Annotated in this window: 55 protein-coding genes and 1 pseudogene (1 of these 56 cut by a window edge); 31 read left to right on the forward strand and 25 right to left on the reverse strand. The window is 67.3% G+C overall.

All coding sequences use genetic code 11. The features are described from left to right. Nucleotides 1–226 carry the beginning of a SulP family inorganic anion transporter gene (locus BLQ71_RS17910; protein ID WP_083342296.1) on the reverse strand. It extends 1,547 nt beyond the left edge of the window, so only the first 226 of its 1,773 coding nucleotides appear in the window; the start codon lies at nt 224–226; its stop codon lies off the left edge, out of view. A gap of 122 nt (nt 227–348) precedes the next feature. Here BLQ71_RS17910 and BLQ71_RS17915 point away from each other — a divergent pair, with 122 nt between their 5' ends. The 7 genes from BLQ71_RS17915 (at nt 349) to BLQ71_RS17945 (ending at nt 8,829) form a co-directional block, all read left to right on the forward strand. After that, nucleotides 349–1,269, forward strand: coding sequence for a LysR family transcriptional regulator (locus BLQ71_RS17915; protein WP_074622680.1), 921 nt, complete (start codon nt 349–351; stop codon nt 1,267–1,269). Nucleotides 1,270–1,365: 96 nt separating this feature from the next. Further along, on the forward strand, nt 1,366–3,039 hold the full coding sequence (locus BLQ71_RS17920; protein WP_074622681.1) for a sulfatase-like hydrolase/transferase: 1,674 nt from the start codon (nt 1,366–1,368) through the stop codon (nt 3,037–3,039). Continuing rightward, nucleotides 3,029–5,143 (forward strand): TRAP transporter permease, encoded by a 2,115-nt coding sequence (locus BLQ71_RS17925; RefSeq protein ID WP_074622682.1) that lies wholly within the window; start codon nt 3,029–3,031, stop codon nt 5,141–5,143. Before BLQ71_RS17920 ends, BLQ71_RS17925 begins: the two co-directional genes overlap by 11 nt. 35 nt (nt 5,144–5,178) lie before the next feature. Beyond that, on the forward strand, nt 5,179–6,156 hold the full coding sequence (locus BLQ71_RS17930) for a TAXI family TRAP transporter solute-binding subunit (protein WP_069208726.1): 978 nt from the start codon (nt 5,179–5,181) through the stop codon (nt 6,154–6,156). A gap of 60 nt (nt 6,157–6,216) precedes the next feature. After that, nucleotides 6,217–6,504, forward strand: a complete 288-nt coding sequence (locus BLQ71_RS17935; protein ID WP_074622683.1) for a hypothetical protein — start codon at nt 6,217–6,219, stop codon at nt 6,502–6,504. A gap of 106 nt (nt 6,505–6,610) precedes the next feature. Further along, on the forward strand, nt 6,611–7,825 hold the full coding sequence (locus tag BLQ71_RS17940; protein WP_074622684.1) for an acyl-CoA dehydrogenase family protein: 1,215 nt from the start codon (nt 6,611–6,613) through the stop codon (nt 7,823–7,825). Further along, nucleotides 7,822–8,829 carry a phosphotransferase family protein gene (locus BLQ71_RS17945; protein ID WP_074622685.1) on the forward strand — a complete coding sequence of 336 codons (1,008 nt, stop codon included), beginning with the start codon at nt 7,822–7,824 and terminating at the stop codon, nt 8,827–8,829. Before BLQ71_RS17940 ends, BLQ71_RS17945 begins: the two co-directional genes overlap by 4 nt. Before the next feature lie 8 nt (nt 8,830–8,837). On the opposite strand, the gene BLQ71_RS17950 is transcribed toward BLQ71_RS17945, so the two are convergent. Next, a complete protein-coding gene (locus tag BLQ71_RS17950) occupies nt 8,838–10,019 on the reverse strand; it encodes a GAK system CofD-like protein (RefSeq protein WP_074622686.1) in 1,182 nt (393 codons plus the stop codon). 71 nt (nt 10,020–10,090) lie between these two features. Here BLQ71_RS17950 and BLQ71_RS17955 point away from each other — a divergent pair, with 71 nt between their 5' ends. From BLQ71_RS17955 to BLQ71_RS18030, 16 genes are all read left to right on the forward strand, one after another. Then, the gene (locus tag BLQ71_RS17955) at nt 10,091–10,546 is read left to right on the forward strand and encodes an NUDIX domain-containing protein (RefSeq protein ID WP_074622687.1); all 456 of its coding nucleotides are present in this window, start codon (nt 10,091–10,093) and stop codon (nt 10,544–10,546) included. Beyond that, the gene (locus tag BLQ71_RS17960; RefSeq protein ID WP_074622688.1) at nt 10,533–12,164 is read left to right on the forward strand and encodes a phosphotransferase; all 1,632 of its coding nucleotides are present in this window, start codon (nt 10,533–10,535) and stop codon (nt 12,162–12,164) included. The genes BLQ71_RS17955 and BLQ71_RS17960 overlap by 14 nt, the downstream gene beginning before the upstream one ends. Next, complete coding sequence (locus BLQ71_RS17965) at nt 12,157–13,038, forward strand: GAK system ATP-grasp enzyme (RefSeq protein WP_074622689.1); 882 nt, start codon at nt 12,157–12,159, stop codon at nt 13,036–13,038. Before BLQ71_RS17960 ends, BLQ71_RS17965 begins: the two co-directional genes overlap by 8 nt. Beyond that, complete coding sequence (locus BLQ71_RS17970; protein ID WP_074622690.1) at nt 13,035–14,108, forward strand: HprK-related kinase B; 1,074 nt, start codon at nt 13,035–13,037, stop codon at nt 14,106–14,108. The genes BLQ71_RS17965 and BLQ71_RS17970 overlap by 4 nt, the downstream gene beginning before the upstream one ends. Continuing rightward, nucleotides 14,101–14,787: a histidine phosphatase family protein gene (locus BLQ71_RS17975; protein WP_074622691.1), complete on the forward strand. Its 687-nt coding sequence runs from the start codon at nt 14,101–14,103 to the stop codon at nt 14,785–14,787. Before BLQ71_RS17970 ends, BLQ71_RS17975 begins: the two co-directional genes overlap by 8 nt. Before the next feature lie 39 nt (nt 14,788–14,826). Then, the gene (locus BLQ71_RS17980; protein WP_083342297.1) at nt 14,827–16,131 is read left to right on the forward strand and encodes a metallophosphoesterase; all 1,305 of its coding nucleotides are present in this window, start codon (nt 14,827–14,829) and stop codon (nt 16,129–16,131) included. Between the two features lie 18 nt (nt 16,132–16,149). After that, entirely contained in the window at nt 16,150–16,422 is a 273-nt protein-coding gene (locus BLQ71_RS17985) for an amphi-Trp domain-containing protein (protein WP_074622692.1), read from the forward strand. Between the two features lie 118 nt (nt 16,423–16,540). Next, the gene (otnK, locus tag BLQ71_RS17990) at nt 16,541–17,806 is read left to right on the forward strand and encodes a 3-oxo-tetronate kinase (protein WP_074622693.1); all 1,266 of its coding nucleotides are present in this window, start codon (nt 16,541–16,543) and stop codon (nt 17,804–17,806) included. Then, nucleotides 17,803–18,453, forward strand: a complete 651-nt coding sequence (gene otnC, locus BLQ71_RS17995; RefSeq protein WP_074622694.1) for a 3-oxo-tetronate 4-phosphate decarboxylase — start codon at nt 17,803–17,805, stop codon at nt 18,451–18,453. Before otnK ends, otnC begins: the two co-directional genes overlap by 4 nt. After that, complete coding sequence (locus BLQ71_RS18000; RefSeq protein WP_074622695.1) at nt 18,450–19,214, forward strand: hydroxypyruvate isomerase family protein; 765 nt, start codon at nt 18,450–18,452, stop codon at nt 19,212–19,214. Before otnC ends, BLQ71_RS18000 begins: the two co-directional genes overlap by 4 nt. Before the next feature lie 30 nt (nt 19,215–19,244). Next, entirely contained in the window at nt 19,245–20,177 is a 933-nt protein-coding gene (locus tag BLQ71_RS18005; RefSeq protein WP_074622696.1) for a 3-hydroxyacyl-CoA dehydrogenase, read from the forward strand. A 15-nt stretch (nt 20,178–20,192) separates the two neighbouring features. Then, nucleotides 20,193–21,122, forward strand: a complete 930-nt coding sequence (gene kce / locus BLQ71_RS18010; RefSeq protein WP_074622697.1) for a 3,5-dioxohexanoate:acetyl-CoA acetone transferase — start codon at nt 20,193–20,195, stop codon at nt 21,120–21,122. Nucleotides 21,123–21,197: 75 nt separating this feature from the next. After that, the gene (locus BLQ71_RS18015) at nt 21,198–21,893 is read left to right on the forward strand and encodes an SDR family NAD(P)-dependent oxidoreductase (protein ID WP_074622698.1); all 696 of its coding nucleotides are present in this window, start codon (nt 21,198–21,200) and stop codon (nt 21,891–21,893) included. 7 nt (nt 21,894–21,900) lie between these two features. After that, nucleotides 21,901–22,701, forward strand: coding sequence for a PfkB family carbohydrate kinase (locus tag BLQ71_RS18020; RefSeq protein WP_074622699.1), 801 nt, complete (start codon nt 21,901–21,903; stop codon nt 22,699–22,701). A gap of 3 nt (nt 22,702–22,704) precedes the next feature. Beyond that, nucleotides 22,705–23,793 (forward strand): methylglyoxal synthase, encoded by a 1,089-nt coding sequence (locus tag BLQ71_RS18025; protein ID WP_074622700.1) that lies wholly within the window; start codon nt 22,705–22,707, stop codon nt 23,791–23,793. An 81-nt stretch (nt 23,794–23,874) separates the two neighbouring features. Further along, nucleotides 23,875–26,070 carry a hypothetical protein gene (locus BLQ71_RS18030; protein WP_074622701.1) on the forward strand — a complete coding sequence of 732 codons (2,196 nt, stop codon included), beginning with the start codon at nt 23,875–23,877 and terminating at the stop codon, nt 26,068–26,070. A gap of 9 nt (nt 26,071–26,079) precedes the next feature. Here the strand turns inward: BLQ71_RS18030 and BLQ71_RS18035 are convergent, their stop codons facing one another. From BLQ71_RS18035 to BLQ71_RS18045, 3 genes are all read right to left on the reverse strand, one after another. Then, entirely contained in the window at nt 26,080–26,736 is a 657-nt protein-coding gene (locus BLQ71_RS18035; protein WP_074622702.1) for an SOS response-associated peptidase, read from the reverse strand. Nucleotides 26,737–26,739: 3 nt separating this feature from the next. Next, on the reverse strand, nt 26,740–27,933 hold the full coding sequence (locus BLQ71_RS18040) for a class I SAM-dependent methyltransferase (protein ID WP_074622703.1): 1,194 nt from the start codon (nt 27,931–27,933) through the stop codon (nt 26,740–26,742). A gap of 93 nt (nt 27,934–28,026) precedes the next feature. Beyond that, nucleotides 28,027–28,329 (reverse strand): DnaJ family domain-containing protein, encoded by a 303-nt coding sequence (locus BLQ71_RS18045; RefSeq protein ID WP_043141844.1) that lies wholly within the window; start codon nt 28,327–28,329, stop codon nt 28,027–28,029. A gap of 210 nt (nt 28,330–28,539) precedes the next feature. Between BLQ71_RS18045 and BLQ71_RS18050 the strand changes: the two genes are divergently transcribed. Then, nucleotides 28,540–30,441 (forward strand): acyl-CoA synthetase, encoded by a 1,902-nt coding sequence (locus BLQ71_RS18050; protein ID WP_074622704.1) that lies wholly within the window; start codon nt 28,540–28,542, stop codon nt 30,439–30,441. A 3-nt stretch (nt 30,442–30,444) separates the two neighbouring features. Here BLQ71_RS18050 and BLQ71_RS18055 read toward each other — a convergent pair whose 3' ends face one another. The 9 genes from BLQ71_RS18055 to BLQ71_RS18095 all read right to left on the reverse strand — a co-directional run bounded on the left by BLQ71_RS18055 (nt 30,445) and on the right by BLQ71_RS18095 (nt 39,331). Then, nucleotides 30,445–31,875, reverse strand: coding sequence for an amidase (locus tag BLQ71_RS18055; RefSeq protein ID WP_074622705.1), 1,431 nt, complete (start codon nt 31,873–31,875; stop codon nt 30,445–30,447). Then, the gene (locus tag BLQ71_RS18060) at nt 31,862–32,197 is read right to left on the reverse strand and encodes an ArsR/SmtB family transcription factor (RefSeq protein WP_043141849.1); all 336 of its coding nucleotides are present in this window, start codon (nt 32,195–32,197) and stop codon (nt 31,862–31,864) included. The genes BLQ71_RS18055 and BLQ71_RS18060 overlap by 14 nt, the downstream gene beginning before the upstream one ends. 57 nt (nt 32,198–32,254) lie before the next feature. Then, nucleotides 32,255–33,490 carry a mandelate racemase/muconate lactonizing enzyme family protein gene (locus BLQ71_RS18065; protein WP_074622706.1) on the reverse strand — a complete coding sequence of 412 codons (1,236 nt, stop codon included), beginning with the start codon at nt 33,488–33,490 and terminating at the stop codon, nt 32,255–32,257. A 109-nt stretch (nt 33,491–33,599) separates the two neighbouring features. Then, nucleotides 33,600–34,688, reverse strand: a complete 1,089-nt coding sequence (locus BLQ71_RS18070) for an alcohol dehydrogenase catalytic domain-containing protein (protein WP_074622707.1) — start codon at nt 34,686–34,688, stop codon at nt 33,600–33,602. Between the two features lie 113 nt (nt 34,689–34,801). Then, nucleotides 34,802–36,133, reverse strand: a complete 1,332-nt coding sequence (locus tag BLQ71_RS18075; protein WP_074622708.1) for a lyase family protein — start codon at nt 36,131–36,133, stop codon at nt 34,802–34,804. An 11-nt stretch (nt 36,134–36,144) separates the two neighbouring features. After that, entirely contained in the window at nt 36,145–36,861 is a 717-nt protein-coding gene (locus tag BLQ71_RS18080) for an alpha/beta fold hydrolase (RefSeq protein WP_074622709.1), read from the reverse strand. A gap of 1 nt (nt 36,862) precedes the next feature. Continuing rightward, nucleotides 36,863–37,654, reverse strand: coding sequence for a 3-oxoadipate enol-lactonase (pcaD, locus tag BLQ71_RS18085; RefSeq protein WP_074622710.1), 792 nt, complete (start codon nt 37,652–37,654; stop codon nt 36,863–36,865). 63 nt (nt 37,655–37,717) lie between these two features. After that, the gene (locus tag BLQ71_RS18090; protein WP_074622711.1) at nt 37,718–38,824 is read right to left on the reverse strand and encodes a hypothetical protein; all 1,107 of its coding nucleotides are present in this window, start codon (nt 38,822–38,824) and stop codon (nt 37,718–37,720) included. Between the two features lie 78 nt (nt 38,825–38,902). Next, on the reverse strand, nt 38,903–39,331 hold the full coding sequence (locus BLQ71_RS18095) for an FKBP-type peptidyl-prolyl cis-trans isomerase (protein WP_043141858.1): 429 nt from the start codon (nt 39,329–39,331) through the stop codon (nt 38,903–38,905). Between the two features lie 212 nt (nt 39,332–39,543). Here BLQ71_RS18095 and BLQ71_RS18100 point away from each other — a divergent pair, with 212 nt between their 5' ends. Beyond that, nucleotides 39,544–40,221, forward strand: a complete 678-nt coding sequence (locus tag BLQ71_RS18100) for a haloacid dehalogenase type II (protein ID WP_074622712.1) — start codon at nt 39,544–39,546, stop codon at nt 40,219–40,221. Next, on the forward strand, nt 40,221–41,051 hold the full coding sequence (locus BLQ71_RS18105; RefSeq protein WP_043141861.1) for an alpha/beta fold hydrolase: 831 nt from the start codon (nt 40,221–40,223) through the stop codon (nt 41,049–41,051). The genes BLQ71_RS18100 and BLQ71_RS18105 overlap by 1 nt, the downstream gene beginning before the upstream one ends. Nucleotides 41,052–41,152: 101 nt before the next feature. Here the strand turns inward: BLQ71_RS18105 and truB are convergent, their stop codons facing one another. The 3 genes from truB to metG form a co-directional block, all read right to left on the reverse strand. Next, on the reverse strand, nt 41,153–42,064 hold the full coding sequence (truB, locus tag BLQ71_RS18110) for a tRNA pseudouridine(55) synthase TruB (protein ID WP_074622713.1): 912 nt from the start codon (nt 42,062–42,064) through the stop codon (nt 41,153–41,155). Between the two features lie 134 nt (nt 42,065–42,198). Further along, nucleotides 42,199–42,795 (reverse strand): hypothetical protein, encoded by a 597-nt coding sequence (locus BLQ71_RS18115; protein ID WP_043141865.1) that lies wholly within the window; start codon nt 42,793–42,795, stop codon nt 42,199–42,201. Between the two features lie 12 nt (nt 42,796–42,807). Continuing rightward, entirely contained in the window at nt 42,808–44,520 is a 1,713-nt protein-coding gene (gene metG / locus BLQ71_RS18120; protein WP_074622715.1) for a methionine--tRNA ligase, read from the reverse strand. A 189-nt stretch (nt 44,521–44,709) separates the two neighbouring features. Here metG and BLQ71_RS18125 point away from each other — a divergent pair, with 189 nt between their 5' ends. Next, nucleotides 44,710–45,987, forward strand: a complete 1,278-nt coding sequence (locus BLQ71_RS18125; protein ID WP_043141869.1) for an MFS transporter — start codon at nt 44,710–44,712, stop codon at nt 45,985–45,987. Here BLQ71_RS18125 and BLQ71_RS18130 read toward each other — a convergent pair. Continuing rightward, entirely contained in the window at nt 45,975–47,210 is a 1,236-nt protein-coding gene (locus BLQ71_RS18130; RefSeq protein ID WP_043141871.1) for an MFS transporter, read from the reverse strand. The genes BLQ71_RS18125 and BLQ71_RS18130 overlap by 13 nt on opposite strands. Before the next feature lie 79 nt (nt 47,211–47,289). Further along, entirely contained in the window at nt 47,290–47,892 is a 603-nt protein-coding gene (locus BLQ71_RS18135; protein ID WP_229754789.1) for an ImuA family protein, read from the reverse strand. A 149-nt stretch (nt 47,893–48,041) separates the two neighbouring features. Between BLQ71_RS18135 and BLQ71_RS18140 the strand changes: the two genes are divergently transcribed. Further along, nucleotides 48,042–49,088 carry an aldo/keto reductase gene (locus tag BLQ71_RS18140; protein ID WP_074622716.1) on the forward strand — a complete coding sequence of 349 codons (1,047 nt, stop codon included), beginning with the start codon at nt 48,042–48,044 and terminating at the stop codon, nt 49,086–49,088. Nucleotides 49,089–49,110: 22 nt separating this feature from the next. Here BLQ71_RS18140 and BLQ71_RS18145 read toward each other — a convergent pair whose 3' ends face one another. Next, nucleotides 49,111–49,836, reverse strand: coding sequence for a hypothetical protein (locus BLQ71_RS18145; RefSeq protein ID WP_133066169.1), 726 nt, complete (start codon nt 49,834–49,836; stop codon nt 49,111–49,113). Between the two features lie 78 nt (nt 49,837–49,914). Beyond that, the gene (locus tag BLQ71_RS18150; RefSeq protein WP_074622718.1) at nt 49,915–50,778 is read right to left on the reverse strand and encodes a helix-turn-helix domain-containing protein; all 864 of its coding nucleotides are present in this window, start codon (nt 50,776–50,778) and stop codon (nt 49,915–49,917) included. A gap of 106 nt (nt 50,779–50,884) precedes the next feature. On the opposite strand from BLQ71_RS18150, the gene BLQ71_RS18155 reads away from it, so the two are divergent. From BLQ71_RS18155 to BLQ71_RS18165, 3 genes are read left to right on the forward strand one after another with little or no spacing between them, the layout of a single operon-like run. Beyond that, nucleotides 50,885–51,088 carry a DUF2061 domain-containing protein gene (locus BLQ71_RS18155; RefSeq protein ID WP_074622719.1) on the forward strand — a complete coding sequence of 68 codons (204 nt, stop codon included), beginning with the start codon at nt 50,885–50,887 and terminating at the stop codon, nt 51,086–51,088. After that, nucleotides 51,081–51,980 (forward strand): fatty acid desaturase, encoded by a 900-nt coding sequence (locus BLQ71_RS18160; protein WP_074622720.1) that lies wholly within the window; start codon nt 51,081–51,083, stop codon nt 51,978–51,980. Before BLQ71_RS18155 ends, BLQ71_RS18160 begins: the two co-directional genes overlap by 8 nt. 57 nt (nt 51,981–52,037) lie before the next feature. Continuing rightward, nucleotides 52,038–52,937: an EamA family transporter gene (locus BLQ71_RS18165; RefSeq protein WP_043141883.1), complete on the forward strand. Its 900-nt coding sequence runs from the start codon at nt 52,038–52,040 to the stop codon at nt 52,935–52,937. Here BLQ71_RS18165 and BLQ71_RS18170 read toward each other — a convergent pair. The 4 genes and pseudogenes from BLQ71_RS18170 to glyA all read right to left on the reverse strand — a co-directional run. Next, nucleotides 52,867–53,763, reverse strand: coding sequence for a DUF817 domain-containing protein (locus BLQ71_RS18170; RefSeq protein ID WP_074622721.1), 897 nt, complete (start codon nt 53,761–53,763; stop codon nt 52,867–52,869). The genes BLQ71_RS18165 and BLQ71_RS18170 overlap by 71 nt on opposite strands. Nucleotides 53,764–53,907: 144 nt before the next feature. Then, nucleotides 53,908–54,315, reverse strand: coding sequence for a (R)-mandelonitrile lyase (locus BLQ71_RS18175; RefSeq protein WP_074622722.1), 408 nt, complete (start codon nt 54,313–54,315; stop codon nt 53,908–53,910). A gap of 75 nt (nt 54,316–54,390) precedes the next feature. Further along, complete coding sequence (locus tag BLQ71_RS18180; RefSeq protein ID WP_198548556.1) at nt 54,391–54,927, reverse strand: RNA 2'-phosphotransferase; 537 nt, start codon at nt 54,925–54,927, stop codon at nt 54,391–54,393. 91 nt (nt 54,928–55,018) lie between these two features. After that, nucleotides 55,019–55,411, reverse strand: a pseudogene (gene glyA, locus BLQ71_RS18185) (serine hydroxymethyltransferase); the annotation flags it as partial.

The raw sequence follows: 55,411 nt of genomic DNA on the forward strand, positions 1-55,411 counted from the left end.
CGGTCAGCGCGGCGACGACAGGGGTGATCATGGCGGTGTAGAACCCGTATTCCGGCGGCAGGCCCGCGATGGCGGCAAAGGCCACTCCCTGCGGCAGCACCAGCGTCGCGCCGGTCAGCCCGGCAAAGGCATCGGCGCGCAGGCTGGCGGGGGTGATCCGTGCCGTCCAATCCGGGCGCAGCGCGGAGAATGCCGCCGAAATGGCCCGTTCCGTCGCCGCCTTCATGCCGTCCCCTCCTGTGCGTCTTGCCCGGCGGCTACCGGGAAACCTGGCTTTGGGCTAGTGATTGAAAATTTCAGGGTATAAGTTTCGGGAATAGGGTGAGGCAGCCGGGTGGAGGGGGCCGCATGATCAAGATCCAGCATATCGAGATGCTGCTGGCGGTCGAACGTGCGGGCAGCATTCGTGCCGCGTCCAAGATGCTGGGCAAGACCCAGCCCGCGGTGACGAAGGCGCTGCGCCAGGCCGAGGCGGAACTGGGCGCCGCGATCTTCAAGCGGGCGCCCAGCGGGGTGGTGGTGACCGAGGACGGCAAGCCGATCCTGCGCCGGGCGCGGGTGATCCAGTCGGAATTGCGCAAGATGCAGGAAGAGGTGGACCAGCGGCGGGGGCTGGGCACCGGGCGGCTGAACGTGACCGTCTCGCCGCTGGCGGCGACGCGGCTGATCAGCGGGACGTTGAAACGGTTTCAGCGGCGGTTTCCCAACGTGCATGTGCAGATCAGCGGCGGGCACGAACCGATCGCCTTCGGCCCGGTGCGCGACGGGCAGGTGGACATCGTGATCGGGCCAGAACCGCAGGCAGCGGACGTGGCGGGGCTGAGCACGAGTTTCCTGGTCGAGACGCCGATCTCGGTGATCACCGGGCGTAATTCGCGTTGGGTGGGGGAGACACGGCTGTCGGAACTGGCCAAGGGCGACTGGCTGATGATCGGAACGCGCGCGCGGCTGCCCTATCTGCGGCGCCATTTCACCAAGCTGGGGCTGGAGCCGCCGGACCCCAGGGTGACATCGGATTCGATCTTCAGCGTGCTGTCCCTGATCGAGGAAAGCGACTACCTCTGCACCTATCCCGGCCGCATCCTGGAACAGACCGCCGCGCGCTGGCGCATCGCGGCGCTGGAAGTGGACCCGCCGCTGATGTCTGCCCGGATCGCCATCATCACCTCGTCCGACCGTCCGCCGACGCCGGCGCTGCAATATTTCGTGGACTGCGTGCAGCAGGTCTCCAGCAACCTTTTCGGCCCGGGGGATGCCGAAAAGTTATAGCCATCAACATTCAGTGTCTCCCTGACTTGCCGTGGCGGCTGTACTCCGCTTCTGTCCGGGGTGTGCCTTTGTCCCCGGCAAGGGAGGAGGGGCACGATGAATATCCTTTTCATCATGTATGACCAGTTGCGGTTCGATTACCTGAGCTGCGCCGGGCATCCACATCTGCATACGCCGAATTTCGACCGTGTCGCCGACCGCGGCGTGCGGTTCACCAATGCCTATGTGCAATCGCCGATCTGCGGCGCCTCCCGGATGAGTTTCTACACCGGGCGCTATGTCTCGTCCCACGGCGCACAGTGGAACGGCTTTCCCCTGCGGGTGGGCGAGGTGACGCTGGGCGATCACCTGCGGGCGCTGGGCATGGACTGCTGGCTGCTGGGCAAGACCCACATGAAGGCGGATGCCAAGGGCATGGAACGGCTGGGCCTTGCGCCCGACAGCCTGATCGGCGCACGGCAGGCCGATTGCGGGTTCGACGCCTGGGCGCGGGATGACGGTTTGTGGGGATCGGGGCCAGACGGGGACTATGACCAGAAACGTTCTCCCTACAACGAGTACCTGAAGACGCGGGGCTATGACGGGGGAAACCCCTGGGCCGATTACGCGAATGCAGGGGTCAGCGACGGGGAGATCGCCAGCGGCTGGATGTTCATGAACGCCGACAAGCCGGCCAACATCCGCGAAGAGGACAGCGAGACGCCCTGGCTGACCTCGGAAACCATCCGCTTTGTCGACCAGGCCAAGGCGCCGTGGTGCGCGCATGTGAGTTTCATCAAGCCGCACTGGCCCTACATCGTGCCCGCGCCCTATCACGACATGTACGGTCACAACCAGATTCAGCCGCCCCTGCGCCACCCGGTCGAGCTGGACGATCCGCACCCGGTCCTGGGCGCCTACCACGGCACCCGCGTGGCGCAGGCGTTCCAGCGCGACGAGGTGCGAGACAAGGTGATCCCGGCCTACATGGGGCTGATCAAGCAATGCGACGACCAGTTGGGCCGGCTGCTGGACCACCTCGAGGCGACGGGTCAGTTGGATGACACGATGATCGTCCTGACCTCGGACCACGGCGATTACCTGGGCGATCACTGGCTGGGGGAAAAGGATTTCTTCCACGAGGCCTCGGTCAAGATCCCGATGATCATCTGCGATCCGCGCACCAGCGCCGATGCGACGCGCGGGACGACCTGCGATGCGCTGGTCGAGGGCATCGACCTGGCCGCCACCTTTGTCGAGGCGGCGGGCGGCGCGGTGCCGGACCACATCATCGAGGGACGGTCGCTGATGCCCTGGCTGCGCGGCGAGGCGCCAAAGGACTGGCGCCAATTCGTCATCAGCGAGTATGATTATTCCGTTACGCCACGGGCCGAGGCCCTGGGCGTCCAGCCCCGCGATGCGCGCATGATGATGGTCTTTGACGGGCGCTGGAAGCTGATCCACTTCGAGGGCGGTTTCCGCCCGATGCTGTTCGACCTGGAAACCGATCCGCACGAGTTCGCCGACCTGGGCGATGATCCCGCGTATCAGGCACAGGTCGACCGGCTGTATGACTGCCTCGGGCAATGGGGGCGCCGCATGGCGCAGCGCGTGACCATGTCGGATGACGATGTGCGCGCGGCGCGCGGCCGGTCCATGCGGCGGGGCATCCTGCCCTTCCTGGCCGATGGCAGCGAGGTTCCGGAGGAGCTGACCGTGAAATACCGCGGTCCCGCCCGCCAGGTCCACGCAAAGACACCTATGGCGAAGGAGGAGAGCCATGACGTCTGAAGATACGGAAGCGCCCGCGCCCGATCGCGGCGGCGCCCTGTTCGACAAGCACCTGGCCGACGTGGTTGCGGTGGCCTTTGCCCTTGTGATCGTTCTCTACTCGGCCTCCGGTCCGATCAGCGAGTTTGTCCGCTGGTTCATCGAGACGACGACACCGGCCTTCGACGAGATGAGCCGCCGCGACCAGCGGGTGTTCCTGCGCGAACACTGGCTGGGGGCGGCCTATCGCAGCTTTGAACAGTCGTTCCTGCTGCCGACCGGGCTGATCATCGGTCTGCCCATCGTGATGAGCTTTGCCATCACCCTGCTGACGCTGCACCGCAAGCCGGGGCAGCGGGGGATCAACTGGGGGTTGACGGTGCTGGCGGTTGTCGCTTTCACCAGCTGGATCATCGCCATCTTCGCCTCGGACGCGGGTGCCTTGCCGGTGGCGCGGCCCATCGACTTCGTCATGTTCCCGCTGGCCACGGCGATCACGCTTTACCTGACATGGCGGCTGTTCGGAGGGTTCATCGTCGCCTTCTGCCTGTTCTGGGTGATCTATTTCTTTGCCAAGGGCTGGCTGCCGGAATGGACCGGCATCCTGGCCGGGTCGGAATCGACGATGGCGCAGAACCTGCGCCAGATGGTGCTGCAGTTCTGGGCCCAGACGGGCGGCATGTTCGGCCAGCCGATCCAGGTGGTGACGGGCAACGTGCTGATCTTCATCGTCTTTGGCGCCGTGCTCATGGCCTCGGGCGCGGGGGACCTGCTGATGAAGATCGCCAACCGGCTGACCGGGGGCATGATCGGCGGGGCAGCCCACGCCTCTGTCGCCTCTTCGGCGCTGTTCGGCACGCTGAGCGGTGCTGCGATTTCCAACGTGGTGTCCACGGGGGTGATGACGATCCCGGTGATTCGCCGGGCCGGGTTCAAACCCGCCTTTGCCGGCGCGGTCGAGGCCGCCGCCTCGACCGGGGGGCAGATCATGCCGCCGGTCATGGGCGTCGTCGCCTTCTTCGTCGCCGGGCAGATTGGGCTGGAGTACCGCTATATCGTGGTCGCCGCGATCCTGCCGGCCGCCTTCTTCTACCTGGGCACCTTCCTTGCCGTCTATTTCGAGGCCCGCAAGCGGGGTGTCGGCGCTCTGCCCCCCGAGGCGCGGCCGAAACTGACACGCGGAGAATGGGTGCAATGCCTGGTCTTCGTGCTGCCGCTGGGGACGCTGTCCTACTTCCTTTTCGCGCAGCCCTCGGTGCCCAAGGCCGGGTTTTACGGGCTGGTCGTTGCGGTGGTGGCTGCGGCGGTGCTGTTCCGCGAGTTCCGGTCCGCCAGCCGCATCTGGCATGCCTTTGTCGACGCGGGCCGCATGGCCGGGTCGATCGTGGTGATCGTGACCGCCATCGGGCTGATCGTCGGGCTGATCCAGACCTCGGGCTTTTCCGGGCGCCTGTCGCAGTTGCTGGCCGAAGCCGCAAGCGGGCCGTTGCCGCTGGTGCTGATCGTGGTGGCCTTTGGCGCCATCGTCCTGGGCATGGGGCTGCCGCCGGGGGCGACCTATTTCATCATCGTGATCGCGCTCAGTTCGGGGATCGACACGGTGGGCATCGCGCCGCTGACGCTGCACCTCTTCGTGGTCTTCTTCGCCATGATGTCGACGGTGACGCCACCTGTGGCCCTGGCCGCCTTTGCCGCCGCGCCCATTGCCGGGGCCGACCCGATCAAGACGGGGTTCGAGGCGGCCAAGATCGCCCTGGCCGGTTTCCTGATCCCCTTCGTCTTCGTCTATCACCCCGCGGTCCTGTATAAACTGCAGGTGGTGTTCGAATGGTTCGGCGAGGATCGGGTCGACTCGCGCGCGATGATCGACATTGCCACGGTCGCCTGGTTCGAGTTCTTCTGGATCATTGCCGCCTTCACCCTTGCGATGTGGCTGATCGCCTCGGCGTTGGCGGGCTATGACCGGACACGGATCGCACCCGTGGAACGCCTGCTGCGCGTTGCCTTGGGCGGGGCGGTCCTGCTGCCGCAGATGATCCTTGCCGGTCCGGCGGCGGTGCTGGGGCTTGCGCTTCTCTTCATCAGTCCGCGCCTGGCCGGTCGGCCCGGCGCGGCCACCACATGACTTTCGACATTCGCACCGAACAGGGAGGAAATCCGATGCGACACCTGACACTTGCAGCCGCTGCTGCCCTGACCGTCTCTGCCACCGCGGGCCTGGCGCAGGAGACACTGAAAATGGCCACGATCGAACCCAGCCTGGGCCAGGCGATCACGATGGCGACCTTTGCCAACGTGGTGAACGGCAAACTGTCCGACATCCAGATCGAGGTCGCCGGGGGCGGGGCCGCCACCCTGCACCAGATCGAGACCGCGCGCGGCAACCTGGACATGTACATGGTATCGCCGACGATCTACAACTTCATGTCGACCGGCAAGGCGATGTACGCCAACCAGCCCGACGCCGCCGAAGTGTCGGAAAACCTGGCGCTGCTGATGTGGTTCCCCTACGGCCAGTACCATTATGCCGTGCGCGGCGACAGCGACATCGAGTATCTCGACGACATCGAGGGCGCGACCGTCTTCCTTGGTCCCGCCGGGGGCGGCGCCTTCAACGCGGCCAAGGGCTGGATCGAGGCCACCACGGGGCTGGTCGCGGGCGAGGATTACGAGGCGATCACCGCCAACTGGGCGACCGGCTTTCAGTCCTTCCTGGACGGCAAGATCGACATGTATGTCAACGGCTGCATCGACCCCTGCCAGCAGTTCATCCAGTTCACCGAGACCGAGAGCCTGCGGTTCATCGGGCCGGAGGATCACACCGGCGAGGCCGTCGACAAGTTCCTGGGCAACTTCCGCTACCTGGCCGAGGTGCCCGCCGGAATCTACGGCAACCAGGTCAACGACGGGCCGGTGATGTCGAATGACACCGCCGTGGGCATCGGGCTGCGCGCGGACCTGGACGAGGAAACCGTCTACCAGGTGACCAAGGCCTTTTGGGACAACGTGGACAGCATCACCTCTGACGCGCCCTGGGCCAAGGCGCTGAGCATCGAGTTTGCGGTGCAATCGCTGGCCGGGATGCCGCTGCACCCGGGGGCAGAGCGGTACTACCGCGAGGTCGGCGCGCTGAAATGAGGATCGGGGCCGGGGCGCTGTGCCCCGGCCTTTCGTTCGCAAGCACTCTGGAGACCGGCCATGTTCATCCGCCGCACCACCTATCGCCTGACGCCCGGAACCGATCAGGCGGCGTTCGAGCGCGACATGCGCGACAGCATCCGCCCGCATGAGATCGAGGGGCTGATCAGCACCGCGCATGTGCCCAACGACGATGGCAGCTGGACCGTCGTCGCGCTGTGGGAAACCAAGGTCGAGGCGATGGCCGCCGCGCCGCGCATCCGCGCCGAATGGGATCGCCGCGCCGGGCAGATGTCCGCGCCGCCGGTGGTCGAAACCGCCGGGGTCAGCTTCTGGGAAGGCGCCTGAACGTCCCTTCGGACGACGGACACTTGCCTCTGGCCCGTGCTCCTGCATGACTGTGACCGTGCCGGCCCCATATGGGGGGCGGATACGTTTGCGGAGGAGCCTTGCCATGAATTTCAGCATCTCGCCGGAGCTGGAGGACCTGAGACGCCGCGTCGCGCGGTTTGTCGAGGACAGGCTGCTGCCGCTGGAGGCGGACCGCGCCAATTACGACGATCATGAGAACATCACCCTGGAGGTGCTGGACCGCGAACGCGCCGCCGCACGCGAGGCGGGCCTGTGGTGCCTGCAGATGCCGCGCGCGCTGGGGGGCGGCGGGCTGGGTAAGGCCGGGATGGCCGTTGTCTACGAGGAAATGAACCGCTCGATCTTTGGCCCGGTGATGTTCAATTCCGCTGCGCCGGACGATGGCAACATGATGGTGCTGGGCGCGCTGGGGACCGAGGCGCAGCGCGAGCGCTGGCTGATGCCGATCATGTCGGGCGCGGTGCGGTCGGCCTTTGCCATGACGGAACCGCACCCCGGAGGCGGGTCCGATCCGGGCATGATGCAGACCCGGGCCGAAAAACGTGGCGACCGTTACATCGTGACCGGGCGCAAGTGGTTCATCACCGGCGCGGCGGAGGCGGCGCATTTCATCCTGGTGGCGCGGACCTCCGACGATGCGCGGCGCGGGCACACGGCTTTCCTGTTCCACCGCGACGATCCCGGTTGGCGGATCGAACGTCGTATTCCGATCATGGGACCGGAAGAGCATGGAGGCCATTGCGAGCTGATCTTTGACGGGCTGGAAATCCCGGCCGAGAATGTGCTGCTGGAGGAAGGGCGCGGCATGAAGGTCACGCAGACGCGGCTTGGCCCCGCGCGGCTGACCCATTGCATGCGATGGCTGGGACTGGCCAAGCGTTGCATGGAGATCGCGACGGATTACGCCGAGCAGCGCGAGGGGTTCGGCCAGCGGCTGATCGAACGCGAGAGCGTGGCGCAGATGCTGGGCGACATCGCCATGCGGATCGAGGTGGGCCGCCTGCTGGTGATGAAGGCGGCGCAAGAGATCGATCGGGGCGGGTTCGCGCGCAAGGAAATCTCGATGGCCAAGATCCAGGTGGCGAACGTGCTGCACGATGCCGCCGACGTGGCAATCCAGGTCAACGGGGCGCGGGGCTATTCCAAGGACACCGTGCTGGAATGGATCTATCGCTATGCCCGTCAGGCGCGGCTGGTCGATGGCGCGGACGAGGTGCACCGCATGGTCCTGAGCCGCGAGCTGCGCAGCGAGGGGCGCGACTTCTGGCGCTGGGACGTCGCTGCGGAGGCGGGATGAGCGAGGCGGATTTCGACCCCGCCCGCCTGCAGGCGGTGCTGGACGCGCACTTGGGGGCGGCACCGGTCACGGAGCTGGCGCGCATTTCGGGAGGGCAATCGAACCCGACCTATTTCGTCACCCACGGCGAGCGCCGCATGGTGCTGCGCAAGCAGCCCAACGGCGAGATCCTGAAAGGCGCCCATGCCATCGACCGGGAATACCGGGTCATGCAGGCGCTGGGTCCGGCCGGGGTGCCGGTGCCCAAGGCCGTGCTGTTCCACGACGATCCGGCGGCGCTGGGCACGCCCTTTTACCTGATGGAGCGGCTGGAGGGCCGGGTGTTCGAGGACTGCAGCCTGCCGGGTATCGACCCCGAGGAGCGGCGGCAGATCTACCTTGGCATGGCGGATGCGCTGGCGACCTTGCATTCGGTCGATCCTGAAGGCATCGGGCTGGGCGATTACGGCAAGCCGGGGAATTATTTTGCCCGTCAGGTCGGGCGCTGGACGAAACAGCTGCATGGCTCCACCGGCGCGCCGATCCCGGAATTGCATCGCCTGTCGGACTGGTTGAACGCCAACCTGCCTGAGGATGACGGCCAGAGCCGGATCGCGCACGGCGATTTCCGGCTGGGCAACCTGATGTTCCATCCGACAGAGCCGCGCGTGATCGCGATCCTGGACTGGGAGTTGTCGACGCTGGGGCATCCGCTGGCCGACCTGGGGTATTGCTGCATGACCTGGCACACCACGCCGCAGGAATACGGCGGCATCCGGGGGCTGGACCTGGCGGCGCTGAACATCCCCACCAAGCAAGAGTTCGTGCGCCACTACGAGGGGCGGGCGCAGACCGGCCACCTGACGGATTTCCACGTCATCTTTTCATTGTTCCGTTTCGGCGTGATCTTTGTCGGCATCGCCGACCGCGCCCGCGCGGGCACGGCGGCGGGCAGCAATGCCGATCAACTGGCGCCGCTGGCGCAGGCGCTGGGGCGGCGGGGGCTGGAGCTGTTGCCGGACTAGGCGGTCAGTCAGTCCAGCGAAACCAGCAGGCGGGCCACCCCGTCCTCGTCGTAGCGGGCCGAGGACGAGGCGCCCGCGGGCAGGCGGTGGCAGGGGATGCCGTGGCGCGCGGTCACGGAACGGCAGGCCGCCTCGGGCCAGCTTTCATCGCAGATCACATGGGTCATCAGCGCGGTCGGCGGCGTGTCCGGCCCGGCATCGCGCCGAAGCGGCGCGAGGATCGCCGCCACCTGGTCGGCAAGGTCGTGGCCCATGGCCTCGGGATCGGTGCCGAGACTGGGCAGGTAGACCTTGGGCACGCGGCGCGCGGCAACGGCGCGGCCCACGCCGGCAGGCAGCAGGTTGGCCACGACGCTGGAATAGAGGCTGCCGGGGGGATAGCAGATCACGTCGGCCTGCTCGATCAGCTTGCGGTTCCGCTTGGGCAGGGGCACCTGCGCGGGGTCCAGTTCGGCCTTGCCGTCGCTGAGAAAGCAATGGGTGATGCGCGCATCGACCGGGGCGACCTCCTTGCCGCTGATCCGGCGCTGGCCGATGATCCGGCGTCCGTCCGCCAGGTCGACGCCCAGGTGCAGGTTTTCGTCGACGATGGCGCGGACGGTGCCGCGCACGTCCACCATCTTGGACATCAGGAACAGCACCGGTTCCAGCGCGCGGCCATTGCCAAGATAGCCGCCCGCCAGGATCAGGTTGCCAATGCTGGCGTTGCGATAGTCGAAATCCTCGGGCACCTGGTCGGCGAAGCGGCGCAGCTGGATGCGGATCAGCTGGCGCATCGGCTTGGCAATGGCGGTGATCAGCGGGTGCTTGCCCTGCACCATCCGCCCGATCTCGGCGCGCAGCGCATCTTGCGGGGCATCCTTGGGCAGGCGGTGGCTGAACAGCGCGTAGACATCCGGTTGCCCCAGCACCGATTCGTCCGCCAGGGCCATCAGGCGCGACCGCAGATCGCCCACGGCGGGCATGTCGAAGGCCCGGCGCAACACCTGCGAACTGCCGCCGCTGTCGAAGGGCGTGATCAGGTGCATCGAGTTGAAACTATAGCGCTTCAGTCGTCGCGAAATGCCGTTCAGCGCGCTGCCGCCGCTGAAGAACAGGATGCGTGGGCCAAGGTGCGGCGCGCTTTCGGCGCGGGCGACGCGCAGGTCGTCGGGCAGGCGGGCCTCTCTTTCGACGTTGATCGCGGTCATTTCCTGTCCGTCTCTCCGATCCTGCCCGATTCCGGCTTTGCATCCATGCCTCTGGCGGCCCATATGTCCGCATGGACAACGACGACCTCATACGTCCGACGGTGCGCGCTGTCATCCGCAAGGGAGACCTTGTGCTGGTGCAGGTCAAGCAAGCGGCCTCGGGGCAACGCTACCTGACCCTGCCGGGCGGCCGGCAGGAGGTGGGAGAGACCATGCAGCACTGCCTGATGCGCGAATGCCTCGAAGAGATCGGGGTGGCACCGGAGGTCGGCGATGTGCGCCATGTCGCGGATGTCTTTCGCAAGCGCGCCGGCGGTGTGCGGCAATTGATCGAGGTGCTGTTCGACTGCGCGGTGCCCGATGCCTATGTGCCTGTCCTTGGCGCGCGTCCGGACAAGCGGCAGATGGCCACGATCTGGGCCGATCCGGCCCGGCCGGAGGCACCCTTTCTGCCGCGCTACGACCTGGCGCTGATGCGCGGCGACGCGCCGGTTCACCTTGGGAGGCTGGACTGTGCCACGCCCTGACCCGATCGCCGAGAACATGTCGTTCCTGCTGGCCGAACTGGACGGCCAGCTGACCCGGCTGATTGCCTATTTCGACGATCCCCGGACCGAAACGGCGCTGCAACTGGTGCAGCGGGCGGGCTATTCGCACAACCTGTCGATGCGCGTGCGCAAGGCCTGCCTTGCGGGCATGATGCGGGGCAAGAAGTCCGAGGCGACACAGCTGCGCCTGCAGGGGATCGACACCATCGCGCGCAACCTCGACCTGATTTCGCGCCTCGGGCGCCGGGCGGTTGAACAGGCGGAACGGGTCGACAGGCAGAAACTCTTGCGGGCCGACACCTATGGTGCGCCGTTGAAACGGGTGCGCAGGACCGTGGCCCGCATCAACGAGGCGCTGGAGGCGCGCGACAGCAAGCTGGCGGTCGAGATCGGGCAGGCCCGCACCGAGATGGGCAGCTTTCACGATCAGCTGTTCCGGACCTACACCCGCGACATGCAGGGCGCCAAGCACACCGAGGACCTGGCCTATGGGCTGCTGTGCCTGAACGAGGTCACGCGCATGGGCGAGGCGCTGCAGACGATTTCCGAGGCGATCCTGTCGATCAACATCGGCCAGTCGGTGCAGTTCGAACGCTATTTCACCCTGCGCAGCGTGCTGGCGGGCGTGGCGCGGGACGAGGAGATCACCCTGCAGCCGCTGGCCGAGACCCGCTCCGGCTCTGCCATTTCCAGCGTCAACCTGCGCGGCGCCAAGGGCGAGACCGTGGCCGCCGTCTTCAAGGACGGGGACCGCCGCAAGGTCAAGGAAGAGCGCGTCGGCGTGAAAAGCTGGAACTCGGTCTATCCCGGCCTTGCGCCCGAAATCCTGTCCTACGAGAAAAGCGGCAAGTCCGCCGCCCTGCTGATCGAGCACCTGGAGGGCGAGACCTTCGAGGACATCGTTCTGGGCGCCACCGACGAGGCGCTGGCCGAGGCGCAGAAGGCACTGCACAAGACCGTGCGCGACATCTGGCGTCAGACCCGCACTGACGACCCCGCCGAGATGAAGGCGATGGAACAGCTGGCCAAGCGGATGAAGGATGTTCATCGGCTGCACAGTCGCTTTGTACGCGGGCCGCAAAGCGTGAATGGCTTGGCCGTGATGGGCTTTGACGGTCTGGTTTCCGCGGCGGCAGCGCGCGAGGCGCGGATCGCGGCGCCGTTTTCCGTCTATATCCACGGGGATTTCAACCTCGACAACGTGATCTACGACGCGGTGGGCCGCAAGATCCGTTTCATCGACCTGCACCGCTCGCGCTACATGGACTACGTGCAGGACGTGTCGGTCTTCATGGTGTCCAACTATCGCCTGCAGGTGCTGGACGCGGGCACGCGGGCCCGCATAGCGGCGGTGGCCACCGACATGCACGCGATGGCGGCAAAGTTCGCCCGGCAGCAAAAGGATCCGACATTCGAGTACCGTCTGGCGCTGGGGCTGGCGCGGTCCTTTGCCAGTTCGACCCGCTTTGTCGTCGACGAGAAACACGCCCGGCGGATGCTGGTCCGGGCGCGCTACATCCTGGAATCCGCGCTGGCCGTGCCCGAGGGCAAGGAGGCGCGGTTCAGATTGCCCATGAAGGAATTGTTCAGTGACTAAGAGGATCGGGGTGATCGGGACCCCCGGAAAATGGTCGACCGAGTCGCTTGCGGATGCTTTCGGGGAGCGGACCGGGTTTCGGCAAGTGATCGACATGGCCGGCGCGGTTCTGGATCTGGATGCTGGGACACTGGTCTGCGACGGGGTGGACCTGACAGCGCTGGACGGGCTGGTGCTGAAGAAGGTCGCCGAGGATTACAGCCCCGACGCGCTGGACCGGCTGGAACTGCTGCGCGTGGCAGAGGCCCGTGGCGTGCGCATCTTCAGCCCTGCCGAACGGGTGATCCGCCTGATGGACCGGCTGGCCTGCACCGTGACGCTGCGGGGGGCGGATATTCCCATGCCGCCGACCACCATCACCGAGGACGTGACAGCCGCCCGTGCCGCGCTGGACCGCTATGGCGCGGCGGTGTTCAAGCCGCTGTTTTCCACCAAGGCGCGCGGCATGGTCCTGCTGGACTCGGATGCACCGGATGCCGAGGCGCAGATCGCGGCCTTCAAGGCCGCCAACCCGGTGATGTATATCCAGCAGAAGGCCGACCTGTCGGGGCATGACCTGGGTATGGTCTTTCTGGACGGCGCCTATGTCTGCACCTATGCCCGTGTCAGCCAGACAGACAGCTGGAACACGACGATCCACTCGGGCGGGAAATACGCTCCCTATGACCCTTCGCCCGAACTGATCGAACTGGGCCGGCGCGCGCAGGCGCCCTTTGGCCTGACCTTCACAACGGTCGACATCGCGCTGACGCCCGATGGCCCCATCGTCTTCGAGGTCTCGGCCTTTGGCGGCTACAGCGGGGCGTTGAAGGGCTGCGGCATCGACGCCGCCGCTCTGGTGGCCGATCACGTCCTGCAAGAGGTGTCCGCATGAGAACCGCCGAGGATGTGCTGACGCAGTTGGACCTGGGGGCTGCCGGGACGCAGCCCTTTCACCTGGGGGTGGGTCATGTCGGGGTCACCGTGCTGGCACCCGAGCCTTTGCGCGCGTCCCTGATGGCCTATTTCGTCGGGGCGCTGACGGACACGCCGGGCGAGATCACGGTGCACCTGCTGCCGGGGCAGGTGTTGACGCTCGAGCCGGAGTGGACCGACTGGCAGCGCGAACCCGGCAAGGCAGGGCGCAAGGATGCAATCCGCGACCTGGCCGGTGCGCGGCTGATCCGCAAGGTTCGCAGCGGCGTCACCTTTTTGCAGGCGCCGGGCGTGGCGGTGGCGTTTGGGCCGCTGGCCGAGAACGAAAGCACGGTCATCAATTTCATCAACACGCAGATCCTAAATGCCGGCCTGCGGGAGGGCTGGCAGCTGTGTCACGCGGCGGCGGTGACACGGGGGCCGCGCACGCTGGCGATCTCCGGTCTGTCGGGTGGCGGCAAGTCGACCTCGATCCTGCGGATGATGGACATGGAGGGGATGTGTTTCCTCAGCAATGACCGGGTGCTGGTGCGCGCGGGCCGCCCGCCGCGTGCGCTGGGCATCCCCAAGCAGCCGCGCATCAACCCGGGCACGATCCTTGGCAACCCGCGCCTGCGGGACATGCTGACCCCGGCCCGGCGGGCCGAACTGGAGGCGATGCCCGCCGCCGACCTCTGGGCGCTGGAGGACAAGCACGACCTGATCATCGGAGATGTCTATGGCGCCGATCGCCTGCGGTTCGAAGGCGCCCTGACCGATTTCTGGGTGCTGAACTGGGAACATGGCACCGATGCGCCGACGCAGGTGGCAGAGGTCTCGCTGGCCGACCGCCCCGACCTGCTGGGGGCGATCATGAAGAGCCCCGGCCCGTTCTACCAGCACCCTGATGGCCGTTTCGAACCGAATGGCACCGCGCCCGATCCGGCCCCCTACCTTGAGGCGCTGCGCGGGGTTCGGGTCTGCGAGGTTTCGGGCCGGGTGGATTTCGACGCGCTGGCGGCAGAGGGGCGGCGGCTCTTCGATGGCTGAGCGCGCCTATGTCGCCATCCTGCGCCACGGGGCCTATCACCAGCGCAAAGGCGTGCCTTCGGCCCGGCAGCCCTGGCCGCTGACCGATGAGGGCAGGGCGCAGGCCCGCGCCGGGGCGGATCTGCTGGCGGCGATGATTGCCGAACACGGGCTGCGCCTCTCCCCCGTCATCCATGCCTCGCACCAGTTGCGGGCCTGGCAAACGGCGCAGGAGGTGGCGGTGCAGCTGGGTGAGCTGGGACATGCGACAGAGGCGGTCGAGGAAACCCCCGCGCTGGCCGAGCGCGGGCTTGGCAGCGCCGCCAACCTGACGGTTTCAGAAATCGAGGCGGCGTTGCGGGACGATCCGCGCCATGACGCGCCGCCGCCGGGCTGGAAATCCGACAGCGATTACCGCCTGCCTCTGGAAGGGGCCGAAAGCCTGATGATGGCGGGGCGGCGGGTGGCCGATCACCTGGCGGCCACGGTGCGGCCCGGATGGCTGACCGTCCATGTCGGGCATGGGGCGTCCTTTCGCCATGCCTGTCATCACCTTGGCATCCTCGATCGGGCGGAAATTGCCCGCCTGTCGATGTTTCATGCCCGCCCGTCACTGATCTGTCATGATGCGGATGGTAGGTGGTCCCACTTGGCCGGAGCGTGGAAGATCAGGGAACCCGGGGGCGACCCCAAGGATTGAGCCCCTGAGTGCCCGGCCGTGGCAAGGGGGGACCGAAACGTGGCGCAAATCCAGGACAGTATCGGCAGCGGGTCCATCCTGTTGCCGCAGGTCTTTGACGGGGATGCCTGCCTGCCGGACCTGCCGCGCAGTGTCATCCCCTGGCCCGGGGCCGGGACGCAACCACAGATCGCCCGCTGTCTGGATCGGGCGCGGGCGCATGGTGGCTGGCGCTGGCCGGACCGGCCCGTCGTCTTCGTTTCTGATCCACATGCGGATGCCGAGGGGTTCCTGCGCTCGCTGACTGCCGCAGGGGTGATCCATCGCGCCGATGGACGCATCGGGCTGACGGGCTTCGGCCAGCGGGCGCGGATCGTGCTGGGCGGCGATAGTCTGGACAAGGGGCCGAGCAACCTGGCCCTGCTGGATGCGATTGCCGCACTGCGCGCCACGGAGGCGGATGTTCATATCCTCGCGGGCAACCACGACCTGCGGATGCGCATGGCCGTGGCCGCCCTGCGTGGGCCTCGGTCCGCCCTGCGCGAACACCTGTTCGTTCGCATGGGCCGCAAGATCCTGCCCGCCCTGCGCGAGGTGCTGGAACGGTTCGTCACCAAGGCCGACCTGGATGCCCTGCCGGACGAGGCCGCCTGCAAGGCCCGGCTCTTGCCGCGTGCGGACTGGGCGGAACGGTTCGAACGCGCGGCCCGTGCCGAGCTGCGCCCCAAGGTCATCGCCAAGGAGACCGCCAAGCTGGGCGCCAAGCTGGAGAAATTCGATGCGGAATGCGCGCGGTCGGGGATGACCTGCCGCGAGATCCTGGCCGCGGCGCTGAAATGTCACCAGGTCTTTTTTGAACCGGGAGGCGCCTATGCCTGGTTCTATGACGGCATGGACGTGGTGGCGCGCAGCGGGTCCTTGCTGTTCGTGCATGCGGGCCTTTGCGACAGCATGTGCGATGTGCTGGTGAACGAGGGGCCGGAGGCGGTTAACGCGCGCTATCGCGCGGCGGCAGAGGATGCCTCTCTGGGGTTCTATTTCGGCCCGCTGGCGAACCTTGTGCGGACGAAATACCGCGCCTCGGACTGTGCGCTGACGGATCGCGGGGTTGGGGCGCTGCACCGCGCGGGAATTCACATGGTCGTCCAGGGACATGTCAACAACCACGCCGGCCAGCGCCTGCTGGCCAAGCGCGGGCTGTTGCACCTCGAAGGGGACATCACGCTGGACCGGGCGTCTCGCGCGCTGGAGGGGCTGGAAGGCATCGGCGCGGGCGCGACCTTGATCTTTCCCTCCGGAGATGTGATCGGGCTGAGCCGTGACTATCCGTCGGCAAAGCACTTTGCCCCGGAACGCATGAGCTGAGACAGCGAAAGGGTCGGCATGAGCGACGAAAAAGGCCGTTTCTCGCATGAATCCCTGCAGGATGCGAAGACGATCAAGACCCTTCTGACCGCGCTGGCCAAGGGGTTTTCCAAGGGCGAGATGACGCTGGGCGACGAGGACGACGAACTGGTCCTGAAGACCGCTGGGTTGATGAATGTCCGCATCAAGGGCGAACGCCAGGACGGCCAGTGCGAGGTCAGCCTGCGGGTGACCTGGGCCGATCCGGCTGAACCCGCGACGCGCAAGGAAAAGCCCCGGATCGACAGCTGAGGCCCCCGCACAGCCGGGACGTCGGTCATTCGCCTTGAATGGACAGGTGACCTCGTGAAGGATGGCGTCGGAGGTGCGACGCCGTCGCCAAGGGCGCGCGCGAGGGGAGGAACGACAGGTGACCACAGTGCTCGGCGCGATTGCCGATGATTTTACCGGTGCGACGGACCTGGCCGGGTTGCTGGCGCGATCCGGTGTCCGGGTGTCGCTGCGCATGGGCGTGCCGGAGGGGCCACCTGCCGATCCGGCGCCCTTCGAGGTGATCGCGCTCAAGATCCGGACCGCGCCGGTTGATGACGCCGTGGCCGAGGCGCGCGCCGCGCTGGACTGGCTGCGGCGGGCCGGGGCAGAGCGGTTCTTCTGGAAATACTGCTCGACCTTCGATTCCACGCCCGAGGGCAATATCGGCCCGGTGGCCGAGGCGCTGATGCGTGACCTTGGCGCGGAGCAGACCATCTATTGCCCGGCCTTTCCGGAAAACGGCCGGTCGATCTTCATGGGTACTCTCTTTGTCGGGGAACAGCCGCTGGGCGAAAGCCCGATGAAGGATCATCCGCTGACACCGATGCGGGATTCGAACCTGATGCGCCTGCTGGCGCCGCAGGTCACGCAGCCGGTGGGGCTGGCCAACCGGCTGACCGTCGCGCGCGGTGCCAAGGCGCTGACCGCGCGGCTGGCAGAGTTGCGGGCCGAGGGCGTGGCGCATGTGGTCGTGGACGCGGTGGCAAACGAGGATCTGCAGACCATCGCCGAGGCCTGCCGCGACATGCCGCTGATGACCGGCGGCAGCGCCGTGGCCATGCCCTTGCCCGGTCTCTGGCAGGCAGACGGGCTGCTGTCACAGGCAGGGGCGGTGTCACCGCCCAAGGTGGGGCCGGGGGCGGTGATCCTGTCGGGCAGTTGTTCGGCGATGACCAACGCGCAGGTGGCCGCCTATCGTGAAACCGGCGCCCCTGCCTTCCGGCTGGACCCGCAGGACCTGGACGAACGCAGTGTCACACCCGCCATCGACTGGTTGTCGGGACTGTCGGCAGAGGCCGCGCCGCTGATCTACGCCACTGCGGATCCGGCCTCTGTCAGGGCCACCCAAGAGAACCTGGGCGCCGCCCGTGCGGGCGAGATCGTGGAAGAGGCGCTGGCGGCTTGCGCCTTGGCGGCGCGCGACATGGGGCGGCGCCGGTTTGTCGTCGCGGGCGGAGAGAGCTCCGGCGCGGTGACGCAGGCGCTGGGCGTCACCCGGCTGGACGTGGGCCGGGAGATCGCGCCCGGGGTCCCCTGGTGTTTTGCCGAAAGCGGCGGCACGCGCATCGCGCTGACGTTGAAATCGGGCAATTTCGGCGCCGAGAGCTTTTTCACCGACGCGCTGGACATGCTGGACCGATGACCGAGGAAACCCGCCTTCGAGAGCATATCTGCACGCTGGCAAAGTCGATGTTCGACCGGGGTCTGACCGGCGGGTCGACGGGCAACATATCGTCGCGCACGCCGGACGGGGGGCTGCTGGTCTCGCCCACCGGAACCAGTTTCGGGCGTCTGGACCCGGCGCGGCTCAGCCGCTTTGACGCCGAGGGCCGCCATGTCGATGGCGACAAGCCGACAAAGGAAATGCCCCTGCATTCGGCCTTTTACGACACGCGCAGCCAGGCCGGGGCGGTGGTGCACCTGCATTCCTGCCACGCGGTCGCCCTGTCGATGATGCCCGATGTGGACGCGGAGGATTTCCTGCCGCCCCTGACCCCCTACGGGATCATGCAGCTGGGGCGGGTCAGGCTGCTGCCTTTTTTCCGGCCCGGCGACCCGGCGATGGGTGAGGCGGTGCGCGGGCTGGCGGGCAAACGCTCGGCGGTGATGCTGGCGAACCACGGGCCGGTGGTGGCGGGCAAGGATGTCGAGGCCGCCTGCAACGCCATCGAGGAACTGGAGGCCACCGCGCGGCTGGCGATGCTGACGCGGGGCCTGTCGCCGCGCGCGCTGTCAGAGGCGCAGGTGCAAGACGTCGTCACGCATTTCAACATCGAGTGGGACACATGAAATTCTCTGCAAACCTGGGCTTTCTCTGGACGGAGCTGCCTTTGCCGGAGGCAATCCGGACGGCAAAGGCGGCGGGGTTCGACGCGGTCGAATGCCACTGGCCCTACGACGTGCCGCCGGCGGAGGTCCGCGCCGCGCTGGACGAAACCGGGCTGGACATGCTGGGCCTCAACGCCCGGCGCGGCAACCTGGCGGCGGGGGACAGGGGATTGACCGCGATCCCGGGCCGCGAGGATGAGGCGCGGGCCGCCATCGACGAGGCGCTGGCCTATGCGCAGGCAATCGGAACGCTGTCCGTGCATGTCATGTCGGGCTTGTCCGGCGGTCCGAGGGCGCGGGCGAGCTACTGCGAAAACCTGGCCTATGCCTGCGATGCGGCGGCGGCCGAGGGGATCACCATCCTGATCGAGCCGATCAACCATTACGATGCGCCGGGCTATTTCCTGTCGACCTCCGCGCAGGCCGCTGCCATCATCCGCGAGGTCGGAAGGCCCAACCTCAAGATGATGTTCGACTGTTTCCACATCCAGATCATGGAGGGGGACGTCTGCCGGCGGTTGGAGCATCTGCTGCCGCTGGTCGGTCATATCCAGATCGCCGCCGTTCCCGACCGGGGGCCACCGGATCATGGCGAGCTGGATTACGGCCATGTGCTGGATCGGATCGGGCGGCTGGGATGGACCCGGCCGATCGGGGCCGAATACATGCCCGAAGGGCCGACCGGTGACAGCTTGGGCTGGATGACCCGGTATCGCGGGTGACAGGGGCCGCTGGCCGGGGGAGGGGATGAGATGACAGAGACAATCGCTATCATTGGCGCGGGCCTGATTGGCCGATCCTGGAGCGTGCTGTTCGCCCGCGCCGGGTTCGACGTACAGGTCTGGGACGTCGACCCCGATGTGCTGGAGCGGTTCCCGCAGGACCTCGCAACGCTCTGCGACACGCTGCAAGCCGAGGGTCTGCTGGAGGGTCGCGAGGGCACACTGGCCCGCGCCCGGACCTGTCCGACGCTGGAAGAGGCGGTCTCGGGCGTCTGCTTTGTGCAGGAAAACGGGCCGGAGCGGATCGAGGTCAAAGAGGCGCTCTTTGCCCGGTTGGACGCGGTCGCGCCGCCGGAGGCGGTGCTGGCCTCCTCCACCTCTGCCATCGTGCCGTCGCGCTTTACCGAGGGGCTGGCCCATCGGGGACGCTGTCTTGTTGGCCACCCGGTGAACCCGCCGCACCTGGTGCCGGTGGTCGAACTGTGCCCGGCCCCCTGGACCACGGCAGAGACCCTGGACCGGGCCGAGGCGATCTATGAACGGATCGGACAGGTGCCCGTCCGGATGAGCGCCGAGCGCGACGGTTTTGTCCTGAACCGGCTGCAAGGGGCGCTTTTGGCCGAGGCGCTGCGCCTGCTGGGCGAAGGGGTTGTCAGCGTCGAGGGGCTGGACGCGACGATCAAGCATGGGCTGGGCCTGCGCTGGGCGCTGATGGGACCCATCGAGACCATCGACCTGAACGCGCCGGGCGGCCTGATCGACTATGCGACGCGCTATGGCCCCTTTTTCGCCGGTTTGGCAGAGACTCCGGCAGGGCCAGAGGTCTTTTCGGTCGAGAATGCCGAGAAGATCGCCGCAACCTGGCCGCAGGACCGCAGCCCCGACAGCATCCGCGCGCGGCAGGACCACCGCGACCGGCGGCTGGCTGCGCTGCGCCGCCACCTGATGTCCGACACCGATTGATCCAAGGAGATCCTCATGGCCAAGCCCCGCAAGGTGATCGTCACCTGTGCCGTCACCGGCGCCATTCACACGCCGTCCATGTCGGAACACCTGCCCGTCACCCCGTCGGAGATCGCCGAGGCCGCCATTGGCGCGGCCAAGGCCGGTGCCGCCATCGTCCACCTGCACGCCCGCGACCCGCAGGATGGGCGCCCGGACCAGACGCCAGAGGCCTTCACGCCCTTTCTGGGCGTCATCAAGCAGGCATCCGACTGCGTCGTGAACATCACCACCGGCGGCGCGCCCACCATGAGCGTGCAGGAGCGCGTGCGCCCGGCGGAAACCCATCGCCCCGAGGTCGCCTCGTTGAACATGGGCAGCATGAATTTCGGCCTCTTCCCCATGCTGAAACGCTTTCCGGATCTCTCCCACCAGTGGGAGCGTGATTACGTCGGCAACAAGGACATCATCTTCAACAACAGTTTCGGCCAAATCGAATACATCCTCACCACGCTGGGCGCCACGGGCACGCGGTTCGAGTTCGAGTGTTACGATACCTCGCACCTGTATAACCTGCGGTATTTCCTGGACGAGGGGCTGGTGAAACCGCCGCTGTTCATCCAGACGGTGTTCGGCCTGATGGGGGGCATCGGTGCGCATCCCGAGGACGTGCAGCACATGAAACGCACCGCCGACCGGCTGTTCGGCGATCAATACCGCTGGTCGGTGCTGGGCGCGGGCAAGAACCAGTTGCCGATTGCCGCGATGGCCGCCGCGATGGGGGGCAATATCCGCGTGGGGCTGGAAGACTCGCTTTGGCTTGGCCCCGGGGTGCTGGCGAAGACCAACGCCGAGCAGGTCGGCAAGGCGCGCCAGATCGTCGAGGGACTGGGCCTGGACCTGGCCAGCCCGGACGAGGCGCGCGAGATGCTGGCCCTGAAAGGGGCCGACAAGGTGGGGTTCTGAAGGCGCGGCCGCCGCTTGGAGCGCCGGTGAAATGGCACTAGGCTGGATCCGCCGGGACGGCGTGAGGGGAATGGAATGACCAAGGCACATGCGGTGATCATCGGCGCGGGCGAGGGGCTGTCGGCGGCCCTGGCGCGGGAACTGGCGCGGGATCACGCGCTGACGCTGGCCGCCCGTGGCGGCGAGAAAATGCGCGCCGTGGCCGAAGAGACCGGCGCCCGCCGCGTCTTGCTGGACGCCACGGACGAACATGACGTCGCGCGGCTGTTCGACGATCTGCCGGCGGTGCCCCGGGTCGTGATCTACAACCCTTCGGCCCGCGTGCGCGGCCCGGTGGCGGAACTGGACGCCGACGAGGTGCGCGCGGCGGTCGAGGTGACGGCCATTGGCGCCTTCCTGACCGGCAAACACGCGGCGCGCCGGATGCTGGAGGCCGACCCGGTGGCTGGCACGCGTGGCACGATCCTCTTCACCGGCGCCTCGGCGGGGGTAAAGGGGTTTCCCCATTCCGCGCCTTTCGCGATGGGCAAGTTCGCCCAACGGGGCCTCGCCGAAAGCATGGCGCGCGAGCTGCATCCGCAGGGCATCCATGTCGCCTGGATCAACATCGACGGCGCGATTCTGAACCCGGGCCGCAGCGAGCCGGACGAGGCGCCGTCGTCCATGCTGCGCCCCGAGGCGATCGCCCGCAGCTATCGCCACCTGATCGAACAGGACCGCAGCGCCTGGTCGCATGAACTGAGCCTGCGTCCCTGGGTCGAACGGTTCTGAAAGGGCCATGACGCGCGTCCTGATCCTGTCCAGCTGGGTCGCGCATGGCCATGTGGGCCTGTCGGCGGCAGTGCCCGCGCTTCAGGCGCTGGGCCACGAGGTCACGCAATTGCCGACCACGGTCCTGTCCAATCATCCGGGCTGGCCACATGTGGCCGGGGCGCCGGTGCCGGTAGACCAGATCCGGGGCATGATCGAGGCGCTGGACGCAAACGGCTGGCTGATGGCGCAGGATGCCCTGCTGCTGGGCTATATGCCTTCGTCCGATCATGTCGCGCTTGCCGCTGATCTTGCGCGGCGGATGCGCGAGGCCGGGGTGCGCGTGGTCGTCGATCCGGTGCTGGGTGACCTGCCCGGCGGGCTCTATGTATCGCAGGAGGTGGCCTGCGCGCTGCGCGACGACCTGGTGCCACTGGCCGATGTGCTGACGCCCAACCTGTTCGAACTGGGCTGGCTGACGGGCGCCCGCGGGGTGACACTGGCAGAGGCACGCACCGCCGCATCGGGCCTGTTGGACACGGCGGGCGAGGTTCTGGTGACATCCGCGCCCGTGGGGCCGGGGACCACCGGGCTGTTGCGGGTTTCACCGGAGGGGACGCAGGTCTTTCCGGTGGCGCTGCGCAGGGGCGTGCCGCATGGTGTGGGGGACGTGTTCTCGGCCCTGGTGGCGGGCGGGCTGTCGCCCGGCCAAGCCCTGGGGCATTTGTCGGCCCTGATCGACGCCAGCCTGCACGCGCCGCACCTGCGCATCGCCCCGGCGGCCCCGAACTGGACCTGGGCCGCCGCCCTGACCCCGACGGAGATCTGACCGATGGCCTTTGACTTCATCCTGATGCTGACAGCCAATGACCGCACCATCCCCGACGCCCGCGCGCGGCTGGAAGAGGCGCTGGAAGGGGGCGTGCGGCACATCGGTTTCAAGGACATCGGCCTGCCGCTGTCCGAGCTCAAGGGGCTGGCGGCGGCGATCCGCAGCGCCGGGGGACGGTCCTACCTGGAGGTCGTCAGCCTGGATGCGGAAAGCGAGCTGGCCTCGGCCCGGGCGGCGGTGGAAATCGACGTGGACTGCCTGCTGGGCGGAACGCGGGCGCAGGATGTGACCGAGGTCACGCGCAACCATCCGCTGCGCTACTATCCCTTTCCGGGCCGGATCACCGGCCACCCCAGCGTGCTGGAGGGCCCGGCAGAGGATATCGTGACCTCCGCCCGGCGGCTGGCGGATCATGAGCATGTGCATGGGCTGGACTTGCTGGCCTATCGCTTTGACGGCGACGTCTCGGAGTTGATGACCTCTGTCTGCGCCGCAGTGGGCAAGCCGGTGATCATGGCGGGCAGCATCGACAGCGAAGAGCGCGTGGCCGCCTGTGCGCAGGCCGGCGCGGCGGGGTTCACCGTGGGCACGGCGGCGCTGTCCGGCGTGTTCCCGGCGGAAAGCCAGGGCTTCGCGGCCCAGGTCCGGTCGATCCTGGCGATCACCGCGCGGGCGCGGGCCGTGTCCACGGCGCCGCGCCGGCTGGCACTGGTGGCGCATGACACGCGCAAGGCGCAGCTGCGCGCCTGGGTGCTGCGACACCGGGCGGCGCTGTCGGGGCACCGGCTGATCTGTACTGGCGGGACGGGCCGGATGCTGCATGAACTGGCACCCGAACTGGACATCCGTCGCCTGCAGCGCGGCGACCGGGGGGGTGATCAGCAACTGGGCGCCCTGGTGGCGACCGGAGAGCTGGACGCGGCGATCTTTTTCGCCGATCCGACGGTGCCGCATGGCGGGGACGCCGACCTGCAGGCGCTGACCCGGCTGGCGATGCTGCATGACGTGCCGCTGGCGCTCAGCACCTCGGCGGCGGACATGCTGGCCGCCGCGTTGCTGTCGGCGGCCCGAGAGCCCTTACAACTGTAGTCATTCTCCCGGAGGCGTAGACACTTCGTTTCCGTTTCGGCGCCAATCTGACCTCGCGTTCTTCCCGAGGCAGAGGCGACCATGCCCATCCTTCCCATGCCCCTCGCCAGTGCCGGCGAGGCTGCGACCGCCTGGCTGTTCGGCGGCAACATCCTTGCGCCCCGCGCGCCCATGACCGGCCCCGGCAGCTATGCCGAGGCGGTCGAGGCACTGGGCGTCACCGGCCTGCGCTATCCCGGCGGGTCGCTGACCGAAAGCTACTTCGACCTCTCCGATCCCGATGCGACCACGGTGGTGCACAACGAGACCGGCGAACGGCAGGCGTTCATGCCGCTCTCGGACGTGATGGCCTATGCCGATGAGACGGGCAGGGCGGTGACCATCGTGCTGCCCACGCGGGAACAGGTTTCCGCCCGGTTCGACGACAATGGCGACCGCTATGCCGAAGTGGACGAGGCGGAACTGCGTGGGTTCGTGCGCGATGTCGTCACCGGGGAATACGGCGACGCCCCGGTGGCGGGCTTCGAGATCGGCAATGAATATTGGGGTTCGGGCCGGATGAACGCGGTGGAATACGGCCGCGTCGCGGCCGAGATGACCCGCATCATCGACGCCGAGCTGCAGGCGCTGGCGCCGCTGTATCCCGACGCGGCAGAGATCGACATCCTGGTACAGATGGGCACGAACTTCGGGGAATCCTCATTGGACGAGGCCTATGACGGCATGTCCAACCTCGAGATCATCGCCGATCTGAACGCCACCTACGGGCTGGACCTGCCGCCGGGGCGTGGCGTCGACTGGACCGAGTTCAACAACCTGCTGGTGATCGAGCAATTCGATCCGCAGGAGCTGGCGGCGGTGGACGGGGTGATCGCGCATGTCTATTCGCGCGGCGCCGACATGCCGCATACCCGCTATTTCGCGCTGGACCAGATCCAGGACACCTGGTTCGAGGAAAACCCCGACCTGGAAATCCACGTGACCGAGTGGAACCTGCGCTCGAACTCGGACAGCCTGATCGATGACCGGGATTATGGGCTGTTCCAGGCGCAGGAAATGCTGGAGCAGGTCGAGGCCTTCCTGGCCGCAGGCGTGGAAGCGGCGCAGGTCTGGCCGCTGATCCAGAACACGCCCTCGGCGCTGGGCCTGGGACAGGAGTGGTCCGGCAGCACCCCGCCGGGAGAGATGTTCGCCCTGATGTCGACCAACATCCCCGGCATGACCATGCTGGATTTCGCGCCCTCCGATCCGCGGGAAACTGAATTCGAAGGCGCGGGGCTGGAGGTGCATGGTTTTGCCGACGGATCGGACATGCTGCTTTACATCATGGCGCCGCAGGGCGGTGGTTTCGTCCAGAGCAGCGTCGACCTGAGCGGGCTTGTCGCGGATGTGGGCAGGGTAGAGGCGGTGGTTCTTGGCGTGGCGCCGGGGCAGGCGCCGGGGAACAATGCCTCGGAGGCGGTTCTTGAACGGATGGAGCCGGAAGATGTCTGGGACGAGGGCGAGGTGGATGTCCTTCTGGCAGAGGGGGAAATCCTTCAGGTCCGCCTGATCGACGTGACCCCAACGGCGGGTTTTGCCCCGATCTTCGACAGTACCGCTCCGGGGGCAGGGGCCATCGAGGACGTGTTGCTGGACGAAGAGGAGATCGAGGTCGGTGACAGCGCGACCGACCTGCCCGACCCGGGCGGGCGGTCTTCCGCGCCTGCGCCGGCGGATGCGCCGGCGCCAGAAGCTCCGGAGGAACTGTCCCTTGTTCTGGGGTTTTCCGAGTCCGCGCGCGCCCCCCAGCCGGAGGTGCCCGACACGACGCAGGATTGGGGGGCCGTCTTGCCCCGGGTCGAGCGGTCTGGCGATCAGAGGGCGATGCCCGACGATACGCTAGAGGTGCCGGTTCCCTCCTGGGGTGTCGGGTTTCCGGCCCGTCCTGCCATTGAGGGGCCCGACACGGGGCGGGCCGAGGTGGACCAGCTGTTTGCAGGTGTGCCGGAGCGGTTCCTGTCCCCGGAGCGCGGCGATGGCGCGGATGGTCCAAGTGGCCATGCGGGGCCGACCGCGGCCGATCCCGGCGAAGCGGCCCAGGAATTGCTGCGCCTCATGGGGTTTGCCCCCTCCGGCGGTGATACCGGCGGACCGGACCCGTTGGGCGACGGGCTGTTCCCGGATCTGCCCGACCCGGAAGACCCGCCTGAGGATCATGGCGGACCGGCGGACGACATGGGGCTTGGCTGGGCCTTGTCGGTCATGCCGCTGCTGGCGGCGGCCGGATTGGGCTGAACCGGGCGCTCAGATCGGCTCGATCAGTTCTGGCCCGCTGGCGCGGTTCGAATTCACCGTCGTGCCGACCCGGTAGAACGCCAGCGCGTCCTCTGGCGCGGGCTGCATCAGGGTGGCCGCGCCATGCCCCTCTTCGCCCAGCCACTTGGCCCAATCCTGCGGATCCAGCACCACGGGCATCCGGTGATGAATCCGTGACATGGCCGTGTTGGCGCTGCAGGTGACAACGGCGCAGGTCCGATAGGCCAGCCCGTCGCGTTCCCAGTCCTGCCAGACCCCTGCAAAGACCAGCGGGCCATCGTCAGCGGGGTGGATGTACCAGGGCAGGCGGTTGCCCTCGGCGTCCTTGGACCATTCGTAGAAGCCGGTGCAGGGGATCAGGCAGCGGCGCTCGCGGCAGGCCGCCTTGAAGGCGGGTTTCTCGGCGATCGTCTCGGCCCGGGCATTGATCAGCAGCGGGCCGCCGTTTGGCGCCTTGTACCAATGCGGCAGGAAACCCCAGCGCATCGAGACCAGCCGCCGCCCGGCATCCTCCATCACCACGTGAATGTCGTTGGTCGGGCAGACGTTGTAGTTGGGCACATCGGGCAGGTCGTTGGCAGGCACCGCGTCGAACAGCTGTGCCATCGCGTCCGGGGGCAGGGTGACCGCGAAACGCCCGCACATGGCCTAGAGCCCGAAGCGCGAGTAATGCAGCAGTCCCCAGGCGGTCAGCTCTCGTTCCAGCCGGCCCCATAGGTCGGCAAAGCGCAGCGGGTCGAGCTTTGAAACCTGCTGGATCTGGGCGATGCTGCGGCGGTTGTCGATGGCGGCCATGAGCGGCGCGCATTCACGGGGCAGGCGGATCTGCACGTCCGCCTCCTTCAGCGTGATCGGCAGCGGGCGGCCCTGGGCGATCGCCTGCGCCGGGCGGCGCATGTCGCTGGTGGGGGAACGGGGGATCAGGCTCTGGCGTGAGCCGCGGGCGATGGGTCGGTCCTCATCCGCGGGAACGAGGTAGCCCAGGTGTTTCTTCATGGTGCCACGCAGTTTCTCGGCCAGGGCCATCGCGGTCGCGTCGTCCATGCCCTTGGGGCGCTCGGTGATGCGGGCCAGGTCATACAGCCCGGGTTGCAGCAGCGCCTGCAGCTTCCAGCCGGTGGTGTCCAGGGTCCGCATCAGGTGGGGAATGTCGAACGGCGTGTCCTGCCCGTGTAGCAGCAGGTCGTAAAAGCCCGCGTCGCTCTGTTCGTGGTCGGTGACGTTGATGTTGGCGGCAAAGGGGTGCCCCTTGTGCAGCCCGGCCACGATCTTTTTCGCCTTTGCCAGACGTGCCTGCGGGGCCATGCCGTCGAAAAGCGCGCCAAAGGCCTCTTGCAGCTGGTAGATGCCTGAGCGGCCATAGGGGGCATAGACCATGAACCCCATCCCGCCCCCCGGCGCCACGGCAGCCCGCAACGCGGCAAAACCTGCGTCCGGGTCGGGCAGGTGGTGCAGCACGCCGCAACAGTCGATGTAGTCGAACTGGCCCAGCTCGGCCGCGTCCAACAGGCTGCCGGTGACGAAGGTGATGCCGGTCAGTCCGCGCGCCTTGGCCCGTGCCTCGGCGATCTCGCGCGATGCGGTGGAAAGGTCGACATAGGTGATCTCGTAGGGCGCGCGGGCGCTGGTCATCATCTGGGCGATCTGGATCAGCGCATCGCCGGTGCCGCCCCCGGCCACCAGCACGCGAAGAGGCTGCGACCAGTCCCGCTGGCCGCCGAAAAGATAGTGGTCGATTTCAAGCGGGTGCGAGGGAGAACCGGTGATCAGCCGCTTTTTCTCATCCTCCGGGCGCCTTTCCGGGTAGGGATAGCTTTCGTACTGTTCCTTGACCGATACCATGCGCGCCTCCGTGACCTCGGGACAAGGGTTTGCCCAAAAGGCGCGCGGGGAACAAGCCCGGATATGCCGGGGCGCATAGCGGCGGAACCTGCCTCAGCCGCGCCGCCGGGCGATTTCCAGCCGGGTTTCCAGCAGCGCGATTTCGCGGATCAGCAGGGCCCGCGCGTCACGGTCGGCGGTGTCGCGCAATGTCTCGCGCAGCTGGGCCAGGTCGCGGGTCAGCGAGACCGCCTCCGGCACCGCGCCATTTTCCTTGAGGATACGGGTCATCACCGCGCCGTCGGGATCGTCGCAGCGGGGCAGAGGGCGCCCCGCGCCTTCGAGGTTGTCAAAGGCGCCGTCGCGTTCCGCCGCGGCGATGCGGGAATTGATGAGGTCGATCAGCGGGTGGTCCATGTGAGGATGATACCCCCAAACGGAGGGTCGGCAAAGTGGCCGGGGCCGGCAGGGCGCCGGATTATCGCGGCAATTCTAACCATCCGTTAACCTTTGTCCCGGAACGCGGCGTCATCGAGGAACTGCCGCTGCGTCGGTCACTCTTGCGTGGGGCGTGAAAGCCTCACACACTGTGCGGCAACGAAAACGCTTTGGGGAGGAGTGGCGGATATGACCTATGCGGGCGTGGAGGATCGCAACGCAATCGAGGCGGAGATGCCCTGGTCGGACAGGGATATTCCGCCGACGCTCTGGGGGCAGCTGTCGCGCACGGCCGACCGTTTCCCGTCGCGGCCCGCGGTCAGCTACCAGTTGCTGTCCGGCCCGCAGGACAAGGCGGAAACGCTGAGTTGGTCGCAGCTGCGCGACCAGACGGCCCAGGCCGCCAACCTCTTCCGCAGCCTGGGCGTGGGCGAAAACGATGTGGTCGCCTACGTGCTGCCGAACTGCAACGAGACCATCTCGACCCTGCTGGGTGGCGCAGTTGCGGGGATTGTGAACCCGATCAATCCGCTGCTGGAGGCTGAACAGATCGCCGCCATCCTGCGGGAAACCGATGCCAAGGTGGTGGTCACGCTCAAGGCCTTTCCAAAGACCGACATCGCCCAGAAGATGGCCGAGGCCGTGCGCAACGCGCCGCATGTGCACACGGTGCTTGAGGTCGATTTGAACCGCTACCTGACCCCGCCCAAAAGCTGGATCGTCCCGTTGGTGCGGCCCAAGAACCCGGGCAATCATCACGCCGACGTCAAGGATTTCCGCAAGGAAATGGCCAAGCAGCCCAGGACGCTGAGCTTTGCCGACAGCGCGGGTGACCGGGTCGCGGCCTATTTCCATACCGGCGGCACCACGGGCATGCCCAAGGTGGCGCAGCACACCTACGAGGGGATGCTGTACAACGGCTGGCTGGGGGACAGGCTGCTGTTCACCGAGGAAGACAGCGTGATGTGCCCGCTGCCCCTGTTCCACGTCTTTGCCTGCCACGTGATCCTGATGGCGATGGTCTTTTCCGGCGCGCATGTGGTGTTCCCGACGCCTGCGGGCTATCGCGGCGACGGCGTGATGGACAATTTCTGGAAGCTCTGCGAGCGCTGGAAGACGACCTTTGTCATCACAGTGCCCACCGCCGTTTCGGCGCTGATGCAGCGCAAGGTGGATGCCGACATCACCAGCATCAAGACCGCCTTTTCCGGGTCTGCCCCGATGCCGATGGAGCTGTTCAAGCGGTTCGAAAGCGCCTGTGGCGTCACGGTCTGCGAGGGGTACGGCCTGACCGAGGCGACCTGCCTCGTGGCGGTGAACCCGCCCGACGGGGCCAAGAAGGTGGGATCGGTCGGGATTCCCTTTCCCTATACGGATGTGCGGATCATCAAGGTGGCGCATGGCGAACCGGTGGAATGCGGCGTCGACGAGATCGGAGAGATCTGCGTGTCCAACCCCGGCGTCTACGCCGGCAAGACCTATACCGAAGAGGCCAAGAACGTCGATCTGTTCCATTATGGCACCCATCTGCGCACCGGCGACCTGGGCCGCATGGATGCCGATGGCTACCTGTGGATCACAGGGCGGGCCAAGGACCTGATCATTCGCGGCGGCCACAACATCGACCCGGCCGAGATCGAAGAGGCGCTGCTGGCGCATCCGGCGGTGGCCTTTGCGGGCGCCATCGGCCAGCCGGACTCGCATTCCGGAGAGCTGCCCTGTGCCTTTGTCGAACTGGTGGACGGGGCCAAGGTGACGGAGGCGGAATTGCTGGAACACGCGCGGGTGCATGTGCATGAACGCGCCGCCCATCCCAAGCACATGACGATCCTGCCGGAACTGCCCAAGACCGCGGTGGGCAAGGTGTTCAAACCCGACCTGCGCAAACACGCGATCACGCGGGTCTACAACGGCGCGCTGGAAGAGGCGGGCTGTGCTGCGCGCGTCGTCTCGGTGATCGACGACAAGAGCCGCGGTCTGGTGGCGCAGGTCGACCCCAATGGCGCCGACGAGGCGCAGATCGGCGAGGTTCTGGGCGGGTTCACCCGGCCCTGGGAAAAGGCCGGACAGGGCACGGCAGCCGCTGTCTGACCGTCAGGCGGTGTGGGTCACGACGGGGTCGATCGGCGTGCGGCTGACCCCGGTGGCCTGCTCTAGCCGCCGGGCGACCTGCAACAGGCGGGCCTCGCCCCGGGGCGGGCCGATCAGTTGCAGGCCCACCGGCAACCCGCGCGCATCGCGGCCCACGGGCAGCGACAGTGCGGGCAACCCGCAAAGCGTGGCGAGGAAGGCAAAACGCAGCCAGTCGAGGTAATCGGTGCTGGCGATGCCTGCGATCTCTGGCGGATACTCGATCTCGACCGGAAGCGGCCCGATGCCGGTCACCGGGCAGGCCAGAACGTCGACCCGTTCCAGGTACTGGCGCATCGTCTCGTACAGGCGCGCGCGGGCAAGGTTGGCATCTGCGATCTGATCCACCGTCAGCTTGCCGCCCTGGGCGATGTTCGCCTGCAGGGTGGGCTTATAGCGCGATGTGATTGCCTCGGGCGTGGCGCGAAAGCCGGTCCACATGCCAAGCGCGCGAAAGGTGCGGAAGGTGCTGTCGATCCCCGGCAGGTCGGGCGTGTCCTCCACGACATCGACGTCGGGCGCCTGCACCCTGGCAAGCGCGGCGGAAAGGATCTGCGCCATCTCCGGTTCAACCGGCGCCAGCCCGCCAAGATCGGGCGCAAAGCCGATGCGGACCGGGCCGGGATCGCGGCGGCAGCTGTCCAGGTAGCCCCCGGCAGCGGGCGGGAAGGAAATTGGCGAAACCGGGTCAAAGCCGCTCATGGCATCAAGGAACAGCGCGCAATCCTCGACCGTGCGGGCCATCGGCCCCTCGACGCCGAAAGGGTTGAACCCGTCGCCGCCCGGGCTGGCGACGATGCCGGGGGAGGGGCGCAGGCCGACGACACCGCAAAAGCTGGCGGGTGTGCGCAGGCTGCCGCCCAGGTCGGACCCCTGGCTGAGCCAGACCTCGCCAGCCGCCAGTCCGGCGGCGGCCCCGCCCGAGGAGCCGCCTGCGTTCATCGTCGTGTTCCAGGGGTTCCGGGTGGCGCCGAAGACCGGGTTGAAGGTATTGGCACCGGCGCCCATCTCGGGCGTGTTCGTCTTGCCGACCACAACGGCGCCGCGGGATTCCAACCGCGTGACCATCGGGTCCGAGACGTCGGGCACGAAATCCGCAAGGCCGGGCGTGCCATAGGTTGTGCGCACCCCGGCGACCGGTGTCAGATCCTTGATTCCGACGGGCAGGCCAGCCAGCAGGCTGGTCGTCGAGGCCTTGCCCACGGCGTCGCGGGCGCGGTCGGGGCAGGGTGTCACCAGGGCATTGATCGCAGGGGATGTCTGTTCGATCCGGGCCAGGCTGGCATCCAGCAGCTCGCCCGGGCTGACCTTGCCGCGTTTCAGCAGGTCGACCGCTTCGCAGGCGGTCAGACGACAGAGGTTGGGGCCGGAAAAGCCGGGATCAGCAGCCGCCATCGGGCTGTGCGCAGAATATGTCGTAGAGTAGCCCGATCACCCGGCTCGTGTTTTCGTTGGCAAGGCTGTAGTAGATCGTCTTGCCGTCACGCCGGGTCTTCACCAGATCTTCCTCGCGCAGCCGCGCCAGCATCTGGCTGACCGCTGCCTGCCGGATGCCCAGCAGCTCTTCCAGCTCACCCACGGATTTCTCGCTCGACCCGAGGTGACAGAGGATCATCAGCCGCCCCTCATGCGCCAGCGTCTTGAGAAAGGCCGCGGCGTGCTGGGCGTTGGTTTGCATTTCCTCCGGCGGAGGCGGCAGTTTTGTCTGGTCTTCCATGTGACTCGCGTCTTGATCAGTTGAGCTAATATAGCCCTCCGTTCGGGAAAGACCAGATCATGATTCGGTCAGGGGCGGCGCGCCTCCCTGGAAGGCATTGCCAAGGGCGTAATCGCAGGGCGCGTCCTGCATCTGCAGGTGCAGATCGCCCCCGGTGTAGGGGTGCGCGCGGGCCAGATCCTCGTCCACTTCGATGCCCAGACCGGGGGCGGTGGGCGCGGGGATGAAACCGTTGTCAAGCGATATCGTGTTCTTGATGAGCGCCGCGTGGAACGGAGTCTCGATCGTTTCGGCAAGCAACAGGTTGGGGATCGAGACCGCAAGCTGGATATTGGCCGCCCATTCGATCGGACCGGCATAGAGATGCGGCGCCATTTCCGCGTTGAAACTCTCGGCCATCGCGGCCAGCTTGCGCATCTCCCAGATGCCGCCTGCCCGGCCCAGCGCCGGTTGCAGGATCTTCGCCCCGCCGCTGCGCAGAAGCGTGGCGAATTCGGCGCGGGTGGTCAGGCGTTCGCCGGTGGCGACGGGTACGCGCACCGCGCGGGCCACCTCGGCGAATTCCAGCAGGTTGTCCGGCGGCACCGGTTCCTCGAACCAGAGCGGCAGGTAGGGTTCGATCGCCTGTCCCAGGCGGATGGCGCCTGCGGTGGTGAACTGGCCGTGGGTGCCGAACAGCAGGTCGGCCCGGTCGCCCACCGCCTCGCGGATGGCCTTGCAGAAGGCGACGGACATGGCGATGTCGCGCATACCCGGCTGGTGTCCGCCACGCATCGTGTAGGGGCCGGCAGGATCGAATTTCACCGCGGTAAAGCCGCGCTCGACACAGTCGATGGCCGATTCAGCCGCCAGTTCGGGCGAGGTCCAGAAGTCGTCCATCCGGTGCTGCGGAAGCGGGTAGAGATAGGTATAGGCGCGCACCCGTTCGTTCATCATGCCGCCGATCAACGCCCAGACCGGGCGGTTGCGCGCCTTGCCCAGGATGTCCCAGCAGGCGATTTCCAGGCTGGAAAAGGCCCCCATGACCGTCAGGTCCGGGCGCTGGGTAAAGCCAGAGGAATAGGTGCGGCGGAACATGCGTTCGATGTTCTCGGGGTTTTCGCCCTGGAAATAGCGGGCAAAGACATCTTCGATGACGGCGCGCATCGCCTCCGGCCCGACCGAGGCGGCATAGCATTCGCCCCAGCCGGTGATGCCGTCGTTGGTGGTCAGCTTGACGAGGATCCAGTAGCGCCCGCCCCAGCCCGGCGCGGGTGGGGCGGTGACGATCACGTCGAGGTCCTGGAGTTTCATGGCCTGTCCCTTTGGCTTGCGGGGGATGGGGGCTCTGCCCCCGTCTCCCCCTGGTCGACTCCCCCGAGAGTATTTTCAGCCCAAAGAAACAGCGGGCGTGGCGCCGGGGTCAATGGCTGTCGAAGAGGATCACGTTGCGACGGGCGCCGCCCGTCATCGTGTCGGCGATGGCCTCGTTGATCTGGTCGAGGCGCCAGCGGCCCGACACCAGCTCGTCGAGCTTCAGCCGGCCTTGCCGGTAGAGGTCCGCCATCCAGGGAATGTCGCGCTGGATCACCACGTCGCCCATTTTCGAGCCAATCATTTCCTGGCCCATGAAGGCGGGCACGACGGGTTCATAGGTGGCCATCGCGCCGGAATGCGGCATTCCGATCATCACCATGCGTCCGCCCCAGCCGAGGTAGCGCATGGCCTGTTCATAGGCGGGGATCGCGCCCACGGTCACGGCGACCACGTCGGCGCCCCGGCCCAGGGCTGTGTGGGCTGCCTCCCAGGGCGCGTCCTGCGTGGCAAGGATCCCGTCTGTGGCGCCGAAGGCGCGGGCGATGTCCAGCTTTTCCTCGCTCATGTCCACGGCGACGATGCGGCGGGCGCCGCCGATATGCGCGCCCTGTATCGCGTTCAGGCCCACGCCGCCCGCGCCGATCACCACCACGTCGTCGCCCGGGCGCATCTTGCCGGCGTTGATGACCGCGCCGATGCCGGTGATCACGCCGCAGGCCAGCAGGCAGACGGCCTCGGGGGGCATGTCGTCGGGCAGGACGACAACCTGGCTTTGATCGACGACGACCTTTTCGGCAAAGGCGCCGCAGAACATGGCCGACATGACCTCTGTGCCGTCGGGCCGTGTGAGGACGGGCGTGGTATCACGGTCGCCGATACAGATGGTCGGGCGGCCCGAAGCACAGGTAAGGCAGGTGCCGCAGGCGCGGATCAGCGTGACGACGACACGATCGCCGGTCTGCAAGCCGCTGATGCCCTCGCCTAGGGCGGTGATGCGGCCCGCCGCCTCATGGCCGTAGACCGCCGGAAGTGCGCCGCCCCAGGCGCCGGTGGCATAGGAAATGTCGGAATGGCAGATGGCGACGGCCTCCAGCGTGACCTCGATCTCTCCGGCGCCGGGGGCGCGGAGGTCGAGCTCTTCGATCTGCAGGGGCGCGTCGAACGCGGTGCAGACCGCCGCGCGGATGCGTGTCATGGGTTCCTCCCCGGTGTCTTCCGGGCAGGGTGCGCGGGCAGACAAGCGGGCGGCTGTTCCGAAAGCGACATTGGTGGTGTCGCTTGCATTGCGTGACGTGACGGCAGGTCGGGTCAGCTTGCCAGGCTGGTGACTCTGGCGGCAAAGGCGCGGGCCTCGTCCGGTGCGGTGCCCATCTGGTGGACGGGGTCGAACAGGTCTGCAGACAGGTCGGGGTGCGCGGCGCGGGCGATCTGTTCCAGCGGCTGACTGCTGTCGCGTGCCTGCGTGCACAGCACCTTGGAGGCGGCTTGTGCTTCTGGCCGGGGCATGGTCCGCGCCAGGGCAAAGGACAGCGCCTCTGCCATGAGAAGCCCGCCGGTGGCGTCCAGGGTCGCCTTCATGGCCTCTGCATCCGGGGTGAGGCTTTCTGCCAGCGATTGTGCCTGCGTCGCGGCGGCCGCGGCGGAGAGCACCAGTTGCGGCAGGCACAGCCATTCGGTGAACCATGCCGCGCCGTCGCGTTGTTGCCGGTGCAGGGCCGCCCCCTGCAGCGTGGCGTTCAGCCCCTGTGCGTGGCGTGCCAGCGCGACCAGGGCCGAAGGCGCCACGGGGTTCTGTTTCTGCGGCATGGTCGACGAGGCGCCAGAGCCGCCAAGGCGGACCTCGGCGATGCCGCTTTGCGTGGCCAGCATTAGGTCCTCTCCCAGTTTGCCGAATGCAAGCGCGGTGCGGGTGAACCAGTCGGCGATGGTCAGGATCGGGGTGCGGTAGCTGTGCCAGCTGTGGCCGGGGTCGGCCAGGCCCAGCTTTTCCGCCATTTCCGCGCGCAGGGCTGCCGGATCGGGACCAAGGGCCGAGGCGGTGCCGGCGGCACCCGACAGCGAGACGCGCAGGGCCTGGGCCCGCAGGGTCGGCAGGGCCTCCAGCGCCTCGATCAGGGGCCAGCCCCAGGCGGCGGCCTGCGCGCCAAAGCTGGTGGGCGTGGCGTGCTGACCATAGGTGCGCGCAGCCATCGGGGTTTCGGCGTGATCGCTGGCCAGCCGGGCCAGCGCGGTCAAGGTGGCGCGCAGACGGTCCTCTTGCTGGGCAAGGGCCTGGCGCAGGCGCAACATCAGCCCGGTGTCCTGGATGTCCTGCGAGGTGGCGCCCCAGTGCAGGTATTGCGCATGTTCTGGCGCGCTCATCGCCTGGCGAAAGGCGGCGACGAAAGCGGGGGTCGTGACGCCGTTCTGGCCCGTGGCCTCGGCCAGCTGGGCCGGGTCGATCTGGCATTCCAGGCTGGCCCGCTGGATCGCGGCGGCGGCGGTTTCGGGGATGACGCCCTGTGCCGCCTGCGCCTGCGCAAGCGCTGCCTCGACCAGCATCATGGCGCGGATCTCGGCGCTGTCGGAAAACAGCCGCGCGGTGTCCCCGGTGGGAAAGAGGCGGTGCAGGTGGGCGCTGTCAAAGGGCGTTGCGGGCATGGGCTGTCCTGTCAGGGGGTCTTGGCGGCGATTCGGTCGAGCAGGTCGGCCAGCCGTCCGGGCATGGAGAAGAAGGGCGAATGGCCGCTGTCCAGTTCGTAGACCTCGCCGGGCGCGAAACGGGCGGCGAGCTTTTCCTGCAGGTCGGGCGGGATCGCCCCGTCCTTGCGGCAGAGGATGTAGCTGCGCGGCTTGTCCTGCGAATTCGCGGTCAGTTCGACCACGGTCTTACCGGGTGCCTGCGCCTGCGGGGTGAGCCGCGGCAGGGCATAGTCCACCGTCTCTGGCGGGCAATCCTGGTAGAAGAGGCCCGGTGCCATGTCCGGGTCGAATCTGTGCGACAACCCATCGTCAGAGACGCGAATGGCGGCAACCAGCGGCTGCGTTGCGCCGAGAAAGCGCATCTCGGACATGGTCTTGCCGGGCCAGGGCGTGTGTGCGCAGAGATAGACGAGGCGCGCGATCATCTCGGGCGCCAGTTCTGCGGCGCGGGTGATGGGGAAACCGGCCATCGAGTGCCCGACCAGGATCGTTGGCGCGGTCAGGTGGCGGATGATGGTTTGCGCGTAAAGGTCGAGCGTCACGTCGCCCACCGGCGTCCCGTCGTCGCCGTGTGACGGCAGATCGATGGCGATGACCTCGTGGCCGTGGGCCTCCAGCGCGGGCAACACGTCGCGCCAGCACCAGGCCCCGTGCGAAGCGCCGTGGATCAGCAGGAAACGCGCCATGTCAGCCCGCCGCGCCCTGCGCCTTGAGGAAGGCGGTCAGGAGCGCGGCGTATTCACCGGGTTTCTCGACACAGGGCAGGTGGCCTGCCCCGCGGATCAGTTCCTTTTGCGCGCCGGGGATCAGGTCGGCGGTCTCGAACACCAGGTCGGGCGGCGTCGATCCGTCCTCGGACCCGGCGATGGCCAGCGTGGGCAGGCGCAAGCCACTGGTTGACGACAGGAAATCCGTGCCCGCGATGGCGGCGGCACAGCCGGTCCAGCCCTCTGCGGGGGTGCGCAGGAACATGTTGCGCCAGCCGGGGAAGTCTTCGGCGGCGTGGAAGGGTTTCGAGAACCATCGGTCCATCGTCGGGCCGACGATGCTGTCCAGTCCGCCGGTCCTGACCGCCTCGATCCGGTCCGCCCACATGTCGCGGGTGCCGATCTTGGCGGCGGTGTTCGACAACACCATTGCGCGCACCAGGTCCAGCCGCTTGGCCGCAAGCCCCTGGGCGATCATGCCGCCGATCGACAGGCCGACGAAGATCGCGTTGGAAAAGCCCGTGTGATCCATCAGCCGTTCCACGTCGGTGATAAGCGCGCCCATGCTGTAGGGACCGGAAGGCGTATCCGACAGCCCGTGCCCGCGCTTGTCATAGCGCAGGATGCGCAGGCCGGCGGGAAGGAGCGGCAGCACCTCGTCCCAGAGCCGGAAATCCGTACCCAGCGAGTTGGCAAAGACGACGGGCGTGCCATCCTCGGGACCGGTGACGCTGTAGTGCAGGCGAAGATCGCCGATTTGAGCCATCTGCATGGGTCGTGCCTCCCTTTGGCGCATGGTTTAGCGTGTGGGGCAGGGGACCGGAAGGGGGCGTGCTCAGTACCGGGTGTCCAGAGGGCGCAGGCCGCCGCGTGTCACCTGCACCTCGCCCCGCCATTCGGGGATGCGGGTGAGGTCGGCACTGATGGCGGCGCCGAAATCGACGGAATAGGAGATCACGCGCAGCCCGCCCGGCGCCGGTTCGACTGACAGGTCGACGCGGCAGTACTGCTGCGCACCGGCGCTGAACCAGCCGGGGACGCTGTAGCTTGGCCCGGTCAGCAGGGCGCGGCGGCGTTCGGGGCTGCTGCCCTGGGCCGGATCGCGCTCCCTGACATGGATGGCGTAATCGGCGCCCTGGTAGGTCGGGTCCGCCGTGCGGGCGACCAGATCGGCAAAGTCATAGCCTTCGCGCACGAAATGCTGGCGGTAGGTCAGCGTGTGGGTGCTTATGCAGATGCGACGGTAGATCTGGTCGAAACTCGCGCGGGTGTCGGGAAAGACGGTGCTGTATTCTAGGTCTTCGGTCAGTTCGATGTTCATCAGCTTGGCCTCGGCGATCGTGTCGACATAGCGCATGTCGGCCGAGGGCGTGCCCAGGACAATGGCCAGAAGTTCGGGCGGCAGTGCCGGGCCGGAGGCGGTCAGCGCCTTGTAGGAACTGTCGGCCAGCAGCTTGGCGACCTGCAGGGCCACGCGAAAGACCTCGGCGTCGGAGGCGGCGGGATTGGCACCGTCGCGGATGAAGGGAGAGTGAAAGCCCAGCCGCGCGCCCGGTTCCAGCTGGCGGCTGGGGTAGGGGCTGTTGGCGCCAAAGGCCTGGCCGAACATAAAGAGGATCGCGCAGGAGGACAGGCATTCGTCGCCTGTCTGAACGCGGGTGCCGAAAAAGAACCCGCCCGTGTCGCCGTTGGCGGCCTTGAGAAAATTCAGCACCTCCGCCAGCGAGCCGCCGGGACTGTTCAGGCAGATGCGGGCGTTGAAACCGCCCAGCACGTCCTCTTGGGTGGCGCGCATCAAATCGCCGGGTTCGATCACCCCGTCGAACCGCAGGTTGCAATCGCCGAACCCCGCGGGGTCCAGCCGGGTCCATTCGCCCGCCCAGGCAGGGGCGGCGAGGGTCAGGCAGGTGAGGGCAGCGAGGGCGCGAAGCAAAGCGGACATGAAAAGGGCCTGTCTGTTGAAAACGACAGGCCCAGAATGCCGGGGGACAGGCCCCCGGCGCAATGATTTCCTGAAGGCTCAGGCGATCTCGACCAGTTCGATGTCGAAGGTCAGGTCCTTGCCGGCCAACGGGTGGTTGGCGTCCAGCGTCACCACCTCTTCGGTCACGGCGACGACGGTCACCGGCAGCACCTGGCCGCCCTGTGCCTGCACTTGCAGCTGAGTGCCGAGGTCCAGCGGGATGTCGTCGGGGATCTCGGCGCGCGGCACGTCCTGGCGCGCCTCGGGGTTGGTTTCGCCGTAGGCGTCCTCGGCGGGAACCTGGACGGTCTTCTTGTCGCCCACTTCCATGCCCGGGATCGCCTTGTCGAGACCGGGAATGATCTGGCCCGAGCCGACGGTGAATTCCAGCGGGTCGCGGCCCTGGCTGGAATCGAAGGTGGAGCCATCGGTGAGCGTGCCGGTGTAATGAATGCGCACGGTGTCGCCGGTCTTGACCTGCGTCATGGGAAACCTCTGTCTGTCAGGGGGTGATTGGGTGAGGCCGGGTCCGTCCCGGGTGCTCGGATTTGGCACAGCCTACGCGCGCCTGCACGGGTTTGCAAACCGGCTTCTTGGGTCAGAACGGCCCAAAACCGTGTAAAAGACGCTCGGATCGGGGTTTTCCAGCGTCCCGGCCCGTGTCAGGGTGACGCCGGTTGCGAAGGGGGATGCGGTCAATGGCGATCAAGGTTTGCGTGTTCGATGCCTATGGCACGCTGTTCGACGTCGCCGCCGCGGCGCGGGTCGCGGCAGAGGAACCGGGGCGCGGGGCCCTGGCAGAGGTCTGGCCGCAACTGGCTGCCGACTGGCGCGCGAAACAGCTGGAATACAGCTGGCTGCGCGCGGTAACAGGTGATTACGTTCCCTTCTGGCAAGTGACCAAGGACGGGCTGGATTGGGCGATGGACCGTGCCGGCCTCGATGACATGGAGCTGCGCGAACGGCTGCTAGCGCTCTACTGGGAACTGCCCGCCTACCGGGAAGTGCCGAAGATGCTGGCGCAGCTGAAGGCCAAGGGGCTGAGCACGGCGATCCTGTCGAATGGCAACCGCGACATGCTGGACGGCGCGGTGGACAGCGCCTGTATCGGGGAATTCCTGCACGCGGTGCTGTCGGTCGAACAGGTGGGCATCTTCAAACCGGCCCGCGTGGTCTATGACCTCGTCGGGGCCGAATTCGGCTGCGCGTCCGAAGAGGTGCTGTTCGTCTCCTCGAACGGTTGGGATGCTGCGGGGGCGGCGGCCTACGGGTTCGAAACCGCCTGGGTGAACCGCATGGGCCTGCCGATGGACCGCCTGATGGCCCGGCCGAAACACGTCCTGACCGACCTGACCACCATTCCGGAACTTGTGTGATGCCGAAACTCCAGACCTCCGACGGGATTTCCCTGTTCTACCGCGATGAGGGGGAGGGGCTGCCGCTGCTCTGCCTTGCGGGGTTGACGCGGAACGGGCGCGATTTCGATTTCGTCGCCCCGCACCTGGAAGGCGTGCGGCTGATCCGGCTGGATTACCGCGGGCGCGGACAGTCGGACTGGGCACCGCACGAGACCTACCAGATCCCGGTCGAGGGGCGCGATGCGCTGGAGCTTCTGGATCACCTGGGGCTGGAAAAGGCTGCGATTCTGGGCACTTCGCGCGGCGGGTTGATCGCGATGGTGCTGGCGGCGACGGCGAAGGCCCGACTGCTGGGCGTGGCGCTGAACGACATCGGGCCAGAGATCGCCGGGCCGGGGCTGAAGGTGATCGAGGGCTACCTTGGGCGCAAGCCGCCGCAAAAGACCCTGGCCGAGGTGGCGCAGCGGCGCGCCGAGGTCATGACCGGCTTTGTCGGCGTCTCCGAGGCGCGCTGGATGGAAGAGGCGGAGCGGCTTTTTGTCCAGACGGATCAGGGGCTTGAGCTGACCTATGACCCCAAGTTGCGCGACGCGGTGCTGGGGGGCGGCGCGCAGCCCGCGCCGGATCTCTGGCCGCTTTTCGACGCGCTGGAGGGGTTGCCGCTGTGCGCGATGCGTGGCGAGAATTCCGACCTGCTGACGCCCGAGTGTTTTGCCGAGATGCGCCGGCGGCGGCCCGACATGATCGCGACAGAGGTCAAGGGGCGCGGGCATATCCCCTTCCTCGACGAACCCGAGGCGCTGGAGGCCCTGCAAGGCTGGCTGGCGCGGCTGCGCCGGAACGTCTGAGTTTTGTACAAAACGTACGTTTTGTACGCCGTTTCCAGCGTTTTGTACAAAGCGGCAAGAATCCGTTAACCCGCCCCGCAAGGCGTGTTCGCGTTTGCCCGTCAGTCGGCCAGGTTGAAGACCCGGCTGGGGTGCAGTTCTCCCGCCTTGAAGCGGCCCACCGCCAGCGGTTTGCCCTCGAAACTGGCCCAGGCCTCGTCGCCGTAGTCCACGTCGCCCGGCACCACCATGCCGGGGTTGCCGTTGCGCAGACGCGCGGCCCCCTGGGCGGTGCATTTCAGCTCGGGCAGGTCGGCCAGCCCGACCTCCAGCGGCAGCAGGTGGGCGTCCAGTTCCGGCGTGCGGGCCAGCGCGTCGATCTGGTCCAGCGTGATGCCCTGCTCGGCCTCGAAGGGGCCGGACCAGAGGCGGCGCAGGGTGACGACATGGCCGTGACAGCCCAGAACCTTGCCCAGGTCGCGGGCAATGGAACGGACGTAGCCGCCCTTGCCGCAGGTCATTTCCAGAACGGCGGTGTCCGGGTCGGGGCGGTCGGTCAGCACCAGTTCCTCGACCCAGAGCGGGCGGGCCTCGATCTCCATCTCCTCGCCGTCGCGGGCGCGCTTGTAGGCGCGTTCGCCGTCGATCTTGACTGCCGAGAACTGCGGCGGCACCTGCATGATCTCTCCGACGAACCCGTGCAGCGCCTCCTTGATCTCGTCATCCGAGGGGCGCGCCTCGGAAGTGGCGATCACCTCGCCCTCGGCGTCGTCGGTGTTTGTGGCCTGTCCGAAACGCACGGTAAAGCGGTACGCCTTCAGCGCGTCGGTGATGTAGGGGACGGTCTTGGTCGCCTCGCCCAGGGCCACGGCCAGCACGCCGGTGGCCTCGGGATCGAGCGTGCCGGCATGACCGGCCTTTTTGGCGTCCAGCGCCCAGCGGACCTTGTTGACCACGGCGGTCGAGGTCAGGCCCGCGGGCTTGTCCACGATCAGCCAACCGGAAATGTCGCGTCCCTTGCGCTTGCGTGCCATATGCTGCCCCTGTGCGGTGAGGCGCGCGAGGTAGCAACCCCTCGCGCGGCGGTCAAGCCCTCGGGCCGCAAGGCGCTGCGAAGCGCCTTGTCCAAGCGCGTTCGAACGCGCTTGCCCGCGCTCGGGTACAGTGTTCAGACCCGGATCAATGTTTGGCCGAACCCGCCGAAATGCAGCCGCCTGCGGTCGGAATCTGTCCAGAACCCGGGCCATTCGATCCCGAGGGCCTGATGTGACCAGAGCAACACCGGGCAATCGGCTGGCCGGATTTCGAAATCCGGCTCTTCACGCGTTTCGAAACGCGTGAAGAGCCCGAAAAAACCGTTGATCAAGACAGCAAGGATGAGCGCGTCCTCGCTGGTCATGCTCAACGGGCACCAATCCTCTGGCTGCAGGTCATCGTCGCCGTACAGCCAGTCGCCTTTCACCAACACCTGCTCCGGTGCCGAGTGGACAAAGCCCAATTGCCAGACCGACTGGTTTTCTGTGATCAGCGGGAGCACGCCCTTGGCATCTGGCCGCATGTCTTCTGGTCGCCAGATTCGGTCCTGAACGTTCAGCAAGGTGTTGTTGTGGCAGCCTATGCTACAGAAATCCGGCCCCAAGGCATCCGATACAGCAATGACGCTCGGCAGCGCGGCGGGCAAGTCCGGGCGGGGCGGGGACGCAGGCAAAACCTCCTTTTGCCCGACCCAGTCAAGGATCAGGCCAAGCGCGTCAGCGACGCCCAAAACTTGCACTCTTCAGCCTCGCACCCCGGCGAAGCGTTCCTGCCATTCCTCGCGTTCGGCATCGGTGATCTTGCGGAAGGTCACGTCTGGCACGTCGAAGGCATGACCCACGGGCAGGGCGGTCAGAGCCGCCTCGACGTCATCGGGCCAGTCGGCGTCTTCGGCGTGCATCGCCTTGAGCAGCTCGGCGCAGGCGTCGGGGATGAAGGGCGCCGAGATCACCGCGTAGAGCCGGATCAGGTTCAGAGCCAGCCGGATCTGCATGGCGGCCTGTTCCGGGTCCGTCTTGAAGGTGGTCCAGGGGGCGACCTCTTGCAGGTATTCGTTGCCCAGGACCCATGCGGCGCGCAGGGCGGCCGCCGCCTTGCGGATCTCGATGGCCTCCATATGGGTTTCGTATTCGCGGACCTTGGCGGTCAGGTCGGCGATCAGCTTTGCCTCGGCCGCGCCAGGTGTGCCGCCCTCGGGGACAGCCTCGGAAAACTTGGAGCGACAGAACTTGGTCACGCGGCTGGCGAAGTTGCCCAGCACGTCGGCGAGGTCCTTGTTCACGCCGGACTGGAAGCTCTCCCAGGTGAATTCGCTGTCCGAGGTTTCGGGGACGTGGCTCAGCAGCCACCAGCGCCAGTAGTCGGCGGGCAGGATGTCCAGCGCCTGATCCATGAAGACACCGCGCCCGCGCGAGGTGCTGAACTGGCCGCCATCGTAGTTCAGGTAGTTGAACGACTTGATGTAATCGACCAGCTTCCAGGGCTCGCCGGAGCCCAGGATCGTCACCGGGAAGGACAGGGTGTGGAAGGGGACGTTGTCCTTGCCCATGAACTGGGTGTAGCGGACATCCTCGGCGCCCTTGTCGGTGCGCCACCAGCGTTCCCAGTTGTCGCCCTTGCCCGCGTCGACCCATTCCTGCCCGCAGGCGATGTATTCGATGGGTGCGTCGAACCAGACGTAAAAGACCTTGCCCTCCATGCCGGGCCACGGCTCGTCGCCCTTTTGCACCGGCACGCCCCAGTCGAGGTCCCGGGTGATGCCACGGTCCTGCAAACCGTCGCCATCGTTCAGCCATTTCTTGGCGATCGAGGTGGTCAGGACGGGCCAGCCGACACGGGTGTCGATCCATTCCTCGATCTGGTCCTTCATCGCGGATTGGCGCAGATACAGGTGTTTCGTCTCGCGCATTTCCAGGTCGGTCGAGCCGGAGATCGTCGAATGCGGGTTGATGAGGTCGACCGGGTCGAGCTGTTTCGTGCAATTGTCGCACTGGTCGCCGCGCGCCGAGTCGAAGCCGCAGTTGGGGCAGGTGCCCTCGATGTAGCGGTCAGGCAGGAAGCGGCCGTCCGCCTTGGAGTACATCTGGGTCTCGGACACTTCGCGGATCAACCCGTTGTCGTCCAGCACCTTGGCGAAATGCTGGGTCAGCTTGCGGTTCTGTTCGGACGAGGAGCGCCCGAAGTGGTCGAACGACAGCCGGAAGCCCTCGGCCAGCTTTGACTGCACTTCCCACATTTCGGCGCAGTATTCGGCCACCGGCTTGCCCGCCTTTGCGGCGGCCAGTTCGGCGGGGGTGCCATGTTCGTCGGTCGCACAGAGATACAGCACCTCGTGTCCGCGGGCGCGCAGGTAGCGGGCATAGAGGTCGGCGGGCAATTGCGAGCCGACGAGATTGCCCAGGTGCTTGATGCCATTGATGTAGGGAATGGCAGAGGTGATAAGGTGTCGGGCCATGATGTGCGCTTCTGTCAGATGCGGGGTTTGCGCCCGGTTTAGCGGCCAAGAGGCCCGAGGACCAGAGGGCGCCCCCGCTTTGTCGCAAACGGGCCGAAAGACGGCGGTGCGGCACAGGAAGCGCGGCCTGCCGCGTGCGAGGCGGCGCGGAGCGGAACCGCCATCCCGCACAGCACGAAAGGACATCGCATGAACTCGGTGATTTCAGGGGTCTGGGCCCTGCTTGTCGGCATTGTCCTGATCATGCTGGGCAATGGCATGCATTTCACCCTGATCGGCCTGCGCGGCGGGATCGAGGGGTTTTCGGCGGCGGAACTGGCCATTGTCACCTCGGGCTATTTCGTGGGGTTCCTGTCGGGCGCGCAGCTGACACCCAAGCTGATCCGCCGGGTGGGCCATGTCCGGGTCTTTGCGGCGCTGGGCAGCTTCATGTCGGCGGGGCTGATCGCCTTTCCGCTGGCCGCCGATCCCTGGGTCTGGACGGTGCTGCGGATCGTCGTCGGGTTCTGCATGTCGGGGGTCTATGTCACCGCCGAAAGCTGGCTGAACAATGCCGCCACCAACGAGACCCGCGGCAAGGTTCTGTCGGCCTACATGATCGCGCAGACGCTGGGGTTGATCGGGGCGCAGGGGCTGCTGACGCTGGGGGATGCGGCGACCTCGGTGCTGTTCATCGGTGCCTCGATCCTAGTGTCCATCTCCTTTGCGCCGATCCTGCTGTCGGCGGTGCCGGTGCCGGCGGCAGAGGTGGCGCGGCCGATGCCACTGCACCGGCTCTTTGTCAGCTCGCCCCTGGGGACGGTCGGGATCTTCCTGCTGGGCACGGTCTATGCGACGCAATCCGGCATGGGGGCGGTCTATGGCACCGAGATCGGGCTGAGCACGAACCAGATCGCAACCTTCATCGCGACGCTCTTTGCAGGGGCGTTGTTCCTGCAATACCCCATCGGCTGGCTGTCGGACCGGGTGGACCGGCGCAAGCTGATTTTCGGGGCGGCGGTGATCGGCGGGGTTGCCGCCGTGGCCGGCTGGTTCTCCGGTGGCGGGTTCTGGCTGCTGACCGGCGCGGCCTTTTTCGCAGGCGGCGTGTCGGCGCCGCTGTATGCGCTGTTCCTGGCCTATACCAACGACTTTCTCGATGCCGAGGACATGGCGGCGGCCTCGGGCGGGCTGGTGTTCACCTTTGGACTGGGGGCCATCGCGGGGCCGCTGGCGACGGGCTGGGCGATGCAGGTCTTTGGGCCCGGGGCCTTCTGGCTGTTCATGTCCGGCACCTTTGGTGCCATCGGGCTGTACGCGCTGTACCGCATGACGCAGCGGGCCGGTGTCCCGGTGGACGAGACCGACAGCTACCTCGGCATCCTGCCGACCTCGTCCCCGGTGGCGCTGGAAGCGGCCAGCGCCTGGGCCATCGACCAGGCCGAGGCAGAGGCAGAGGACGAGCGGGCGGAGGCTCAGTCCTCCTGATTGGAGCGTTCGCGGATGCCCGACAGCAGGCGGCCCACAAGGAAGGTCGAGCGGGGCGTGTAGATGTAGCGGGTGCGGGTTTCCGTGGCGCGGCGCTTGCGCATCCGGACCAGCCCGAAGACCACCAGCAGCGCGTGCCCCGCCGCGATCATGACAAAGAGCGCGGGCGGGCCGTAAAGCTCGATCAGGGCCGAGGCGAACCAGGGCGCGGCGATGGCGCCGACGGCGAACCAGAACATCAGCGCCGCCGAAAGCGCGATGCGTTCGTCGCTGGCGGCAAAGTCATGCGCGTGCGCGGCGGCGATCGAGAAGATCGGAAAGGTGGTCAGGCCGAAGATGGCGGCGGTCAGCATGATCCCGAGGGTGGGCAGGCCGGTGGCCAGCGCGGTCAGCGTGCAACTGGCGATGGCCGCGACCGACAGCCAGACCAGCACCCAGCGCCGGTCATAGCGGTCGGCCAGCCAGCCGACCGGGTATTGCGCCAGCGCCCCGCCCGCCACGAAGGAGGCCAGGAAGAACGCGATTTGCGCGGTCTCCAGCCCGACGCCGGTGCCGTAGAGCGGGCCAACCATCCGGAACGAGGAACTGGACAGCGCGGCCACCAGCACCCCAGCCACCGCCAGCGGTGAACGCGCCCAGGCCAGGCCCGGGGTCAGGCGCGGGGCATCGGGGGTTTCCGGCGGGCGCAGGCGGCTCAGCGTCAGCGGCAGCAGGGCGGCGGTGCAGAGCAGCGCCAGCAGCGTGTAGCTGACGTAATGCGCCGGCGGCAGGATCGAGATCATCAGCTGCGCGCTCAGCGAGGCGCCGAGGTCGGCGAGGCGATAGGCGCCGGTGGCGCGGCCCCGGGTCTCGTTCGTGACCTTGGCGTGCAGCCAGGCCTCGATCACCGTGTAACAGCCCGCCACGCAGAGCCCCTGGCCGATCCGCAGCGTGGCCCAGGCATAGGGGTTTTCGACCAGGACGTGGCCCAGGATGCCGATGGTGCCTAGGGCGGTGAAGGCGGCGAAGGCGCGTGAATGGCCCACCGATCCCATGAGGCGCGGCGCCCACCAGCAGCCGATGAAGAACCCGGCGAAATGCGCCGAGCCCAAGAGGCCGATCTGCGTGGTCGTGAAGTCCAGCGCCAGCCCGGACAGCGCGTCGAGCGGGCCGACGCTGCCCGAGGAAAGCTGTAGCAGGATGACCGAAAGAAAGAGCGAGGCAAAGGAGATGAACAGGCGCATGTCGTGTTTCTGCCCGCTCGGGCGGCAGAAGTCAGGTGGCTTCGCGACATATTCTTGTCGTTTCGGCCGTGGCCTCCGCTCAGCCGGGGGTGGGCCAGTCGTGCAGCTTTCCCGCCTCCAGACGCCATGTCCGGGGCGGCTGCATCCGGGCGCGCAGCCGGTCTATGCGCCAGGCGGTCTGGTCCTGCGCATGGACGGGATCGCAGCGAAACCGCGTTTCGACCCCCGGCGCGCCGCCCGCGCCCGGCGTCAGGATCAGCCCCAGCGGACGGCAGTGCCCCATGCCCGCCCCGGCCTCTGCCGCAAGGTGCAGCCGGCGCACAGGGGTCATGGGGGGCGGCTCTGCCAGGTCCCCGACCACCAGTGGCGCAGCGCCGCTGCGCAGCGCCTCTTCCATCGCCCAGAGGCTGTCGACGGGGCGGTCGGTGGCGACGAAGATCACCTCTCCCGGGGGCAGGATCGCCTGCATGCCGCAGGGGTTGAGCTGATCCGGGCTGTGGCGGCGGGTGATCCAGATCACCGGCCCGCCCGTCTGTGCCGCGACATGCAGCGCCAGCGTGCGCCGGGCCTGACCGCAGAGTTCGTGCACGCGGGCATGCGGCAGCAGGATGTCACGCCACAGAACCAGAGCGGGGGGCGGCGCATGGGGGCGGCGCGTGAGCAGGGCAGAGGCCATCGTCATGGGGGCAAGATTAGCGTGTTCTCATTTTGTTCTCAAGCGTGGAGTTCGGATTGCCCGACGGAAATGCGCCGGGACCGGTGCCCCTTGCCATCCCGGCTGGGCCTGTCATCTTGGCGCCCGACCGACGATTTCAGACAAGGGCCTTTCCCATGAAGATGAACCCGCTGGGCCGCACCGGCCTGATGGTGTCCGAACTGTGCCTGGGCACGATGACCTTCGGCAACCAGACCCCGCCCGCAGAGGCCCACCGCCAGATCGACAGGGCGCTGGAGGCCGGGATCAATTTCATGGACACCGCCGAAATGTACCCGGTGAACCCGGTCCGGGCCGAAACCTATGGCCGGACAGAGGAAATCATCGGCGACTGGAACGCCGCCTCTGGCCGCCGATCCGAATGGATCCTGGCCACCAAGCATTCCGGCGAGGGCAGCATGGCGCGCGACGGGGCGCCGATCACCTCGAAGACGATCCGTGACACGGTCGAGGCCTCGCTCAAGCGCCTCAAGACCGATTACATCGACCTCTACCAGTTCCACTGGCCGAACCGGGGCAGTTACATGTTCCGCAAGAACTGGCGCTATGACCCCTCGCAATCGGGCTGGACCCGCGCGCAGGTGGTGGCGGACATGGAGGATTGCCTGGGCGCGTTGCAGGCCGAGGTCGAGCGGGGCACGATCCGCGCCTTTGGCCTGTCGAACGAAAGCGCCTGGGGCACGGCGCTGTGGCTGGAGGCGGCGGAGCGCGTGGGTGGGCCGCGCGTGGCCTCGATCCAGAACGAATACTCGCTGCTCTGCCGGCTGGCGGACACCGACCTTGCGGAACTGATGGTCTACGAGGACGTGGGCCTGCTGCCCTTCTCGCCGCTGGGCGCCGGGTTCCTGACCGGCAAGTACCAGGGCGGCGCGGTGCCCGAGGGCTCGCGCATGTCGCTGAACGAGACGATGGGCGGGCGGCTGAGCCCGCGTGTCTTCGAGGCGGTCGAGGCCTATCTTGGCGTGGCGCGGGAGTTTGACCTGGACCCGGTGCACATGGCGCTGGCCTGGTCGGCGCGGCGGCCTTTCGTGGCGTCCTCGATCTTTGGCGCGACCACGATGGAGCAGCTGGACCACCTGCTGGGGGCCAGCGACCTGGTGCTCTCCGACGACCTGCTGGCGCGCCTGGACGAGGTCCACAAGGCGCATCCGATGCCCTATTGAGACGGCCCCTCCGGGCGGCGCGTCATTGCCGGGCCAGCCGCTCGAAGGGATCGCGTTCCAACTTGGCATGCGGCTCTGCCGGGGTGTCGAAATCCGGAAGGTAAAGTCCCGCAGTCCAGCTTTCGGGCAGCTTGTCGATCACTACCGCAAGCCATTTGCTGGCGGCGGCCGCACGTTTGCGCAGCCGGTCCGCGGCATCCGGGTCGCGGTCGCGCAGGCGGTCGTAGCGGCCGACAACCCAGGCCTGGACGCGGTCGGGGCCAATGGAAAAGTAGAGCGCGAGCGCGGCCACGAGGCTCATCACCGCAAGAAAGACCACGAAGCCCGGTTTCAGGATGACAAGCGTCAGCAGGAGCAGAAGCGAGAGGATCCTCGGCGCGTCCGGGCGCCGCAGGAAAGCCCGGGCCCGCGTGCGGAGCCATTGCAGCGGAGGTCCTTTTTTGCCGGTGCGTTCGGACGGCTGGACCCGTGCCGCGACCGCAGGCGCATGATCCTGCGCAGCTGATCCTTGAGGGATGATGCGCCGGCGACGCCTTTGCCGGGCCGCTTGTTCCGACGGTGATTGCGTGTCCTCATGCTGGTCCAGCATCGTTCGAATTGCCAGAAGATCCGGATCGGCGGACCCGTCACAATCCGCGCCGGCTGATGGGGTGTCTGGATGAGGGGCCTTTCGCATTCTGCCTTCCCAACTTTCCTGGAACGTCTTTTTCAAAGACCTGGGCCGCGCAAAAGGCAGGACATCGTTCAACCCGTTTGCGCCCCTTCAGGGTAATGTTGAATGCGGCGGAAATATGGTGCTGGCGGACTTCGGGCCGGGGTGTTGCCCCTATCCCCTCACCTTTGCCTCCAGCGCCCTGACGTGGTCGGGCAGGGCGCGGGCGGTGATGCTGGCCTCTTTCACCAGGTGGTCGAAATGACGGGTGATGGCGGTCACGCGTTCGGTGTCGCGGAAGGCCAGGTAGTTGCGGCCCATGTAGAGCACCGCCAGAAGCGGCCCGAAGACTGTGACCGGCGCCGAGTAGAGCCGTCGGGCATCAAAGAGATAGATCCTCAGCCGGGGGTAGAGCGTGGCGCTGAGGTCCGCCAGTTGCGCCAGTTGCACGCGGCGAATGTCGGCCGGGATGCCGGCGTAATAGCCCACGCCTTCGGCGAAGCTCTCGACCTCGTAGAGGGGCAGGGCGATTTCATAGTCGGATTTGGAGGCGCGCATCCAGTCCAGCCGGTCCTCGGACGCGTTGATCGCCTGTTCGGTGGTGCGGCCCAGATGCGGCCCGTATTCCCATTCCAGCACCGCGCGCGTCTTGAGCATGTCGGGCAGCGCGGCGGGAACGTGGCGGATCTTGTAGCCCTCCGCCTCGCGGTGCCAGCGGAAGATCTGTTCGTCCACCAGCGCCCGGGGCGCCTCTGTCAGGGTCAGGGAGGTGGCCAGCAGGTCGGCGGCGGATTCCGGTCGATCCGAGAGGCCCAGGAGCCAGTCCGACGACACGCCGAGCGCCTGCGCGCAGGAGCCGACAAGCTGGGCATTGGGCAGGCGCGCGCCGGTGTCCTTGAGCAGTTGCGAGATGGTCGAGCGGTCGACGCCCACGGCCCGTGCCAGCGCGGTCTGGTTCGACCCGGCCCGCTGCATCGCCTCTGTCAGCCGTTTGCGCAGCAGGTCCGCGCGCACCCGCTTGTCGATAATTTTGCTCATTGGTGATTTTTATCACATAACGCGAGAAATGTGAACCATAGACAGGATGCCACCCCGCTCACGCGGCCGTTACCTTGGCCCCGAGTTCAGAACATTCGGAGGTTTTATGGAAACGCGGGCGCGCACGCTTGTGAAATCCGTCCTGTGGACGGCATTGGGACTGGTGTCGATGGCGGGGGTGGGCCTGGCCTTTACCGGCTCATTGGCGGTCGGGGGCGGGATGGCGGTGGTGAACGCCGTGATCGGCTTTCTGTCCTACCTGGTCTACGAGCGCGTCTGGTCGGGTATCCGCTGGGGCCGGCATGTCTGAGCGGCTGCGCGGGCTGGAATGGCCGACACTGACGTTATTGGCAGCGTGTTATGCTCTCTGGGCGCTGGGGACGACATGGGCGGCGGCGGCCTGGCTGCCGCTGGGCATGGTCCTGGTGACGCTGGGTGCGGCGCTGCATTCCTCCCTGACGCATGAGATGCTGCACGGGCATCCGTTCCGGTCGCGGCTCTGGAACGGGGCGCTGGTGTTTCCGGCGCTGTCGCTGGTGGTGCCCTACCTGCGGTTCAAGGACACGCACCTGGCGCATCACCGGGACTCGATCCTGACCGATCCCTACGACGACCCCGAGAGCAATTTCCTGGACCCCAAGGTCTGGCACCGCCTGCCGCGCGCGGCGCGGATGGTGATGCGGGTGAACAACACGCTGGCAGGGCGGATGTTGCTGGGGCCCTTGCTGGGGACACTGGCCTTTGCCCTGTCGGACCTGCGCGCGGTGAGGCGCGGGGACCGGCGGGTGCTGCTGGGGTGGGCGCTGCATGTGCCGGCGGTGGGTGTAGTGGTCTGGTGGATGCTGGCGCTGGGGCGGATGCCGGCCTGGGCCTTCCTGCTCAGCACCTATGCGGCGCTGTCGATCCTGAAGATCCGCACCTTCCTGGAGCACCGCGCGCATGAGGATGCGCGGGGGCGGACGGTGATCATCGAGGATCGCGGGCCGCTGGCGCTGATCTTTCTCAACAACAACCTGCATGTGGTGCACCACATGCACGCGATGGTGCCCTGGTATCGGCTGCCGGTGATGTACCGCCGGAACCCGCAGCGCTACCTGTCGCGCAACGGCGACTACCGCTATCGTTCTTACGCCGAGGTGTTCCGGCGCTATTTCCTGCGTGCCAAGGACCCGGTGCCGCATCCGCTCTGGCCGCGGGGCTGACCCTGTCCCGGGGCGGGTTGCGCTTGCACCTGCCGGCCCGCTGCCGCTAATGGCGGCATGGACCTCTGGATCATTGCCACCCTTTGCGCGGCCACCTTTCAGACCGCGCGTTTCATGCTGCACAAGCTGTTGGCGACGGGCGACATCAGCGCCACGGGCAGCACCTTTGCGCGGTTTGCCTATGCCATGCCGGCGGGACTGGTGGTGCTGCTGCTGTACCTGGGCCTGACCGGGACCAGCCTGCCCATGCCCGCGCCTGCATTCTGGCCCTGGGCGGTGGTCGGCGGGCTGGGGCAGATCCTGGCAACGGTGCTGGTGGTCCTTGCCTTCCGCGAGCGCAATTTCGCCGTGGGCATCACCTTCAAGAAGACCGAGGTCATCCAGACCGCGCTGATGGGGTTCGTCCTTTTGGGCGAGGCGATCTCTCCACTTGGCTGGCTGGCGATCGGGATCGGGCTGGTGGGCGTGCTGATGCTGTCCAAGACGCCGGATGCGGCGGGGCTGTGGCGCGGGCTGCGCAGTCGCGCGGTGCTGCTGGGCGTCGGGTCGGGCTTTTTCTTTGCGGTCGCGGGCGTGGGCTATCGCGCCACGACGCTGGAAGTGCCCAGCGAGGACCCGGTGCTGCGCGCGGCCCTGTCGCTGGTCTGCGTGACGGCCATGCAGACCCTGGGCATGGCGTTCTGGCTGCGCTGGCGCGAGCCGGGGCAGATTGCCGCCGTCTGGGCCGCGCGAGGCCGGGCGGTCTGGCTGGGGCTGACCTCGATGGCCGGAACAATGGGTTGGTTCACCGCCTTCACGCTGCAGAAGGCGGCCTATGTCTACGCGCTGGGCCAGGTGGAGCTGATCCTGTCGCTGGCGGCCTCGGTCCTGTTCTTTCGCGAAACCGTCACGCGGCGGGAGGTGCTGGGGATTGCGGTGCTGACGGCCTCGATCCTGGTGCTTGTGCTGGGGCTGTGAGCGGCGCGCGCGAGAGCGCGTCGCGCAGGACCAGCGTCACGGTTGTGAAGCTGACGTAAAGCAGAAGATACCACGAGCCCATCTTGGACAGGTGCACGAGGTCGAGGGTGGTCTGGCCCTTGTAGAGCCATGTGTTGGTATTCGTGCCCACGTTCTCGGCGATCCAGAGGAAGATCGAGGTGAGGAAAGCGGCCACGGGCAGCGGCATCCAGCGGCGGGTACGGTTGATCGTGAACCAGACGCGGGTGCGGGCGAAGAGCAGCACCGTGGCGGCCATCAGGACATAGCGCGCGTCGGGCAGGTAGTGGTGGGCGAAGAAATTGACGTAGATCGCCACGGCCAGCGCCACGCTGGTCCAGAACGGCGGGTAGGGCGCGAAATTCATGTCGAAGATGCGGATGACCCGAGCCATGTAGCTGCCGACCGCCGCGTACATGAAGCCGGAGAAGAGCGGCACGCCGTGGATCTTCAGAAGCGCGTCCTCGGGATAGGCCCAGCTTCCTGCGTTTACCTTGAACAGTTCCATCGCCGTGCCGGTGAGGTGGAATAGCAGGATGACCCTGGCCTCGGTCAGGGTTTCGAGTTTCAGCGCAAGGAAGGAGAGCTGCAGGGTGAGGGCATAGAGGAAGAGCCCGTCGTAGCGATGAAGTGCCCAGTCGTCCTGCCAGATGCGGTCCGACAGGATCAGCCCGCCCAGCATCAGGAAGCCGAAGAGGCAGGCCCAGCCCTGCTTGAGCAGGAACATCAGGAGATCGGCAAGGCCGGTGGGGAGATGCGCGCGGGTGAAATCCCCGAGCGCGCGTTCGAGGCGTCTGGTCGTGATCATGGCGTCTTGTGGCCCCTTGGGGGAGGGCACGCCAGTCAGGGATGCCTGACCTTTTGGCTGCTGGGGAGCGGGGGCGCTGCCCCCGTCTCCCTTCGGTCGACTCCCCCGGGTGTATTTTGGCCAAGAAGAAGCCAGGGGTGGTCGTCAGGGGGCGCGGGGGCCGCTGTAATCGGCGTCCGTGACCTTTTCCAGCCAGTCGGCGGCGCCGCCGTCCTGGGCCTCCTGGATGGCGAGATGGGACATGGCGACATCGGGGGCGGCGCCGTGCCAGTGTTTCTCGCCGGGGGCGAACCAGACCGTGTCGCCGGGGCGGAGTTCCTGCACCGGGTCGCCCTCTTTCTGCGCAAGGCAGAGGCCGGAGAGGATGTGCAGGGTCTGGCCCAGCGGGTGGGTGTGCCAGGCGGTGCGGGCGCCCGGTTCGAAGGTGACGATCAGGGCGTGGACGCGGGCCGGGTCCGGCGCCGCGATGACGGGATCGAAGCGGACGGTGCCGGTGAAATAGTCGGGGTTCGGCGTGACGGAAGGGCGGGAACCGGCGCGGTGGATCTGCATGGTGGGCCTCGTGGTTGTTGGCGACATGCCCACCCTAGGCGATTCCGGGTGCGGGGGAAGCCCGGGCGGATGGTCTCAGTCCGGCAGGCGTTCGAGGCGTGTGGGCGGGACATGGTCCACAAGCCAGACACCGTTCAGCGACCGGAAGAACAGCGTGCCGCTGCGGCCCATCTCTCCGGCGGCGACGGCAAGGATGACCGGCTTGCCGCGGCGGGCGCCGACCTTTTTGGCGGTCTCGACGTCCGGTGACAGGTGTACGTGATGGCGGGACATGGGGCGCAGACCCTCGGCCAGGATCGCGTCGAGCGCGCCGGGATGGGTGCCGTGATAGAGCGTTTCGGGCGGGGCGAGCGGCGTCAGGCCCAGATCGACCGGGATCGAGTGGCCCTGGTTGGCACGGATGCGGCTGCCATCCGGGGAGAGCGCGAAGCGCTGTTTGTCGGAGGCGGCGACGACCTGCTCCAGCCGCGCGCGGGTGAGGGGCATGGGCGCGCGGTCCAGCAGGTCGTCGATCGTCGCCCAGCCGCCCGCGTCGAGCGTGAGCCCGATCTCCTGCGGGGCGTGGCGCAGCACGTAGGAGAGGAATTTCGATATGTCGCGGTCGTTTGCCATGCCCATGGATATGAAAAACCGCCGTGGAGAAGTCCACGGCGGTTTTCCTGACCTTGGGGGCGGCGGGGTGATCCCCGGCCTGCGTGCGCGTTCAGAGCTCGGGGTAGATCGGGAACCGTTTGCAGAGGGCGTCGACCTCAGCCTTGACCTTTTCCTCGACCGCGGCGTTGTTGTCCTCGCCGTTAGCGGCCAGGCCGTCGACGACCTCGATGATCCAGTCCGCGATCTGGCGGAACTCGGCCTCGCCGAAGCCGCGGGTGGTGCCCGCCGGGCTGCCGAGGCGGATGCCGCTGGTCACCGTCGGCTTTTCCGGATCGAAGGGCACGCCGTTCTTGTTGCAGGTGATATGCGCCCGGCCCAGGGCCTTTTCGGTGGCGTTGCCCTTGACGCCCTTGGGCCGCAGGTCGACCAGCACCACATGCGTGTCGGTGCCATGCGTGACCGTGTCCAGGCCGCCCTTGATCAGCTGGTCGCTGAGCGCCTG

It is taken from the genome of Antarctobacter albus, assembly GCF_900101505.1.
GTDB classification, from domain to species: domain Bacteria; phylum Pseudomonadota; class Alphaproteobacteria; order Rhodobacterales; family Rhodobacteraceae; genus Antarctobacter; species Antarctobacter albus.

Excerpts from the sequence above, each read along its gene's own strand:
- BLQ71_RS17915 (WP_074622680.1), top strand. The coding sequence starts at position 349 with ATGATCAAGATCCAGCATATCGAGATGCTGCTGGCGGTCGAACGTGCG.
- BLQ71_RS17920 (WP_074622681.1), top strand. The coding sequence starts at position 1,366 with ATGAATATCCTTTTCATCATGTATGACCAGTTGCGGTTCGATTACCTG.
- BLQ71_RS17925 (WP_074622682.1), top strand. The coding sequence starts at position 3,029 with ATGACGTCTGAAGATACGGAAGCGCCCGCGCCCGATCGCGGCGGCGCC.
- BLQ71_RS17930 (WP_069208726.1), top strand. The coding sequence starts at position 5,179 with ATGCGACACCTGACACTTGCAGCCGCTGCTGCCCTGACCGTCTCTGCC.
- BLQ71_RS17935 (WP_074622683.1), top strand. The coding sequence starts at position 6,217 with ATGTTCATCCGCCGCACCACCTATCGCCTGACGCCCGGAACCGATCAG.
- BLQ71_RS17940 (WP_074622684.1), top strand. The coding sequence starts at position 6,611 with ATGAATTTCAGCATCTCGCCGGAGCTGGAGGACCTGAGACGCCGCGTC.
- BLQ71_RS17945 (WP_074622685.1), top strand. The coding sequence starts at position 7,822 with ATGAGCGAGGCGGATTTCGACCCCGCCCGCCTGCAGGCGGTGCTGGAC.
- BLQ71_RS17950 (WP_074622686.1), bottom strand. The coding sequence starts at position 10,019 with ATGACCGCGATCAACGTCGAAAGAGAGGCCCGCCTGCCCGACGACCTG.
- BLQ71_RS17955 (WP_074622687.1), top strand. The coding sequence starts at position 10,091 with ATGGACAACGACGACCTCATACGTCCGACGGTGCGCGCTGTCATCCGC.
- BLQ71_RS17970 (WP_074622690.1), top strand. The coding sequence starts at position 13,035 with ATGAGAACCGCCGAGGATGTGCTGACGCAGTTGGACCTGGGGGCTGCC.
- BLQ71_RS17975 (WP_074622691.1), top strand. The coding sequence starts at position 14,101 with ATGGCTGAGCGCGCCTATGTCGCCATCCTGCGCCACGGGGCCTATCAC.
- BLQ71_RS17985 (WP_074622692.1), top strand. The coding sequence starts at position 16,150 with ATGAGCGACGAAAAAGGCCGTTTCTCGCATGAATCCCTGCAGGATGCG.
- otnC (WP_074622694.1), top strand. The coding sequence starts at position 17,803 with ATGACCGAGGAAACCCGCCTTCGAGAGCATATCTGCACGCTGGCAAAG.
- BLQ71_RS18000 (WP_074622695.1), top strand. The coding sequence starts at position 18,450 with ATGAAATTCTCTGCAAACCTGGGCTTTCTCTGGACGGAGCTGCCTTTG.
- BLQ71_RS18005 (WP_074622696.1), top strand. The coding sequence starts at position 19,245 with ATGACAGAGACAATCGCTATCATTGGCGCGGGCCTGATTGGCCGATCC.
- kce (WP_074622697.1), top strand. The coding sequence starts at position 20,193 with ATGGCCAAGCCCCGCAAGGTGATCGTCACCTGTGCCGTCACCGGCGCC.
- BLQ71_RS18015 (WP_074622698.1), top strand. The coding sequence starts at position 21,198 with ATGACCAAGGCACATGCGGTGATCATCGGCGCGGGCGAGGGGCTGTCG.
- BLQ71_RS18020 (WP_074622699.1), top strand. The coding sequence starts at position 21,901 with ATGACGCGCGTCCTGATCCTGTCCAGCTGGGTCGCGCATGGCCATGTG.
- BLQ71_RS18025 (WP_074622700.1), top strand. The coding sequence starts at position 22,705 with ATGGCCTTTGACTTCATCCTGATGCTGACAGCCAATGACCGCACCATC.
- BLQ71_RS18030 (WP_074622701.1), top strand. The coding sequence starts at position 23,875 with ATGCCCATCCTTCCCATGCCCCTCGCCAGTGCCGGCGAGGCTGCGACC.
- BLQ71_RS18035 (WP_074622702.1), bottom strand. The coding sequence starts at position 26,736 with ATGTGCGGGCGTTTCGCGGTCACCCTGCCCCCGGACGCGATGGCACAG.
- BLQ71_RS18040 (WP_074622703.1), bottom strand. The coding sequence starts at position 27,933 with ATGGTATCGGTCAAGGAACAGTACGAAAGCTATCCCTACCCGGAAAGG.
- BLQ71_RS18045 (WP_043141844.1), bottom strand. The coding sequence starts at position 28,329 with ATGGACCACCCGCTGATCGACCTCATCAATTCCCGCATCGCCGCGGCG.
- BLQ71_RS18050 (WP_074622704.1), top strand. The coding sequence starts at position 28,540 with ATGACCTATGCGGGCGTGGAGGATCGCAACGCAATCGAGGCGGAGATG.
- BLQ71_RS18055 (WP_074622705.1), bottom strand. The coding sequence starts at position 31,875 with ATGGCGGCTGCTGATCCCGGCTTTTCCGGCCCCAACCTCTGTCGTCTG.
- BLQ71_RS18060 (WP_043141849.1), bottom strand. The coding sequence starts at position 32,197 with ATGGAAGACCAGACAAAACTGCCGCCTCCGCCGGAGGAAATGCAAACC.
- BLQ71_RS18065 (WP_074622706.1), bottom strand. The coding sequence starts at position 33,490 with ATGAAACTCCAGGACCTCGACGTGATCGTCACCGCCCCACCCGCGCCG.
- BLQ71_RS18070 (WP_074622707.1), bottom strand. The coding sequence starts at position 34,688 with ATGACACGCATCCGCGCGGCGGTCTGCACCGCGTTCGACGCGCCCCTG.
- BLQ71_RS18075 (WP_074622708.1), bottom strand. The coding sequence starts at position 36,133 with ATGCCCGCAACGCCCTTTGACAGCGCCCACCTGCACCGCCTCTTTCCC.
- BLQ71_RS18080 (WP_074622709.1), bottom strand. The coding sequence starts at position 36,861 with ATGGCGCGTTTCCTGCTGATCCACGGCGCTTCGCACGGGGCCTGGTGC.
- pcaD (WP_074622710.1), bottom strand. The coding sequence starts at position 37,654 with ATGCAGATGGCTCAAATCGGCGATCTTCGCCTGCACTACAGCGTCACC.
- BLQ71_RS18090 (WP_074622711.1), bottom strand. The coding sequence starts at position 38,824 with ATGTCCGCTTTGCTTCGCGCCCTCGCTGCCCTCACCTGCCTGACCCTC.
- BLQ71_RS18095 (WP_043141858.1), bottom strand. The coding sequence starts at position 39,331 with ATGACGCAGGTCAAGACCGGCGACACCGTGCGCATTCATTACACCGGC.
- BLQ71_RS18100 (WP_074622712.1), top strand. The coding sequence starts at position 39,544 with ATGGCGATCAAGGTTTGCGTGTTCGATGCCTATGGCACGCTGTTCGAC.
- BLQ71_RS18105 (WP_043141861.1), top strand. The coding sequence starts at position 40,221 with ATGCCGAAACTCCAGACCTCCGACGGGATTTCCCTGTTCTACCGCGAT.
- truB (WP_074622713.1), bottom strand. The coding sequence starts at position 42,064 with ATGGCACGCAAGCGCAAGGGACGCGACATTTCCGGTTGGCTGATCGTG.
- metG (WP_074622715.1), bottom strand. The coding sequence starts at position 44,520 with ATGGCCCGACACCTTATCACCTCTGCCATTCCCTACATCAATGGCATC.
- BLQ71_RS18125 (WP_043141869.1), top strand. The coding sequence starts at position 44,710 with ATGAACTCGGTGATTTCAGGGGTCTGGGCCCTGCTTGTCGGCATTGTC.
- BLQ71_RS18130 (WP_043141871.1), bottom strand. The coding sequence starts at position 47,210 with ATGCGCCTGTTCATCTCCTTTGCCTCGCTCTTTCTTTCGGTCATCCTG.
- BLQ71_RS18135 (WP_229754789.1), bottom strand. The coding sequence starts at position 47,892 with ATGACGATGGCCTCTGCCCTGCTCACGCGCCGCCCCCATGCGCCGCCC.
- BLQ71_RS18140 (WP_074622716.1), top strand. The coding sequence starts at position 48,042 with ATGAAGATGAACCCGCTGGGCCGCACCGGCCTGATGGTGTCCGAACTG.
- BLQ71_RS18150 (WP_074622718.1), bottom strand. The coding sequence starts at position 50,778 with ATGAGCAAAATTATCGACAAGCGGGTGCGCGCGGACCTGCTGCGCAAA.
- BLQ71_RS18155 (WP_074622719.1), top strand. The coding sequence starts at position 50,885 with ATGGAAACGCGGGCGCGCACGCTTGTGAAATCCGTCCTGTGGACGGCA.
- BLQ71_RS18160 (WP_074622720.1), top strand. The coding sequence starts at position 51,081 with ATGTCTGAGCGGCTGCGCGGGCTGGAATGGCCGACACTGACGTTATTG.
- BLQ71_RS18165 (WP_043141883.1), top strand. The coding sequence starts at position 52,038 with ATGGACCTCTGGATCATTGCCACCCTTTGCGCGGCCACCTTTCAGACC.
- BLQ71_RS18170 (WP_074622721.1), bottom strand. The coding sequence starts at position 53,763 with ATGATCACGACCAGACGCCTCGAACGCGCGCTCGGGGATTTCACCCGC.
- BLQ71_RS18175 (WP_074622722.1), bottom strand. The coding sequence starts at position 54,315 with ATGCAGATCCACCGCGCCGGTTCCCGCCCTTCCGTCACGCCGAACCCC.
- BLQ71_RS18180 (WP_198548556.1), bottom strand. The coding sequence starts at position 54,927 with ATGGCAAACGACCGCGACATATCGAAATTCCTCTCCTACGTGCTGCGC.